The organism is Xanthomonas sp. NCPPB 2922, from assembly GCF_041520885.1.
GTDB classification, from domain to species: domain Bacteria; phylum Pseudomonadota; class Gammaproteobacteria; order Xanthomonadales; family Xanthomonadaceae; genus Xanthomonas; species Xanthomonas campestris.
In genome coordinates, this window is sequence record NZ_JBGOFY010000004.1 from 113,094 (window position 1) to 169,666 (window position 56,573).

The window sequence follows — 56,573 nt, forward strand, 5'->3', positions numbered from 1 at the left end:
GCTGCGGGGAAAGCTTCACCACCGAAGCCGAGCACCGCTGAGCGCGATCTGAGCCACGCAGCGTTGGAGTGTTTTCCTTCTCCCATCGGGAGAAGGTGCCCCAAAGGGGCGGATGAGGGTACGGGCGAAGCCTCGCGTGGCTGAACGACACGAGTGGCTTTGCCCCGTACCCTCACCCCAACCCCTCTCCCGGCGGGAGAGGGGCTTGAGCAGTCGCCGCACTCGTTAGCTTGGCTGTTGGGATGGCCCGGTTGCGGCTAAGCGCTTGAACTGCCATACTTTCTGGCTTCCTGCCCGTTTGGGCTGGAAACCCTTGCTCCACCGGCCGCCTTGTGCGGGTTCCCGGGGAGCTGTCCGGCCCACGTGGCCACATCCGAAAGGTAAAACAACATGAGTCGTCATTACGAAGTCGTGTTCCTGGTCCATCCGGACCAGAGCGAGCAGGTCCCGGCCATGATCGAGCGCTACAAGTCGCTGATCGAGGGCGGTAACGGCACCATCCACCGTCTGGAAGACTGGGGCCGTCGTCAGCTGGCCTACCCGATCCAGAACCTGGTGAAGGCGCACTACGTGCTGCTCAACATCGAAGTCGACCAGGCCGTGCTGAGCGAGCTGGTGGAAAGCTTCCGCTTCAACGATGCGGTGCTGCGTCACCTGGTGATCAAGCGCGATGGCCCGGATACCGAGCAGTCGCTGATCATGAAGAGCAAGGACGAGAAGGGCGACAAGCCCGAGCGTAGCGAGCGTCGTCGTCGTGACGACGAGGAAGGCGATGCTGCACCTGCCGCCACCGATACCGACGGCGACAACGCCGAAGCCGCTTAAGGAGCGCTGTCATGTCCAAGTTCTTCCGTCGTCGCAAGTTCTGCAAGTTCACCGCCGAGGGCGTCAAAGAGATCGATTACAAGGATCTCAACACCCTGCGTCAGTACCTCACCGAGAACGGCAAGATCGTGCCGAGCCGCGTGACCGGTACCAAGTCCAAGTACCAGCGTCAGCTGGCAACGGCCGTCAAGCGCTCGCGTTTCCTGGCGCTGATCCCGTACACGGACAATCACGACGTCTGAGTAGTACTGCGTGGGAGCCCGCCAGTGGCGCGGCTCCTTCGCAAGGCCCACACGGTTTTTCTGTGTGAGTCGCTCACAAGAGCCCGCACGGTCTGATGTGAGTCCCTCACGAAAAGCCCGCACGGTCTGATGTGAGTCCTTCACAAAGGCCCGCACATCCATGTGCGGGTTGATAAATTGATAGAAGCCGGTAGTTCGAGTGTGCGGTGTTGGTCGGGGTTCTTACGATTCCCGATTCCCCAATCCCGATTCCCGGCTTCTCCTATTCGGACAGCACCCGTTGCGGCGGCCACAGGCCGGCGCTAACGAATAACGGAGCACCACCATGGATCTGATTCTTCTGCAGAAAGTGACCAACCTGGGCAACCTGGGCGACAAGGTCAGCGTCAAGCCGGGCTACGGCCGCAACTTCCTCGTGCCGCAGGGCAAGGCCGTGCCGGCCACCGCTGCGAACGTTGAAGCGTTCGAAACCAAGCGCGCCGAATACGAAGCCAAGGCCAACACCATCCTGGCCGATGCACAGAGCCGCGCCACCAAGTTCGAAGGCGCCAGCGTCACCATCGGCGCGCATGCGTCGACGGAAGGCAAGCTGTACGGTTCGGTCGGCCCGCGCGACATCGCCGAGGCGTTCACCGCCGCCGGCCTGCCGCTGGAAAAGAGCGAAGTGATCCTGGGCGAAGGCGCATTCCGCAATGTCGGCGAGTACGACGTTGTGCTGCACCTGCACGCCGATGTGGAAACCACCGTCAAGGTCATCGTCGAATCCGACGCCTGATTGCGATACGTGTCTGCATCAAGAAGGGCGCCTCACGGCGCCCTTTTTTTATGGGCGGAAAATAGGCAGCGCAAGGCGGTGACGGGCGCTGGTTGCATCAACGGTGCGATCAGGCTTGTCTGCTGACGCGTTGAACAGGCCAGGTGCAGGCGGACCTGTCTGATTCGCGGCCAAACCGGCGTGACGCTTGACCTTGCCGCGTTGCGTGTTGCGCCAACGGTGCGATCAGGCTTGTCTGCTGACGCGTCGAACAGACCAGGCGCAGGCGCACCTTTCTGATTCGCGACCAAACCGGTGCGACGCCTGTGCTTGCCGCGTGGCGTGCTGCGTTGCAGGCTCGGCGTTCCTTGCAGGATTCGAGGCGCAATGCATGCGGTCGCATCGATACGCTGTCTCCGGAACGCGGCCGCGCGGTGGTCGGCCATCGGCACGGCTTGGCCGCTCGGTTCTCGATGCGCGCTCGCCGTTCTACCGGTTCGAAACGTTCGACGTTGAGGACGGACACGGCGGCCGCTGGCGCATGCGCATCGGCATTCCGCGGACCCGGCCGCCGCGGCGCGGATTCCCGGCGTTGTGGATGCTGGACGGTAACCGGGCGCTGGCGCAGTTCGATCACGCATGGCTGCAGGGCCTGGCCGCTGCGCGGACCCCGTGGGTACTGGTGTTCGTTGGGCCCGACAACGACCTGCTGGTGGATCTGCCCAGGCGTGCGCATGACTACACGTTCCAGACAGCGGACCATCGGTTCCTTGCCGCGCCCAAGGCGCCACCCGGGCCGGTGGGCGGCGGCGCCGACGCGCTGCTGGAGGTGTTGACGGGGCAGGCCATGCCCGCGCTGGCGCGGCGCGTGCCGCTGGACCGTGAGCGGCACGCGCTCTGGGGGCATTCGTTGGCCGGGCTGTTCGTGCTGCACGCGCTCTACTCAGGGCGTGGGCCGTTCACCGAATACGCGGCCGCGAGCCCATCGCTGTGGTGGTCACAGGGAGCGTTGCTGGGCGATCCGGAGCAACAGTTTCAGCCGTGAGGGGCCGGCGCGCGCCATGCGCCTGTGGCTGTTTCTCGGCGGTGCCGAACGGGCAGGGCACATCGATCCGCATGCCCGGCAGGATCCACACCGTGCCGCCTTGTTGGAGGCCACTGCCGGCGCGCCCGCAGATGCCGCTGCACGCCTGGCCGAGCGCCTGGCAACGGTGCCGCGGTTGGCGGTGCGCTACCAGGAATTTCCCGCAGTGCACCATGCGTCAGTGTTCCGCGCCGCACTGCGGGCCGCGCTGCAACACCTTGCGGGCCTGCCGGTGCGTGGCCGCCGGCCGCGCCGGTCCTGAACCGCGCCGGCCGCCATGGCCTGCGCGGCGGCCATGCCCGCCGTGCCTGCCCGGCTATACTCGCCATCAATCGTTCGCTTCGTGTACTGCCGCCGGCGCCTTGCCAGCCAGGGGCGAAGCCCTCGCAAACCCGTCCCGACGGCGCCTGTTGCGCCGTTGACCGAGATCCCTAGCGTCCATGCGTCTTTCCACGATCAAGCTGTCCGGTTTCAAGTCGTTCGTCGACCCGACCACGTTGCACCTGCCCACCAACATGACCGGCATCGTCGGCCCCAATGGCTGCGGCAAGTCCAACATCATCGATGCGGTGCGCTGGGTGATGGGCGAAAGCTCGGCCAGCCGCCTGCGCGGCGACTCGCTGACCGACGTGATCTTCTCCGGCTCCTCGGCGCGCAAGCCGGTGTCGCAGGCGACGGTGGAGCTGATCTTCGATAACTCCGATCACACCATCACCGGCGAGTTCGCCTCGTTCAACGAGATCTCGGTCAAGCGCCTGGTCAGCCGCGACGGCAACAGCGCCTATTACCTCAACGGCACCAAGTGCCGGCGTCGCGACATCACCGACCTGTTCCTGGGCACCGGCCTGGGGCCGCGCAGCTACTCGATCATCGAGCAAGGCATGATCAGCCAGATCATCGAGGCGCGCCCGGAAGATCTGCGTGTCTACCTGGAAGAAGCCGCCGGCATTTCCAAGTACAAGGAACGCCGCAAGGAAACCGAAACGCGCATCCGCCATACGCGCGAAAACCTCGATCGCCTGGGTGACCTGCGCGAGGAAATCACCAAGCAGCTGGCGCATCTGCAGCGCCAGGCGCGGCAGGCCGAGCAGTATCAGGCCCTGCAGGAAGAGCGACGCATCAAGGATGCGGAGTGGAAGGCGCTGGAATACCGCGGCCTGGATGGCCAGCTGCAAGGCCTGCGCGAAAAGTTGAATCAGGAAGAAACCCGCCTGCAGCAGCTGATCGCCGAGCAGCGCGATGCCGAAGCGCGCATCGAAACCGGCCGAGTGCGTCGCGAGGAAGCCGCCGAAGCGGTGGCCAAGGCGCAGGCCGATGTCTACCAGGTCGGTGGCGCACTGGCGCGTATCGAGCAGCAGATCCAGCATCAGCGCGAACTCTCGCATCGCCTGCACAAGGCGCGTGACGAAGCGCAGAGCCAGCTGCAGGAGCTCACCCAGCACATCAGCGGCGACTCCGCCAAGCTGGCGGTGTTGCGCGAGGCGGTGGCCGATGCCGAACCGCAGCTGGAGCAATTGCGCGAAGACCACGAATTCCGCCAGGACGCACTGCGGGAGGCCGAAGCCCGCCTGGCCGACTGGCAGCAGCGCTGGGAAACCCATAACCGCGACACCGGCGAAGCCTCGCGCGCCGGCGAAGTGGAGCGCACCCGCGTCGATTATCTGGACCGGCAATCGCTGGAAGCCGACCGTCGCCGCGAGGCGCTGGTAAACGAACGCGCCGGGCTGGATCTGGATGCGTTGGCCGAAGCGTTCGAACAGATCGAACTGCGGCATGAAACGCAAAAGGCCTCGCTGGACGGGCTGACCGAGCAGGTCGAAGCGCGCAAGCACGCGCTGGGTGGCTTGCAGGAACAGCAACGCGCCAGCCAGGGCGAACTGGCCGAAGTCCGCAAGCAGGCGCAGGCCGCACGTGGCCGGCTGTCGTCATTGGAAACCTTGCAGCAGGCTGCGCTGGGTCAGGAACAGGGCGCGGCGGTGGCCTGGCTCAAGGCGCGCGGGCTGGATTCGGCCGCGCGCGTGGGCGAGCGCATCAGCGTGGAAAGCGGCTGGGAGAACGCGGTGGAAGGCGCGTTGGGCCAGTTGATCGAAGGCGTGCTGGTGGAGGCGCCGGAGCAATTGGTCGATGCGCTGGGCGAGTTGGGCGACGGGCGCATCGCGCTGGTGTCGTCGGCCACCGACAACGTGCAGTTCGCGCCGACCTCGCTTGCCGCCAAGGTGCAGGGGCCGATTGCGATCCGCCGCTTGCTGGCGCGCCTGCATGCCGCCGAAGACCTGGATGCCGCGCGCAGCCTGCAGCGCAACCTGCCGGACGGCGATTCGGTAATCACCCGCAGCGGCGAACGGCTGGGCGAGGGCTGGGTGCGCGTGTCGCGCTCCGGCGCGGCCAAGCAGGGCGCGTTGCTGCGCGAGCGCGAGATCCAGGAGCTGCGCTCACAGATCGACACGCTGCAGGAGCGTGAGGGCGACCTGGAAGAACAACTGGCCAGCTTCCGCGAGCAACTGCTGGCCGCCGAACAACAGCGCGAAGACGCGCAGCGCCAGCTGTACATGGCGCACCGCAGCGTGTCCGAACTGGCCGGCCAGCTGCAGAGCCAGCAGGGCAAGGTGGACGCGGCGCGCACGCGCATCGAGCGCATCGAAAACGAGTTGTCGCAGTTGCTGGAAACGCTGGATACCAGCCGCGAACAGGCCCGCGAGGCCCGCGCGAAACTCGAAGACGCGGTCACCCTGATGGGCGATCTGCAGGGCACGCGTCAGGCGCTGGAAGACGAACGCCGCCATCTCACCGATGCACGCGACCAAGCGCGCGATGCCGCGCGTGGCGTACGCGATGCGATGCATGCCTTGGCACTCACGCTGGAATCCCAGCGCACCCAGATCACCTCGCTGAGCCAGACCCTGGAGCGCATGGATAGCCAGCGCGGTCAACTCGACACGCGCCTGGAAGATCTGGTGGCGCAGTTGAGCGAAGGCGATTCGCCGGTTGAAACGCTTGAACACGAACATCAGGCCACCTTGAGCGAGCGCGTGCGCACCGAGCGCGTGCTCGGCGAGGCGCGCACCATGCTGGACAGCATCGACGGCGAACTGCGCAGCTTTGAACAGACCCGCCAGCAGCGCGACGAGCAGGCCCTGGCGCAACGCGAGCGCATCTCCCAGCGCAAGCTCGACCAGCAGGCGCTGGTGCTCAACGCCGAACAACTCGCCGCCGCGGTGGTCAAGGCCGGCTTCGTGCTCGAAGACGTGGTCAATGGGTTGGACGAGGCCGCCAAACCGGCCGAGTGGGAAGCGGCGGTGGGGCAGATCGATGCCCGCATGCGCCGGCTGGAGCCGGTCAACCTGGCCGCGATCCAGGAATACGGCGAAGCCGCGCAGCGGTCCGAATATCTGGACGCGCAGAACGTGGACCTGACGACCGCACTGGAAACGCTCGAAGAAGCGATCCGCAAGATCGATCGCGAAACCCGTGGCCGCTTCAAGGACACTTTCGACCGCGTCAACTCGGGTGTGCAGGCCTTGTATCCGCGCTTGTTCGGCGGTGGCCACGCGTATCTGGAGCTCACCGGCGAAGATCTGCTCGACACCGGCGTGACCATCATGGCGCGCCCGCCGGGCAAGCGCGTGTCGAGCATTTCGCTGCTGTCCGGTGGCGAAAAGGCGATGACCGCGGTGGCGCTGGTATTTGCGATCTTCCAGCTCAACCCGGCGCCGTTCTGCCTGCTCGACGAGGTGGACGCGCCGCTGGATGAGGCCAACGTCGGCCGCCTGGCCAACATGGTCAAGGAGATGAGCGAGAAGGTGCAGTTCCTGTTCGTCAGCCACAACAAGGCGACCATGGAAGCGGCGCGTCAGCTCTCCGGCGTGACCATGCGCGAACCCGGCGTCAGTCGCCTGGTGAGCGTGGACCTGGAAGAGGCCGCACGTTTGGCGGGCGCGGCATGACGTGCCATGCTTGCTGGAATGATTACACCTGTCACTCTTGCGCGGAGGCACGCTGAATGTCCGACATGGCCATGATCCGGATCGGGATCCTGATCGCTGGACTGCTGCTGGTCGCGGCCATCTTCCTGTTTGGCCGCCCGAAAAAATCGCCGCAGGGGCGACGGGTGGACAAGGACGACACCCAGCCGCGCGAACGCCGTGAGCCGGTGATTTCCAGCGGCGTGGACGCGGACGGCACGCCCTTCGAGCGCAGCGACACCGGCGCCGAACAGAGCGAACTGGAACTCGATGACCAGGACGGTGCTGGCGGCAACGATGTCGGCAAGCGCCCGAATCAGGATTTCGACAAGATCGTGTCGCTGTTCGTGGCGGCCAAGGCCGGCCAGGTGCTGCGTGGCGAAGACGTGGTGGTTGCCGCGGAAAAGACCGGCCTGGTGTTTGGCCACATGAATGTCTTTCACCGTTTGGTGGAAGGGCATCCCGAGCGCGGCCCGATCTTCAGCATGGCCAGCATTCTCAAGCCGGGCAGCTTCGACATGGCCAACATCCGCGAGATGCAGACGCCGGCGATCGCCTTCTTCCTGACCTTGCCGGCACCGATGACCGCGCTCGATGCCTGGGAAAAGATGTTGCCCACCGTGCAACGCATGGCCGAACTGCTCGACGGCGTGGTGCTGGACGACAGCCGCAACGCCTTGGGTCGCCAGCGCGTTGCGCATATCCGCGACGAACTGCGTGCTTACGACCGCCAGCATCAGGCTCCGCCGCTGACCAAGTCGCCGCGCTGGTGATTCCCCTCTCCCGCAGGAGAGGGAATCAAAGTCCCTCTCCTGCGGGAGAGGGTTGGGGTGAGGGGACGGGGCGAAGCCCTGGCGCGGCTGGGCGGCACGAGGCTTTGCTCGCACCCTCATCCGCCCCTTCGGGGCACCTTCTCCCGAGGGGAGAAGGGATTGCCACTCAGTGCTTAGTGCTCAACGCTTCGCTTTAGCAAACGCCTCGCGAAAACGCAGCATTTCTGCCTCCGTGCCGACGCTTATGCGCACGCGCTTGGGCCAGATCGGCCAGCTGCGGCCGACGATGACGCCCTGCTTCTGCATCGAGTCGGCGAACACCTTGCCGTCGCGCTTGACGTCGACCATGAAGCAATTGGCCTGCGAAGGCAGACAGGTGTAGCCCTTGGATTTCAGCCAGGCGATGGTGTCGTCGCGGACGCGGGCGTTGTCGGCGCGGCGGCTGGGCACCAGCATCGGATCGCGCAGGCTGGCGATGCCCGCGGCCATCGCCGGGACGGGCAGGGGGTTGCCACCCAGGCTGGCCAGCTTGGTCAGCAGGCCCGGGGGCGCCAGCGCAGCACCGAGCCGCATGCCGGCCATGCCGTAGAGCTTGGAGAACGTGCGCAACACGATCAGGTCCTGGCGCTGGCGCACCAGATCGGCCACCGACGGCTCGGTGCTGTAGTGGATGTAGGCTTCGTCCACCACCAGCACGGCGCTGGCGGGTTTGTTGGCGAGCAGCCATTCGATCTCCGCGCGCGGGGTGATCGAGCCGGTCGGGTTGTTGGGGTTGCACAGATAGATCAGCCCGGCGCTCGGGTCGGCCTTGGCCATGGCCTTGACGTCATGCGCGCCGTCGGCACGCAGCGGCACCTTGCGGACCGGCACGCCTTGCGCGGCGGCCAGGTCTGCCAGCGCTTCGAAGGTCGGGTCGGCCATGACCAGGCCGGCGCGCGGTGACGTGAACAAGGTGCCGGCGCGATTGAGCGGGTCGCTGGAGCCGGGAAAGAACGCAAGGTGATCGTGCGGCAGCTGCAGTTCGCCGGCCATCAGGTTGCGCAGGTCTTGTTCCATTTCGAACAGATAGCGGCCCGAGCGCGCCAGCGAGCGGCTCGCCGCATCCAGTGCAGCCGGCGACAGGCCGGTGGGATGCTCGTTGAAGTTGAGGTACACCGTGCCGGCCGCAAGCGCCACGCTCGGCGCCGCGGGTGCGGCGGCGCGCTTGCGGGCCGCCTCTGCCGCAGGCGTCAGCCCCAGGGCGGACACCGCCAGGCCGGACGTGGCAAGGCTGAGGAAGGAACGGCGCGAGACGGGCAACGACACGGGTGAGCTCCGGAGGGGTTGGGCGAAGAGGGCGCAACGCTAGCGGTTTTGCGACCGTCTGCCTATCGGGAATCACGCTGCCGCGTCCGCTTCCGACGGACGGTGCTCCGCAGCGGTCTGCCTGCACCACGTCCGGCACCGGCGGCGGCCGTTAGAATGGGCGGCCCAGCATCCTTTCTGCGATCGCATGACTGCCAGCCCGGATCCCGCACAGCGCATCGATGCCCTGCGTCAGCGCATCGAAGACGCCAACTACCGCTACCACGTGCTCGACGAGCCGCAGATCGCCGATGTCGAGTACGACCGGCTGCTGCGCGAGCTGGAGACACTGGAAGCGGCGCATCCGGAGCTGGCCACTGCCGATTCGCCGACCCAGCGCGTGGGCTATCTGGCCGCTTCGCGGTTTGCCGAAGTGCGGCATGCGTTGCCAATGTTGTCGCTGGGCAATGCCTTCAGCGACGAGGAAGTGGCCGAGTTCGTGCGCCGCATCAGCGAACGGCTGGAGCGCAAGCAGCCGGTGTTTTGCGCCGAACCCAAGCTCGACGGCCTGGCGATCAGCCTGCGCTACGAACAGGGCGAATTCGTGCAGGGCGCCACCCGCGGCGATGGCGCCACCGGCGAGGATGTGAGCGCCAATCTGCGCACCGTCAAGGCCATTCCGCTGCGCTTGCGTGGCACGGGCTGGCCCGAGGTGCTGGAGGTGCGTGGCGAGGTTTACATGCCGCGTGCCGCGTTCGAGGCCTATAACGCGCAGATGCGCCTGCAGGGCGGCAAGGTGCTGGCTAATCCGCGCAATGGTGCGGCCGGTTCGTTGCGCCAGCTCGATGCACGCATCACCGCGCAACGGCCGTTGAGTTTTTTTGCCTACGGCGTGGGCGAGGTCGCGGAAGGTGCGTTGCCGCCCACCCACTCGGCGATGCTGGCCCAACTGCGCGAATGGGGATTCCCGGTCAGCCAGCTGGTAGAGGTGGTGCAGGGCAGCGAGGGCTTGCTGACCTACTACCGACGCATCGGTGAAGCACGCGACGGCCTGCCATTCGATATCGATGGCGTGGTGTACAAGCTGGACGATCTGGCTGGCCAGCGCGAGATGGGCTTTGTGTCGCGCGCACCGCGCTGGGCGCTGGCGCACAAGTTCCCGGCCCAGGAGCAATCCACCACGGTGGAGGCGATCGAAATCCAGATCGGCCGCACCGGTGCGGCAACGCCGGTGGCGCGCTTGAAACCGGTGCACGTGGCCGGTGTGGTGGTGACCAACGCGACCTTGCACAACGCCGACCAGATCGCGCGCCTGGATGTGCGCGTGGGCGACACGGTGATCGTGCGGCGCGCCGGCGATGTGATTCCGGAGGTGGCCGGTGTGGTCGCCGAGCAGCGGCCTGCCGGCACCCACGCTTGGCAGATGCCGACCCAATGCCCGGTGTGCGGCTCGGAGATCGTGCGCGAAGAAGGCCAGGCGGTGTGGCGTTGTTCCGGCGAGCTCACGTGCCCGGCGCAGCGCAAGGAAGCCTTCCGCCATTTTGTGTCGCGCCGCGCGATGGACGTGGACGGGCTGGGCGAAAAGTTCATTGAAGTGCTGGTCGACAGTGGCGTGGTGCAGGGTGTGGCCGACCTGTATCTGCTCAACGTCGACCAGCTGCTGCAGCTGCGTTTGATCAGCACCGCCGACAGCCCGCATGCGTTCTTGCGTGAAGCACGCGAGCACCTGGTTGCCGGTGCGTATGCGCAGGTCGAGCAGACCATGGTCGGCATCGGTGTGGATCTTGCCGGCGTGCAGCCGGCGCCGCAGACCTGGCAGGCCGATCTGTTGCGCGCGGGCTTGCCGGCGTTCGACTGGAATCGCAAGAAAATCGCCACCAAGTGGGCCGAAAACCTGATCGAGGCGATCGAGACCTCGCGCGACACCACGCTGGAGCGCTTCCTGTTTGCGCTGGGCATCGAGCACGTCGGCGAGAGCACCGCCAAGGCGTTGTCGGCGTGGTTTGGCGAACTGGAGGTGATCCGCCATCTGCCCTGGCCGCTGTTCAAGCGCGTGCCGGACATCGGCGGTGAAGTGGCGCGCTCGCTCGGGCATTTCTTCGATCAGGCCGGCAACCAGCAGGCGATCGATGACCTGCTGCAGCGTGGCGTGCGCATCGGCGATGCGCATCCGCCTTCGCCCAAGCTGCGCGGCGCGCTGAGTTTTGCGGTGCTGCTCGAAGACCTGGATATTCCCAAGGTCACCCCGGTGCGTGCGCAGCAACTGGCCGCTGCAACCGCCTCCTTCGATGCGTTGATCGCCTCCGAGGCCGACCCGTTGCTGCAAGCCGGTGTGCCGGCGCCGGTGATCGCCTCGCTGCAGCAGTGGCTGGCGCGCCCGGAAAATGCGGCACTGGCAACGGCCGCGCAACGCGCCATGGACGCGTTGCTGGCGCAATTGCCGCAGGCCGATGCGGTGCAGGCCGGGCCGCTGGACGGCCAGACCGTGGTCATCACCGGCACGCTGGCCGCGCTGACGCGCGATGCCGCCAAGCAGCGCCTGGAATCGCTGGGCGCCAAGGTGGCCGGTAGCGTCTCCAAGAAAACCGCGTTCCTGGTGGCGGGCGAAGAAGCCGGCTCCAAGCTGGACAAGGCGCAGAGCCTGGGCGTGGAGATCTGGGATGAAGCGCGGCTGCTGGCATTCCTGAGTGAGCACGGTCAAGCGATATGAGCACGCTGTTCGACGAACTGCCGGTGGATCTGGAGGCGCTGCGCCTGCGCGCGCGCCTGAATGCCCTGATTCGCGGCTTTTTCGCCGAGCGCGCCGTGCTGGAAGTGGAAACCCCGGTGCTCTCGGTGGCAGGCAATACCGAGCCAAACATCGAGAGTTTCAGCACCCGCTTCAGTGGCCATGTTGATGCGGGTGCGCCCACGCGCTGGCTTCGGACCTCGCCTGAGTATCCGCTCAAGCGGTTGCTCGCCGCCGGCGTCGGCGATTGCTATGAGCTGGGGCGGGTGTTTCGCAATGGCGAAGCCGGTGGCCGCCACAATCCCGAGTTCAGCATGCTCGAGTGGTACCGGGTGGGCTGGGATCATCGCGCGCTGGCGAATGAAACCGTCGCGTTGATCGAACAGGCCTTGGCGCTGGTCGGGCGCAGCGCGTCGGTCAACGTGCTCACCTATCGCGAACTGTTTCTGCACCACCTGGGAATTGACGCCTTGCTGGCGCCGCTGGACGTATTGCGCGCGCCGCTGGCCGGTGTGGCGATCGCTGCCGATGGGCTGACCCGCGACGATTGGCTGGATCTGCTGATGACCCACCACATCCAGCCAGCTTTTGCGCGCGACACGCTGACCGTGGTGCACGACTGGCCGGCCAGCCAATGCGCGCTCGCACGCATTCGCAACGACACCCCGCCGGTGGCCGAACGCTTCGAGCTGTACCTGGGCGCGTATGAAGTGGCCAACGGTTATCACGAATTGAACGACGCGCACGAACAACGCATGCGCTTCGAACGCGACAACCAGCGGCGTGCGGCGCGTGGCCTGCCACCGTTGCCGTTGGATGAGCGCCTGCTGCAGGCATTGCCGCAGCTGCCCGATTGTGCGGGCGTGGCGGTCGGCGTGGACCGCCTGTTGATGGCCATGCGTGGCACCACGCAGATTGCCGATGTGCTGGCATTTGCGTTCGCACACGCCTGAGCCGCCACCGCACTGTCATCGGCGTCGTATTGCTTTCTTCACATCGATGGTGCTCTCATCATCACGTCCACGGGGGCGCGGCGTTGGTCGTTTCGGGTGAGGATTTTCAGCATGAAGTGGCTGATCGGCTTATGCGGTTTGTGGGGCTTGCCGCTGCTGATGCTGGCCGATGTGCAGGCGGCGGAGCGTGGCTCCGGCGTGGTGCGTTGCGAATCCAAGGACATGGCGCGCGTGCATTGCGACATGGACACCGAACACGGCGTGCAACTGGTGCGCCAACTGTCCGAGACCAGCTGCATCCGCGGCAGCGAGTGGGATATCGAACGCGATGGCGTGTGGGTGGAGCAGGGCTGCCGTGCGGAATTCGCCTCGGCCCGCGTGCTGGCCGCTCCGCAGATGCGCCGTGTGGTGCGCTGCGATTCCAATGGCAGCAAGGTGGCGTGCCCGGTGATCCTGCGCGGCGCGCCGGTGCGGCTGTTGCGCCAACGCTCGGTGTGGCCGTGCAAGGAAGGCCGTAGCTGGGGCACCCGCCGCAATGAAATCTGGGTCTCGCGTGGGTGCGATGGCGAATTCGAAGTGGGCGCCGAGGATGGCTCCGGCTTCGTCGACATGCCGCGCACCCTTACCTGCGAGTCCAAGAGCCGCTCGCGCCGCATGTGCGGGGTGTCGGTGGAGCGCAGCGTGCGCCTGCGCAAGCAGATCTCCGGCTCGCCGTGCGTGGAAGGGCAGACCTGGGGCTGGAGCCGCGATGGCGTGTGGGTCAACGACGGCTGCCGGGCCGAGTTCATCGTCGACTGACGGGCCCGTCCACTGACTGCCCGGCGCACGCGCCTTACAATGGCGGCATGAACGACAGCGCCCATATCGATTACGCCCGCTACGACCACATCCGTCCGCTGCTGTGGACCGGTGATGCCCTGGAATTGCTCGACCAGCGCAAGCTGCCCTTCGTGGTGGAGCACGTGCGTTGCGACAGTAGCGATGCGGTGGCCGAGGCCATCCATTCGCTGGCCGTGCGCGGCGCGCCTGCGATCGGCATTGCCGCCGGCTGGGGCGTGGTGCTGGCAGCGCGCGAGATCGCCGCCGACAGCGGCAGCGAGGCACTGCAGAAGCTGGAACCGGCGCTGTTGCGGCTCAATGCCGCGCGCCCGACCGCGGTCAACCTGGCCTGGGCGCTGATGCGCATGCGGCGCGTGCTCGCCGCCGCAGGGCCGGACTGGCCCGATGTGCTGGCCCGCGAGGCGCAGGCCATCGCCGACGAGGACCTGGCCGCCAACCGCCATATGGGCGCGCTCGGCGCCGCCCTGATCGCACCCGGCAGCGGTGTGCTGACCCACTGCAATACCGGTTCGCTGGCCACCGCCGGCTTCGGCACCGCGCTGGGTGTGATCCGTGCCGGCATGGCGCAGCAGCGCATCAGCAAGGTGTTCGCCGGCGAGACCCGGCCCTGGCTGCAGGGCGCGCGGCTGACGGTGTGGGAACTGCAGCAGGATGGCATCGACGCCACCCTGATCGCCGATTCGGCCGCCTCGCACCTGATGAAATCCGGCCTGGTGCAGTGGGTGATCGTCGGCGCCGACCGCATCTGCGCCAATGGCGATACTGCCAACAAGATCGGCACCTACCAGCTGGCGATCGCCGCCCGCCACCACGGCGTCAAGTTCATGGTGGTGGCGCCGTCGTCCACGGTGGACATGGCCACCGCCGATGGCGACCAGATCGAGATCGAACAGCGCGATCCGGGCGAATTGTTCGGCGTGGGCGGCGTACGCACCGTGGCCGACGGCATCCATGCCTGGAATCCGGTGTTCGACGTCACCCCGGGCCATCTGATCGATGCCATCGTCACCGAACGTGGCGTCATCGCGCAGCCGAACCTGGCGCGCATGCAGGCCGCCTTCGGCAACTGAGCCAGCACACGGGCGCGGGGCCGGCAAGTGCCCCGCAAAGTCCTGCAAGTGCTTGTTTCTGGCTGGTAAACCGGCGGCATTGGTTGCCCCTTCATGCTACAATCCGGCGCTTGAATCGATCGGCGGGAGCGTGGGGTCGGCAGCCTGTCTCTGAGGCGCCCCCGACGCGGCTTTCCGGCTCGCCCGCCACCTCACTTACGGAACCCGAATGGCAGAAACCGCCAAGGAAATCATCCAGGTCAACCTGGAAGACGAGATGCGCAAGAGCTACCTCGATTACGCGATGAGCGTGATCGTGGGGCGCGCACTCCCCGATGCGCGCGACGGCCTCAAACCCGTGCATCGCCGTGTGCTGTTCGCGATGAACGAGTTGGGCGCGCACAGCAACAAGGCCTACTTCAAGTCGGCGCGTATCGTCGGCGACGTCATCGGTAAGTACCACCCGCACGGCGACCAGTCGGTGTACGACACGCTGGTGCGCATGGCGCAGCCGTTCTCGCTGCGCTACCTAATGGTGGACGGCCAGGGTAACTTCGGTTCGGTCGACGGCGACTCCGCCGCGGCGATGCGTTACACCGAGTCGCGCATGTCGCGGCTGGCGCATGAGCTGATGGCCGACATCGAGAAGGAAACCGTCGATTTCCAGCCCAATTACGATGAAAAGGAACTCGAGCCGACGGTCATGCCGACCCGGTTCCCGAGCCTGCTCGTCAACGGGTCGGCCGGTATCGCGGTGGGCATGGCCACCAATATCCCGCCGCACAATCTGACCGAAGCGATCAACGCGTGCATCGCGCTGATCGACACGCCGGAGCTGGATATCGAAGGGTTGATGGAGTACATCCCGGGCCCGGATTTCCCCACTGCCGGCATCATCAACGGCACCGCCGGCATTGCCGCCGGCTACCGCACCGGCCGTGGCCGGGTGCGCATCCGTGCCAAGGCCGACGTGGAAGTGGCCGACAACGGCCGCGAAGCGATCGTGGTCACCGAGATTCCGTACCAGGTCAACAAGGCACGGCTGATCGAAAAGATCGCCGAGCTGGTGAAGGAAAAGAAGCTCGAAGGCATCAGCGAGCTGCGCGATGAGTCCGACAAGGACGGCATGCGCATCTACATCGAAATCAAGCGCGGCGAGTCGGCCGAGGTTGTGCTCAACAACCTGTACCAGCAGACCCAGATGGAGTCGGTATTCGGCATCAACATGGTGGCGCTGGTCGATGGCCGCCCGCAGTTGATGAACCTCAAGCAGATGCTGGAGGCGTTCATCCGCCACCGGCGCGAGGTGGTCACCCGCCGCACCATCTTCGAACTGCGCAAGGCACGCGCACGTGCGCATGTGCTGGAAGGTCTGACCGTCGCGTTGGCCAACATCGACGAGATGATTGAGCTGATCAAGACCTCGGCCAATCCGCAGGAAGCGCGCGAGCGCATGCTGGCCAAGACCTGGGAACCGGGCCTGGTGGGCGCGCTGCTCGGCGCTGCCGGTGCCGAGGCGTCCAAGCCGGAAGATCTGGCGCCGGGCGTGGGCCTGTCCAACGGCTTCTACCAGCTCAGCGAAGTGCAGGCCTCGCAGATTCTGGAAATGCGTCTGCATCGCCTGACCGGGTTGGAGCAGGAAAAGCTCACCGACGAATACAAGCAGTTGCTCGAAGTCATCCAGGGCCTGATCCGCATCCTGGAAAATCCCGACGTGCTGTTGCAGGTGATTCGCGACGAGCTGATCAACATCCGCGAAGAGTATGGCGATGCGCGCCGCACCGAGATCCGTCACAGCGAAGAAGACCTGGACATCCTGGATCTGATCGCGCCGGAAGACGTAGTGGTGACGCTGTCGCACGCGGGCTATGCCAAGCGCCAACCGGTGAGCGCGTATCGCGCGCAGCGCCGCGGTGGCCGTGGCCGTTCGGCGGCGTCGACCAAGGAAGAAGATTTCATCGATCAGCTGTGGCTGGTCAACACGCACGACACGCTGTTGACCTTCACCAGCAGCGGCAAGGTGTTCTGGCTGCCGGTGCATCAGTTGCCGGAGGCCGGCTCCAATGCACGCGGTCGCCCGATCATCAACTGGATTCCGCTGGAATCGGGCGAGCGCGTGCAGGCGGTGCTGCCGGTGCGCGAATACGCCGACAACCGTTACGTGTTCTTCGCCACCCGCAACGGCACGGTCAAAAAGACCCCGCTGAGCGAGTTCGCGTTCCGTCTGGCGCGCGGCAAGATCGCCATCAATCTCGATGAAGGCGATGCGCTGGTGGGTGTGGCGCTGACCGATGGCGACCGCGATGTACTGCTGTTTGCTTCCAACGGCAAGACCGTGCGCTTTGGCGAGTCGACCGTGCGCTCGATGGGCCGCACCGCCACCGGCGTGCGCGGTATCCGTCTGGCCAAGGGCGAGGAGGTAGTCAGCCTGATCGTTTCCGAGCGTGCCGGCGGGGTGGAAGACGAGGTCGAGGACGAGAGTGCCGAGGAGGTCGTGGAGACCACCGACGGCGCCGAGCCGGCAGTGATCGATGTGGCCGACAACGGTGATGTGGCCTACATCCTCACCGCCACCGAGAACGGGTATGGCAAGCGCACGCCGCTGGCCGAATACCCGCGCAAGGGACGCGGCACGCAAGGCGTGATCGGTATCCAGACCACCGAGCGCAACGGCAAGTTGGTGCGTGCGGTGCTGCTGGGTTCCACCGATGAAGTGCTGCTGATTTCCGATGGTGGCACCTTGGTGCGCACGCGTGGTTCGGAGATTTCGCGCGTGGGCCGCAACACCCAGGGCGTGACGCTGATTCGGCTGTCCAAGGGCGAGAAACTGCAGGCCGTCGAACGCCTGGATGCCTCGCTGGAAGAGCCCGAGGATGTGGTGGACGAGGCGGTTGCAATCACCAGCGATGCGCCGCCTGCCGAGGGCTGATCGCGCGGTGCGATGTGCACAGTCATGAAAAACGCCGGCGCATTGCCGGCGTTCTTTTTGCGGTATTTGGCTGTAACGCATTGTTGACAGAACGTGTCAGCAAAGAACGCAGGTCTTTCACAAAAACGGGTCGAAGGTAGTTCGTGGTGCGGCAACGTTGCGTTGGCCGCAGATGCAAAGAGGAACTACTGATGTCGACATTGCTTCGTCCCTCCCGTCGCGGCCATTGGGCCCTGGCGATTCTGGGAGGTGTGATTGTGCTGCTGGGGCTGGTGCTGCTGGCAGGTGGTGCGTGGCTCGCCACGCTGGGCGGATCCTGGTATTACGCACCGGCAGGCCTGGCGATGCTGATCGCTGGCGTGTTGCTGTTCCGCGGCCGCAATGCCGGCGCGTGGTGGTTTGCCGTCGTCGTGGCCGCCACGCTGCTGTGGACGTGGTGGGAATCGGGCAGTGATTACTGGCGCTGGGTGCCGCGGCTCGGGTTGATCGTGGGCCTGGCGTTTGTGCTGGCGCTGCTGTTGCCCAAGCTCGAGCGCCCGGTGTCGCGCGCCGTCTCGCGCAGCGTGGCTGGCGGACTGGCAGTGGTGTTTGTGGTGGCCTTTGCGTTGGCCTTCGTGCCGTTCGGAATCACCGAGGCCGAGGGTGCATTGACGCAGGTGGCAGGCATGGCCGCAGGTGTAGTCAATCGCCCCGCCGATGGCGCGCAGCCGGCACAGCCCGCCAATGCGCCGGCCGATGACGACTGGGCCGCATATGGACGCAGCCAGGCTGGGCAGCGCTATTCGCCGCTGACGCAGATCAATCGCGACAATGTCAGCCAGCTGCAGCAGGCGTGGGTGTTCCATACCGGCGATGTGCCGACCAAGCGCTGGGGCGCCGAAACCACGCCGTTGAAAGTCGGCGACAGCCTGTATCTGTGTAGCGCGCGCAATCAGGTGATCGCGCTGGACGCCTCCACCGGCAAGCAGCGTTGGCGCTACGACCCCAAGGTCAAGGACGAGGCCATTCCGTATACCGCGGCCTGCCGCGGGGTGTCGTATTACGAAGTGCCTACGGCAGCACCGGCCGCGAATGACGCAGCCGCGGCGCAGGCGGCGACGGCGCCTGCGCTGTGCCGTACGCGCGTGATCGAAGGCACGCTGGATGGGCGCCTGATCGCATTGGATGCGCGCACCGGGACGCCATGCGCGGACTTCGGCACGAACGGCCAGGTCGACATCACCGTCGGCATGGGCGAGACGCCACCGGGCTACATCTCGATCAACTCGCCGCCGGCCATCGTGCGCGGCGTGGTGGTCACCGGGCATCAGGTCCTTGACGGGCAGAAGCGTTACGAGCCCTCGGGCGTGATCCAGGGCTTTGACGCGGTCACCGGCCAGTTGCGCTGGGCCTGGGACATGACCCATCCCGAATGGAATGGTGCACCGCCGCCTGGCCAGACCTGGACGCGCGGCACCCCCAACATGTGGACCACCGCAGCGGCCGACGAACAGCTGGGTTACGTGTATCTGCCGATGGGCAATTCCACCGCGGACTACTGGAGCAGCTCGCGCACGCCGACGGAAAACCGCTACGCCACCTCGCTGGTAGCGCTGGATGTGACCACCGGCAAGCCGGTGTGGAATTTCCAGACCACGCATATCGACGCATGGGATTACGACCTCGGCTCGCAGCCGAGCCTGATCGATTTCCCCAAGGATGGCGTCAACGTGCCGGCCGTGTTGCTGCCAAGCAAGCAGGGCGAGTTGTACGTGCTGGACCGCCGCACCGGCGAGCCGCTGGTTGGCGTGGAAGAGCGCGCCGTGCCCGGCGGTGGTGTGGAGCCGCAGATGCGCTCCAAGACCCAGCCGTTCTCGCTGTACCACACGCTGCGCAAGCCGGATCTGACCGAGCGCGACATGTGGGGCATGACCCCGATCGATCAGCTGGTGTGCCGTATCCAGTTCCGCAAGGCGAGCTACAAGGGCATCTACACGCCGCCCGAAGCCGACCGCCATTCCATCGAATATCCCGGCTATAACGGCGGCTCGGACTGGGGCAGCGTGGCGGTGGATCCGCACCGTGGCGTGATCGTGGCCAACTATAACGACATGCCCAACTACAACATCCTGGTGCCGCGCGCCAAGGCGGACAAGCTGGGCTGGGCTCCGCGCGATCAGGTGCGTGGCGATGCCGGTGGTGCCGAAGGCGCCGGCGACCCGCAGGCCGGCACGCCCTACGCGGTAAACGTCAACGCCGGCTGGCGGTTGCCGTTCACCAAGCTGCTGTGCAAGCAGCCCCCCTATGGCGGCATTCGCGCCATCGATCTGAAGAGCGGCAAGACCCTGTGGGACCGTCCCTTTGGCAGTTCGCGCGGCAACGGGCCGTTCGGGATTCGCTCCGGCCTGCCGATCGAAATCGGCACGCCGAACAACGGTGGCTCGGTGGTCACCGCGGGCGGTCTGATCTTCATTGCCGCCGCAACCGATGACCTGATCCGTGCGATCGACCTGGCCACCGGCAAGGAGCTGTGGCACGCCAAGCTGCCGGCCGGTGGCCAGGCCAACCCGATGGTCTACGCCTACGGCGGCCGCGAGTATCTGGTGATCATGGCGGCCGGTCACCACTTCATGGAAACCCCGGCAGGCGATGCCCTGGTGGCCTACGCGTTGCCGCAGCGGTAAGCGGCAACGCGGTTGGTTGGATCTGTAAATCAGAAACGCGCCGCTTGCGGCGCGTTTCTTTAGCGCGCATCCCTCGCAACCCGTCCAGACGCGCAGCTCGGACAATCAGCCCGAGCGCTCAATTCAAGGCGCGATACGAAGGACCTGCGCGGATGCGTTGTAAGAAAGCAAACGTCCCAGATTCCGCGCTGCACGCCTCAGGCACTCAACCCAGGCACTCAGTTCACAGCACTTGCAAGACTGTCTTGCTCTTCCTTCACGGCATCCTGCACGTCCTGCGCCAGTGTGGCCTTGACGATGATCGAGCGGATGGCGTCGGTGGCCTCTGACAGCGGTATGTCGCTGCTCAGGCGTTGGAAGGTATCGCGGCTGTTATAGCCGGAACCATCCTTGAGGTAGTGCTCGTACATCGACAGCAGATCCTGGCACGCCGTGATCAGCGCAGCCGCGTTGCCACGCAGCAGCGCATGGCCGATCTGGTCGAAGCTGTGCAGGCAATCGGCCAGCCAATGCAGGTCGTAGCGTGCAGTGCTGGGTTCGGGCGCGTTGTGGCCGCGGCTGTAAGCGCTGTAACGGCGCAGGCTGCGTGCCACGCGCGCGACATGCGCAAACAACGTGCCGATTTCCGCAGCGATATCCAGGCGCTGCACCATCACCATCGGAATCACCTGGTCGGGCGTGTCTGAAGACTGCTGCACCGAGGCATTCTGTTCCTGCTGATCGAGCGATTGCTTCAACACCGTGTAGCTGCGTTGCAGGGACTCCAGCTCCAGCGTGGTCGCCGCCGCACGTGCTTTCAGCTGCGACAGCGCCGCCTGATAGCGCGCAAGACTGTCCTGGGTGCTGGCGTGCTGCCCGTACTCGGCAGTGAGCTGGCGCCCACGCACGAACGCCAACCCCGTGGCGATGAGCGCCCAGAGTGCGAAGGCAGGCACCAGGTAGATCAGGATGCCCATGGAGGCTCCTCGGAACGATGCATATCTTGTCGGCCAGGAATCGGCAGACTTGAGCGCTTTCGCTTGAAGATGCTCGATGTGCAGTGCCGCGGCCTTTGCGGCAACCGCCAACTAGGGGCTTGCGCGTGGCTTCGCCCCACTGACAGCGCGTGGCGCTGTCAGTGGGGCCAGGCTCAGCTCAGGATGCCCGGCAAATCCAGGCCTTGGTCCTTCGCGCACTCCACGGCGATGGCGTATCCCGCATCGGCATGCCGCATCACGCCGGTGGCCGGGTCGTTCCAGAGCACGCGTTCGATCCGCTTGTCTGCTGCTTCGCTGCCGTCGCAGACGATGACCATGCCGGCGTGCTGCGAAAAGCCCATGCCGACGCCGCCGCCGTGATGCAGCGAAACCCAGGTGGCGCCGCTGGCGGTGTTGAGCAGGGCGTTGAGCAGGGGCCAGTCGGAGACCGCATCGGAGCCATCGGCCATCGCTTCGCTTTCGCGATTGGGCGAGGCGACGCTGCCGGAGTCCAGATGATCGCGGCCGATCACCACCGGTGCCTTCAGCTCGCCGCTGCGCACCATCGCGTTGAAGGCCAGGCCGAGCCGATGGCGGTCGCCCAGGCCGACCCAGCAGATCCGCGCGGGCAGGCCCTGGAAGGCGATCTTTTCAGCGGCCATGTCCAGCCAGCGGTGCAGGTGCGCATCGTCGGGGATGAGTTCCTTGACCTTTGCATCGGTCTTGGCGATGTCTTCCGGGTCGCCGGATAACGCCACCCAGCGGAACGGCCCGATGCCGCGACAAAACAACGGCCGGATATATGCGGGCACGAAGCCGGGGAAGTCGAAGGCGTTGTCGATGCCTTCTTCCAGCGCCATCTGCCGCAGGTTGTTGCCGTAATCCACGGTGGGCACGCCGAGCGCATGGAAGGTGAGCATGGCGCGGATGTGGTTGGCCATCGAGTCGCGCGCGGCGGCTTCCACGTCCTTCGGCGCGCTGACGCGCTGTTCGTCCCACTGCTCGACCGTCCAGCCCTGCGGCAGGTAGCCGTTGACCGGGTCGTGCGCGGAGGTCTGGTCGGTCAGCAGGTCCGGCTTGATGCCGCGCAGCAGCAGTTCGTCCAGCACGTCGGCGACATTGCCGAGCAGGCCGACCGACAGTGGCCTCTTCGCGGTGCACGATTCCTCGATCAGACGCAGCGCCTCGTCCAGCGAGTCGGTCCAGGTGTCCAGGTAGCCGGTGCGCAGGCGCATGTCGATGCTGGAGCGGCGGCATTCCACCGCCAGGCAGGAGGCGCCGGCCATCACCGCGGCCAGCGGCTGCGCGCCACCCATGCCACCGAGCCCGCCGGTAAACAGCCACTTGCCGGCCAGGCTGCCGCCGTAATGCTGGCGGCCCATCTCCACGAAGGTTTCGTAGGTGCCTTGCACGATGCCTTGCGCGCCGATGTAGATCCAGCTGCCCGCAGTCATCTGGCCGTACATGGCCAGGCCTTTTTTATCCAGTTCGTTGAAGTGGTCCCAGGTGGCCCAGCGCGGTACCAGGTTGGAGTTGGCGATCAGCACGCGAGGCGCATCGGCGTGGGTGCGGAACACACCGACCGGCTTGCCCGACTGCACCAACAGGGTCTGGTCATCGTCCAGGCGGGTGAGTGCGGCGACGATTGCATCGAAGGATTCCCAATCGCGCGCGGCGCGGCCGATGCCGCCGTACACCACCAGTTCCTCCGGACGCTCGGCCACGTCCGGGTCCAGATTGTTCATCAGCATGCGCAGCGGCGCTTCGGTGAGCCAGCTCTTGGCGGTGAGCGTGGTGCCGGTGGCGGCGCGGATGACGCGGGTGGAGTCGTGACGGGTCATGCCAAGGTCCTTCAATCAACGGTGAGCTGCGGGCGTGGCGCCCGCGGCGAAATCCAGGCAGGCGCGCAACACATGCCGCAAGACGGCGCGCAGTGCGGCCGCGTGTACCGGATGCCACGGCGTTGGCCAGGTGTCCGGTGTGATCTGTTCCGGTTCCTGCATGTAGCCGCGGCAGGCCAGTTCCATCTGCAGCGCGTGCACGCCCTGATCCGGCTGCGCGTAGTGGCGGGTGATCCAGCCACCCTTGAAACGGCCGTTGCGCACGGTGCTGGAGCCGCTGCTGCGGCACAGCTGTTCCACCGCATCGGCCAGTGCCGGATCGCAACTGGCATCGTCGTTGCTGCCGATGTTGAACTGCGGCAATTCGCCGGCGAACAGGTGCGGGATGTGCGAGCGGATCGAATGCGCGTCATAGACCACGATGCGCGGATGCAGTGCGCGCAGACGTGCAATTTCATCGGCCAGCGCAGCGTGATACGGGTCGAACCATTGCATGCGGCGCAACGCGATCTGTGCCGGATCCGGCGCCTGCCCATCGCGGTACAGCGGCTGATTGTCGAAGGTGGTCAACGGGCACAGGCCCGTGGTGTGCTGGCCGGGATACAGCGAGGCACCACTCGGGTCGCGATTGACGTCGATGACCGAACGCGAAATCGCCGTGCGCACGGTGGTGGCGCCCAGGCTCTGCGCAAAGTCGTAGAGCTGATCCACCCACCAATCGGTATCGCGGCAGGCCAGCCATGGCGAGACGAAGTGGTTGGCCACGCTCTCCGGCAGGTCGGTGCCAGTGTGCGGGAAGCTGATCAGCAGCGGTGCGTTGCCGCGCTGCACGTGCAGCCAGTCGGGCAGGGCGCTCATGCGCGCGCTCCGCGATGCGAGGCGATGGGCCGGCTCATGCGCTCAGCTCCACGCCAGGCAGCGCAATGCCCACCGCAGTGGCGAGGGCGCCCGAGCGCACCAGCGCGCTGGCGGCCAGCATGTCCGGATGGAAGTAACGGTCGTCCTGCAGCGTGGGCACCTGTGCACGCAGCAGTGCACGCGCGGCTTCCAGTGCGGCGCTGGAGCGCAGCGGTGCGTGGAAATCGCAGCCCTGCACGGCGGCCAGCAGTTCGATGCCGATGACGTGCGCGGCGTTGTCGGCCATCGCCAGCAGGCGGCGTGCGCCATGCGCGGCCATCGACACGTGATCTTCCTGGTTGGCGGATGTGGGAATCGAATCGACGCTGGCCGGATAGGCGCGTTGCTTGTTCTCCGAGACCAGCGCGGCGGCGGTCACCTGCGGAATCATGAAGCCCGAATTCAAGCCAGGGCGTGGGGTGAGAAACGCCGGCAGGCCCGAGAGCGCCGGGTCGACCAGCATCGCGGTGCGGCGCTCGCTGATCGAGCCGATTTCGCACACCGCCAGCGCCAGCATGTCGGCCGCAAACGCCACCGGTTCGGCGTGGAAGTTGCCGCCCGACAACGCCTCGCCGGTATCGCTGAAGACCAGCGGGTTATCGGACACGCCATTGGCTTCAATTTCCAGCGTGCGTGCGGCCTGGCGCATCACATCCAGTGCAGCGCCCATCACTTGTGGCTGGCAGCGCAGGCAGTACGGATCCTGCACGCGCACATCGCCCAGCCGATGCGATTCGCGGATGGCCGATTCCGCCATCAGCGCACGCAAGGCGGCCGCGGTTGCGATCTGCCCGGGTTGCCCGCGCAAGGCATGGATGCGCGCATCGAAGGGCGTGTCCGAGCCCTTGGCCGCTTCCACCGACAGCGCGCCGGTGACCAGCGCGGCCTGCAGCACGGTTTCGATCTCGAACAAGCCGGCCAGCGCGCAGGCAGTGGAGAACTGGGTGCCGTTGAGCAGCGCCAGGCCCTCTTTGGCGCCAAGCACGCGTGGCTGCAGCTGCGCCCGGGCCAGCGCGTCCGCCGCCGGCAGGCGCTGATCGCCGACAAATGCCTCGCCCACGCCGATCATCACCGCGGCCAGGTGCGACAGCGGCGCCAGGTCGCCCGACGCACCCACCGAGCCCTGGCACGGCACCACCGGGGTGATGCCCTTGCGCAGCATCGCCTCCAGCAGCGCCAGGGTATCGGGCTGAATTCCCGAGGCGCCCTGCGCCAGGCTGGTGAGCTTGAGCGCCATCATCAGCCGCACCACCGGCACCGGGGTGGGTTCGCCGACACCGGCCGCGTGCGAGAGCACGATATTGCGTTGCAGGGTCTGCAGATCGTCGCGTTCGATCCGCACGCTGGCCAGCTTGCCGAAGCCGGTGTTGACCCCGTACACCGGCTCGCCCCGCGCCACGATGGCCTTCACCGTCTGCGCGCTACGCAACACCGCCTGCGCGCAGGCAGGGTCCAGGGTGACTTCGGCACCGCGATACAGCGCACGCCACTGCGCCAGGGTGACCTGGCCGGGCTGCAACACAACAGACGCACTCATGACGACTCCGGGTCAGCAAGGATGCCCGCGCCAAACGCGGGTGTGGAGAGGGTTGAAGCCCATGCGGTAGACCAGATCGGCCGGCGCGTCGATGTCCCAGATCGCCAGATCGCACTGCATGCCGGCGCGCAGCCGGCCCAGCCGGTCGCCCCGTCCGAGCGCACGTGCCGCTTCGCGGGTGAAGCCGGCGATGCATTCGTCTACCGTCATGCGGAACAAGGTGGCGGCCATGTTCATCGCCAGCAGCGGGCTGGTCAGCGGCGAGGTGCCGGGGTTGCAGTCAGTGGCCAGGGCCAGCGGTACACCGGCCGCGCGCAATGCGGGAATCGGCGGCAATTGGGTGTCGCGGGTGAAGTAGAACGCGCCCGGCAACAGCACTGCGACGGTGCCGGCATGGGCCATTGCGTCGACTCCAGCCTGGTCCAGATATTCGATGTGGTCCGCCGACAAGGCACCGTAGCGCGCGGCCAACGCGGCGCCGTGTTGGTTGCTCAATTGCTCGGCGTGGATCTTGATCTGCAGCCCGTGCGCCTGCGCGGCGACGAATACCTGTTCGGCCTGCGCCGGCGAAAACGCCAGATGCTCGCAGAACACATCCACCGCTTCGGCCAGGCCCTGCGCCGCCACCGCCGGGATCATCTCCTGGCACACCGCATCGATATAGGTTTGTGCCTGCATGCCAGGCGGCACCGCATGCGCGCCCAGGAAGGTAGGCACCACCTCCACCTGGCGCAGCGTGGCGAGCTGGCGCGCGACGCGCAGCTGCTTGATTTCGTCTTCCAGCGTGAGGCCGTAGCCGGATTTGATCTCCAGCGTGGTCACGCCTTCGGCGAGTAGCGCGTCCAGGCGCGGCAGGCTGGCGGCGAGCAAGGCGGCATCATCGGCGGCACGCGTCGCGCGCACGGTCGCCACAATGCCACCGCCGGCGGCGGCGATCTGCGCATAGCTGGCGCCGCGCAGGCGTTGTTCGAATTCATTGGCGCGGTTGCCCGCGTACACCAGGTGGGTATGGCAGTCGATCAGGCCGGGGCTGATCCAGCGCCGTTGGCAATCGTGGGTGTGGGTGGCCTGCAGCGGCGGCGCATCGGCTGCCGGCCCGGCGTACACGATGGTGCCGTCCTGGCAGGCGACCACGCCATCGTCCACGCTGCCCAGGCCGCCGTCGCCAGCGTCCAGCGTCATCAACCGCGCGTTGTGCCAAAGGACATCGCAATGCATAGCGCAGGCCTGTGTGGTCTGATATGTATATACAATAGAGTCGGCAACCAAGGGTGTCCAGTGGCAGACCAATCAGTGCAAGCGGTGTGGGCGGCCCGGGCGTTGTTGCCCGATGGCTGGGCCAGCGACGTGCGGATCACCGTGGCGTACGGGCGCATCGCCGCTGTGCAGACGGAGGCCACGCCCGCCACCACCGATACCCGTGCCGAGGTACTGCTGCCCGGGCTGGGCAACCTGCATAGCCATGCCTTCCAGCGCGGCATGGCCGGGCTGACCGAAGTGGGCGGGCGCAGCGGCGACAGTTTCTGGAGCTGGCGCGAGCTGATGTATCGCTTCGTCGACCGGCTGGACCCGGACAGCCTGCAGGCCATTGCCGAGCAGGCGTACGTGGAAATGCTGGAAGCCGGCTTCACTCGCGTGGGCGAATTCCACTATCTGCACCACAGCGTCAGCGGCGCGCCGTACGCGCAGCCCGCCGAAATGGCCGAGCGCATTGTTGCGGCGGCCGCGGGTACCGGCATCGGCCTGACCCTGTTGCCGGTGTTCTACGCGCACTCGGATTTCGGTGGGGCGCCACCGAACCCTGCGCAGCGACGGCTGATCCACGATATCGACGGCTTTGCCCGGCTGTTGTCGGACTGCGCGCGCAGCCTGGCCGCACTGCCGGACGCGGTGCTCGGGCTGGCGCCGCACAGCCTGCGCGCAGTAACGCCCACGCAGCTCGCCGCGCTGGTGCCGCTAGTGGATGGCCCCATCCACATCCATATCGCCGAACAACAGCGCGAGGTGGAGGCCTGCCTGGCCTGGTCGGGGCAGCGCCCGGTGCAGTGGCTGTACGCCAATGCGCCAGTGGATGCGCGCTGGTGCCTGGTGCACGCCACGCATGTGGAGGCGGGGGAGCTCGACGCAATCGTCAAGAGTGGCGCGGTGGTCGGCCTGTGCCCGATCACCGAGGCCAATCTCGGCGACGGCCTGTTCCCGATGCAGGCATTCGCCAGCCGCAGCGGGCGCTTCGGTGTGGGCTCGGATTCGAATGTCTTGATCGATGCGGCCGAAGAACTGCGCCTGCTCGAATACGGCCAGCGCCTGCAGCTGCGCGCGCGCAATGTGCTGGCGCCCGCCGACACCTCCAGTGGCCGCTGGTTGTACAGCAGCGCACTGGCCGGCGCGGCGCAGGCGCTGGGGAGCGGGCAGCCCGGGATCTGCGTTGGTGCATCGGCCGACTTGCTGGAGCTGGACCACACTCATCCGGCGCTGCTGGCACGCACGGACGATGCGTTGCTCGACAGCTGGCTGTTCGCCGCACGCGCCGGCGCAGTGCGGCATGTCTGGCGTGCCGGGCAGTGGGTGGTGCGCGATGGCCGCCATGTGGCGCGCGAACGTGTCGCCGCACGCTTTGCCGCCGTCATGCAAACGCTGTTGCAAGGGTGATCGGCGCGATGTGCGAAGCGGGCACAATGCAGGTCTCACCGGAGACCCTGTCGTGACCACCGCCACCCCCGCCACACCCGGAACCTTGCATCAGCGGATCCGGCAGGACCTGGAGCAACGCATCCACAGTGGCGACTGGCCGCCCGGGCACCGCGTGCCGCCCGAGCATGAATTGATGGCGCAGTACGGTTGCTCGCGCATGACCGTCAACAAGGTGCTCGGCCTGCTGGCCGACGCCGGCATGATCGAGCGCCGCCGCCGCACTGGTTCGTTCGTCGCGCGGCCGCATCCGCATCTGGAGCAGGTGGCGCTGTCGATCCCGGATATCGAAGTGGAGATGACCACGCGCGGCCATGTCTATCAGTTTCAGTTGCTGTCGCGGCGCGTGCGCGCGGTGCGGCAGCGCGTGCCGCAGGAGCGTGCGCTGGGCAGCCGCGGCAAATTGCTGGCACTGGAAAGCGTGCATCTGGCCGATGGCAGTCCGTTCGCTCTGGAGCAACGGGTCATCGACATCACCACCGTGCCCGAGGCGCTGGCGCAGCCATTCGACACCCTCGCGCCCGGCAGCTGGCTATTGCGCAACGTGCCCTGGACCCGTGCCGAGCACCGCATCAGCGCGAGCAGTGCCGATCCTGCCCAGGCCAGGTGCCTGCAGGTTGCCGATGGCGCGGCCTGCCTGGTCATCGACCGGCACACCTGGCGCGGCGACCAGCCGGTCACCTATGTGCGGCAGCTGTTCCTGGGCGGGTCTTACGATCTGATTGCACGCTTCGCGCCGGGCATGCGCTGAGGCGATTCCGCACTGCGCACCTCGAGCTTGCGCGCGCATGCGGCCGGTGGCGGCATGGTGCGTACTAGGTAAATCGACGGGTTGGATGAAGCGACGGGCAAGGCGAGCGGCGGGCGAGGTGGTCGCGGCTGGCGGGTTTCGCGCAGAACGCACCGCCCGCACGCACGCATCAGGCGGCGCGACTCAGATCGTCGTGCACTGCCGCCAGCGCACCGGCTCGGCGACGCCGGCGCGCGGATTGAGTTGCACGCGCACCGTGCGCAGGTAGGGGTAACGCTCCAGTTCGCGGCAAATCAGCGGCCAGGCGGTCGCATCGTCCACGGTGCGGTCCACCGCCAGCGTCAACTGCGTCAGCCAGATTCCGCGCACCAGTCCCGGCGTCTGCGCCAATGCCTTGGAGACTTGGCGCTGGTAGCCCTGCAACGTGGCGAGGTCCGGCTCATCGCCGGCGGCGACCGGCATGGCCGGTGGAGTCGACGTCGCTGCCTGTGCGGCCGATGCCGGAGCCGGCGCAACAGCCGGTGGAGCGGCCGATGCTGCACCTGGCGCGGGACTCAGCGGTGCTGACGTGCGCGGTAGTGGTTGGGCGGGCGGCACCTCAGCCGGCTGCAAAGCCACTGCCATCACCACCCCCAGCATTGCCGCCGCTGCGCCGGCAATCACAGTGTGGCGGATCGCCCGGCGCCTGGCCGCACCGACCACGCCGGTTTCGATATCGCCGGGCAGGTAGGGCTTGAGCAGCGGCCACAGCCGCGCGCCATCCAGCACCTCGATGGACTGCTTGTCGGCCGCGGCCATGCCTTCACGTTCCATGCGGCCTTCGGTGACCATCACCCCGCCATTGGCACCAGCCAGGCGGGCCATCGCACCCAGCTCGTTCACCGCAGCCACGCCGATGCGATACCCACGGCCATGTTTGCAGGCCACCAGACGGGTGCCGTGCTCGGTCTGCATCATGAAATCGGCGGTGGGCAGGCCGTCCTGCGGCAGCTGGGTGGGTTGCCAGCCGCGCTGGTCCTGCAGCACCCGCAGCACCACGGCGGAAAAGTCGCGCCAATGCATCGCGGCCAGCGCGCGTACGCCTTCGGTCAGTTCGTTGGCGCGTCGGCGCACCAACCAGAGATAGCCACTCACCGCCAACCAGGGCAGGAGTGCAGCCACAAGCGCCAACATCCAATGGGACATGAGTATCTAGCGAAGCAATGGCGCGTCTAACGAAGCAGTGCGCTTAGAAGAATCCTTCGCGGCAGATTCGTCAATGGATCGCGGTCGGTGAATGCACGAGCCGTGACCCAGGCAGCGAAAGACCCGCCAGTCCGAAGCCGTGAGGGGAGGGGAGCAAACGGACTTCGTGTTGCAGGACTGGCGGGTCTTCCCGATTGTCTAAAAAACCATGCTGCTTTGCAACAATCCAGTTATGCAGGGTTTATTCGCCGTCAAAGGCCGCATTGTGCGTAGCTGCGGGACCACTGCCCGGCGTTGCGGTGCCAGGCGCAGTGTCGCTGCTGGCCGCCTGTGCGGCCTGGTTGGCGGTGCGGTTGGCCCGCTTGGTCGCAGCCGTGTTCGCGCGTACCTGTGCTTTGAGCGACTCCACCTCGCGACGCAGGTTTTCCAGCTCGTCCTGCTCGGGGATGTTGAGGGTGCGCAGCACGCCCTTGACGCGTTCGTCGAACGCCTTGCCCAGCCGGTCCCAGCCACGCACCGCGGTATCGCGCGCCTGCTCGAACTGGGTTTCCACTTCCTCGCGTAATTCGTCTGCGCTGGCGGCGGCCTTGCGCTGGCCGCTGCGTTCGTACGCGGCGCCTTCGCGTACCAGCGAGTCGAATAGTTTGCTGCCTTCGCTCTGCACACGGCCCAAGGCGCCGAGCCCGGCCAGCCAGACGGTCTGCGCCGATTCGCCGAGCCGGCGCGACACCTGTTCGGCCTGCGCCTGGAACCCATGAGCCGCGTTGCCGCGGTTGCCGTTCTGATCGTATCCGGTCGTCATGCGATGCTCCTGTCGGTTGCGGACTGACGTTGCATCACCCTAGTGCCGGCTATGCATCGGCCAGGTGAAGCATCCATCAAGCATCCGCCCGCAGGCTGTGGCGCAGGTGACTTGCGGCTGAAGCCTGGGGCTGGATCAGGCCAGCTTTTCAGCCAGCAGGCGGCGGATCTCGGACTCGACCATCGGCTGCATGGCCGACAACAAAAAGCCCAGCTCAGCGGTGACATGCACCTGCTGCGGCAGCAGATTGATCGCCCCGTCCACGCCCGCCCGCGCGATGCGCAAGGTGTCGCCTTCCCAGTGCGAAGCGATGCCGTAACGATCGGTCAGCTTGCGTGCCGCCTCCTCGATCGCCGCACGGGCCTGCGCCGGCGTTCTGGAATGGTCGTGGCGGATATCGATACTGGACATGGGTTCCTGAAGTCATGCGATGGAGCGCGCATTGTGCGCATGTGCGGGGCGCGCTCCAAGTGCGGCGGCATGCGCTATGGGGCTGCGGGCAAACCTGCTAGGCTGCGGCGGGTGCGCGATCTGCAAGTTCATTTCACCCACCGGCAGCAGCCGGATCATCCTCTCCAGCCCGGCGTCCACCGGATCGTACGCCATGCCTCCGGCAGCGTGCGGATCGTCGACGATGCCCAGGGGGCGTTGCTGTTGGCGCAGTTCTGCCTGGATCAGCGCGGTCTCTGGCTGCAGGTGGCCAACGGCATTCGCGGCATCCACGTCAATGGGCGGCCGGTGCGGCGCATGGCGTTGTTGCGTGCCGGCGATGCGTTGTATGCCGATGGCGTGGAGATGCTGTTGCGCAGTGCGCCGTCCACTGCACCGGCCAACGACATCCATGACGACGATGCCGGCCTGAGCGAAGTCTGTCTGCTGCTACGCGGGCTGGGCGGTCGCCACCATGGGCGCAGTTTCACGCTGGACCGTTCGCGGCTGGTCGGCAGCGACCCGGCGGCGGACATCGTCATCGACGACCCGGCCTTCGCCGCTCAGCACGCCCGCCTTGAACGGCATGGCGACCGGGTGTTGATCCGCGATCTCGGCTCGGAAGAGGGCAGCTGGATCAACGGCGTGCAGGTGCGCGACGGCTGGCTGCAAGCCGGTGATCAGGTCGTGTTCGACGCGCGCCACCGTTTCGTGGTGGAAGTGCCCAAGATTCAGCACGATGCCACCTGGCACCTGCCCGAGAGCGACCCGCAACCGTTGCCGCGCGTGAGCGAAGCCCCGACCCGGGCGCCAGTAAAGGTAGCCCGCTGGCCGTGGCTACTACTCAGCGCGGTGTTGCTGGCGGCGGCGCTGAGCGCCTTGCTGTGGTTCGGCGCGCGCTGAGCCGTTTCCACACGCGCCACCCCAGCAGCAACGCCAGGATGCCGGCATACAGCGCCGGCTCGCGGATATCGGATTTGACCAGCCACCAGAAGTGCAGCACGGCCAGCAACCCGATCGGATAGATCAGCATGTGCAGCCGGCCCCAGTTGCGCTTGAGCCGCCGCATCCAGCCCTGAGTCGAGGTGATCGCCAAGGGCACCAGCAGCAGCCAGGCGGTGAAGCCGACCGTGATGTACGGGCGTTTGACGATCTCTTCAAAAATCTGCGTCCAGAACCCGCGCAGGTCCAGCCACAGGTACGCGGTGAGGTGCACGCTGGCATAGAAAAACGCATACAGGCCGAGCATGCGGCGGAAACGGATCAGCACCGCCTGGCCGGTCAGCTGCCGCAGCGGCGTAATGGCCAGGGTGATCAGCAGCAGGCGCAGCGCCCACAGCCCGGTGCGATGCTCGATCTCGGCCACCGGGTCGGCGCCCAGCGCGTCGCTGCCTTGCTGCCATACCTGCCAGAACTGCCAGCCCAGCAGCGCAATGGGCGCGAGCACGGCGGCATGCACGGCGGTCTTGGCAGCGATCACGGAAACGGATGTCTTGGCCATGCGATCTCGAAGATGAAGCGATGCATCGCAGCCGCGATGCGTTGATTGGCGTAGGAGCGCACTCGGGCGCAAGTGGCAGTTCCGGGAAATCCATCGCGCCCGGGTGCGCCCCTACAGACAACGGGTGGATGTCACGCTGGGCGTTGCGTCCCTAGAACCACTTCTTCAGATCCATCCCCGCGTACAGCGAGGCGACCTGGTCGGCGTAGCCGTTGAAGGGCTTGGTCGCAATTCGCTCCGCAAACAACTTGCTGGCGGTGCCGGCAATGCGGCGCTCGGTCTTCTGGCTCCAGCGCGGATGATCCACGGCCGGATTGACGTTGGAGAAGAACCCGTACTCGGACGGCTGCAGGTCGTGCCAGGCGGTTTCGGGCATCTTCTCGACGAAGCGGATCTCCACGACCGACTTGATGCTCTTGAAGCCGTACTTCCACGGCACCACCAGCCGTAGCGGCGCACCGTTCTGCTGCGGCAGCGGCTTGCCGTAGAGCCCGGTGGCGAGCAGCGTCAGCGGATGCATGGCCTCGTCTATGCGCAGGCCTTCGCGGTAGGGCCAGTTGATCGAACGGTAGCGCACGCCGGGCATCTGTTGCGGGTCGGCCAGCGTGGTAAAGTCGACGTACTTGGCCTTGGAGGTGGGGGCAAAGCGCTTGAGCACTTCGCCCAGCGGCACGCCCGTCCACGGGATCACCATCGACCAGCCTTCAACGCAACGCAGCCGGTAGATGCGTTCTTCGGCGCTGATGCCCTTGAGCAACTCGTCCAGCGACAGGCTGCCGGGTTTTTCGCACTCGCCACTGACCTTCACCGACCACGGCGACAGCTTGAGTGTCTTGGCCGCCTTGGACGGGTCGGTCTTGTCGGTGCCGAACTCGTAGAAATTGTTGTAGCTGGTGACATCTTCCAGCCGGGTGAGTTCCTCGGCGGTGCGGAGGCCGCTGCGCGCTTGCGCGGGCGTCACCACGGTCTTCGGCGGAGGCGGCGGATCGGCCTCGGCGCACCCGGCCACGCTCAGTGCAGGCGTCAGCGCAAACAACTGCAGCAAGCGCCGCCGGTCGCGATAAACGGCCTCATCGGTGATCTCGCTGGACGGCGTCTTCAAGGCATCGCGAAGTGACATGGCAGGCTCCAGGCAGTGGCTGCAAGGTGAGACTAACGGACCAGGACGAAAGTTCTGCTCCAGGCCTCCAGACTACGCGGCGCAGGGTCAAAAGGATGCAGGTGCAACCGTTTGTTGGCGCTGCCAACGCGGATGCGCTGCGGCATACTAAGAGGCTAGCTCGACAAGGTGTGCCATGACACGCGCGTTCAATTTCAGTGCCGGCCCTGCGACATTGCCGGAATCGGTCCTGCGGCAAGCGCAGGAGGAGATGGTCGAGTGGAACGGCGTGGGTGCCTCGATCGTGGAAATCAGCCACCGCAGCGCCGACTTCATGGCGGTGGCCGCCGCTGCCGAGGCGGACTTGCGCACACTGTTGTCGATTCCCGACGACTACGCGGTGCTGTTCACCTCCGGTGGCGCGACCACCATCCAGGCGCTGTTGCCGCTTAATTTCGCCGCGCCCGGCCAGGCGGTCGATTACGTGGTCAGTGGCCACTGGGGCAAGACCGCGATCAAGCAGGCCACGCCGTATGTGGACGTGCGCGTGGCCGCCGATGGCCAGCCCGGCGGTTATGTCGACATTCCGCCGGTCGCGAACTGGACGCTGTCACCGCACGCCGCGTACGTGCACATCACTGCCAACGAAACCATTCACGGGGTCGAGTTCCGCGACACGCCGGACGTGGGCACCTTGCCGCTGTTTGCCGACTTCAGTTCGTCGATCGCCTCCGAGCCGCTGGACATCAGGCGCTATGGCCTGATCTATGCCGGCGCGCAGAAGAATCTGGGCCCGGTGGGTATTTCGGTGGTGATCGTGCGCCGCGAATTGCTCGAGCGTGCCGGCCAACCGCGTGCAGACATCTTCAATTACGCCTCGCACGTGGCGCGCGATTCGATGCTCAACACGCCGCCCACCTGGAACTGGTATCTGCTCGGGCTCACCGTCAAATGGATGCTCGATCAGGGTGGGGTGGCCGCATTCGCGCAGCGCAATGCCGAAAAGGCCGCGTTGGTGTACGGCGCAATCGATAGCTCCGGTGGCTTCTATCGCAACCAGGTGATGCCGACGGTGCGTTCGCGCATGAACATCCCGTTTTTCCTGGGCAATGAGCAGCTCGATGCGTTGTTCGTCAGCGAATCCAAGGCGGCCGGCTTGCTCGCGCTGAAGGGGCACAAGGCCGTGGGCGGTATCCGCGCTTCGCTCTACAACGCCATGCCGGTGGCCGGTGCGCAGGCACTGGTGGCCTTCATGCACGATTTCCAGCAGCGCCACGGCTGAGTCCCCCACAACCGCGGCATTGCCGCGCTGGCGCAGTGCGCCGTTTTATTGAAGGAAAGCCCCCCGATGGCTCCCAAGCCCAAGAACACCAACGCCGCTGGCGGCACCGCCAAGTCGGCTACCAAGGCCAGCAGTAAGAAAGCCACCAAGTTGGCTGGCAAGGACAGCGCCAAGCCACTGGCAACCGCTGCCCCAGTGCTGGCCGATGTGCGTGCCAAGATCGACGAGATCGACCGTGGCATCCAGGCGTTGATTGCCGAGCGCGCCAACTTCGCGCATCAGGTCGGCAAGGCCAAGGGCAAGCTGGCAGCGGCGGTGGATTACTACCGCCCCGAGCGCGAAGCGCAGGTGCTGCGCATGGTGGTGGACCGCAACGAAGGACCACTCAGCGATGAAGTGCTGGTGCATGTGTTCCGCGAAATCATGTCTGCGTGCCTTGCGCAGCAGGAGCCGCTGAAGATCGGGTATCTCGGCCCGGAAGGCACCTTCAGCCAGCAGGCGGTGCTCAAGCATTTCGGCCGCTCGGCGGTGGGCCTGCCGATGGCGACCATCGAAGAAGTGTTCCAGGAAGTGGAAGCCGGCAATGCCGATTTCGGCGTGGTGCCGGTAGAAAATTCCGGCCAGGGCACGATCCAGGTCACGCTGGACATGTTTCTCACCTCCAACCTCAAGATCTGCGGCGAAGTCGAGTTGCGTGTGCACCAGTACCTGCTCTCGCGCAACGGGCGCCTGGAAGACATCGAACGCATCTACGCGCATTCGCAGTCGTTTGCGCAGACCGCCGGCTGGCTGCGTTCGCACTTGCCCAAGGTGGAAAAGATTGCGGTCTCCAGCAATGCCGAAGGCGCGCGCCGTGCGCGTAATGCCGAGGACGCGGCGGCCATCGGTGGCGAAAGCGCCGCGCACGTGTATGGCTTGAAAAAAGTCATCATGAAATCGATCGAGGACGACGACGACAACACCACGCGCTTTCTGGTGATCGGCCGGCAGATCTTTCCATCGTCCGGGCATGACCGGACCTCGGTGCTGGTGTTCATCCACGACAAGCCGGGCGCGTTGTTCGATGTACTCAGCCCGTTCGCGCGGCATGGCATCAGCATGAACCGCATCGAGTCGCGGCCGTCGCACCAGGCCAAGTGGGAATACGGCTTCTTTATCGACCTGGCCGGCCATGTGGAGGACGAGTCGATGAAACAGGCACTGGCCGAACTGGAAGCGCATTCGGCACAGATCAAGGTGCTGGGCTCGTATCCGGTCGCCATTCCCTAAGCAGCGCATCGGCTGCGGCGCCGCGTCGGCCCTGACGCGGCGCCTGTCTCTACACCGCCTTCCTTCCCACGCGCATTGCTGACCGCAGCGATGTCGTCGCAATCGGATCATTCGCATGAGCAACAGCACGCAACACTGGATCGCACAGCGCGGCACCGCGCTGCAGGGCAGCCTGACCATTCCCGGCGACAAGTCGGTTTCGCACCGTGCGGTGATGTTCGCCGCGCTGGCGGATGGCACGTCGAAGATCGACGGCTTTCTGGAAGGCGAAGACACGCGCTCCACCGCGGCGATCTTTGCCCAGCTGGGCGTGCGCATTGAAACGCCGTCGGCGTCGCAGCGCATCGTGCATGGCGTCGGTGTGGACGGCCTGCAGCCGCCGCAGGGGCCGCTGGATTGTGGCAACGCCGGCACCGGCATGCGCTTGCTGGCCGGCGTGCTCGCGGCGCAGCGGTTCGATAGCGTACTGGTGGGCGATGCGTCGTTGTCCAAGCGGCCCATGCGCCGCGTCACCGGCCCGCTGGCGCAGATGGGTGCACGTATCGAAACCGAATCGGATGGCACGCCGCCGCTGCGGGTGCACGGCGGCCAGCCGCTGCAAGGCATTACGTTTGCCTCGCCGGTGGCCAGTGCACAGGTCAAATCGGCCGTGCTGCTGGCCGGGTTGTACGCAACGGGTGAGACCTCGGTGAGTGAGCCGCATCCCACGCGCGACTACACCGAACGCATGCTCTCCGCATTCGGCGTGGAGATCGCGTTTTCTCCTGGTCAGGCGCGTCTGCGTGGCGGGCAGCGGTTGCGCGCGACCGACATCGCGGTGCCGGCAGATTTTTCATCGGCGGCGTTCTTCATCGTGGCCGCCAGCATCATTCCCGGCTCGGACGTGACTTTGCGTGCAGTGGGGCTGAATCTGCGGCGCACCGGCTTGCTGGCCGCACTACGGCTGATGGGTGCCGATATCGTGGAAGACAATCACGCCGAACATGGCGGCGAGCCGGTAGCGGACCTGCGCGTGCGCTACGCACCGCTGCAGGGCGCGCAGATTCCCGAAGCGCTGGTGCCGGATATGATCGATGAGTTCCCGGCGCTATTCGTCGCCGCAGCTGCGGCGCGCGGCGACACGGTCGTCAGTGGTGCGGCGGAATTGCGCGTCAAGGAATCCGACCGCCTTGCCGCGATGGCCACCGGCCTGCGCGCGCTCGGCATTGTGGTGGACGAGACCCCGGACGGGGCCACCATTCACGGCGGCACGCTGGGCAGCGGCGTCATCGAGAGCCACGGCGATCACCGCATTGCAATGGCGTTTGCCATCGCAGGCCAGCTGTCCACCGGGACGGTACAGGTCAACGACGTGGCGAACGTGGCCACCTCGTTCCCAGGCTTCGACAGCCTGGCGCAGGGCGCCGGGTTCGGGCTCAGCGCGCGTCCGTAAACTCCACTGGCACCTGCACGCTGCTGACGACCGCATGGCCGTCACGCAGCGCAGGCTCGAAACGCCACTGACGCAGCGTTTCCACCACGGCTTCGTCCAGACGCGGATCCGGGCTGCCCTGGCGCTCCACGATGGTCACCGCGCTGACGCGGCCCTGTACATCCAACTGCAGCCGCGCGATGCGGCTGCCGGCGCTGCCATCCTGCAGAGCCTGCGAGGGGTAACTGGGCATCGCGTTGCCGGGTAGCGGTTGCGGCTCCTGGCTGCTGATCGGCGGGCGCACCGGTAGATGCGGGATCATCATTGCCTCACGTGGCACATCGGACGCGGGCAGGACCTGGCGCGCCATCGGCGCTGGAGCATCAGTTGCCAGCGATTCGTCGCTATGCCGCGCCCACCACCAACTGGGAATGACCACCAGCACGGCAAGCACGGTCGCCCACAACCAGGGCGAGGCACCGTCGCTGTCGTGATCACGTACGCGGCGGCCTGCGTCGCGCTGCAGCGGCGTGGCGTGGTGGGATGAAGACTGTGAGGTGAAGGACATGGCCAACCTCCGGGCGCATCTTCGGGATGACACCCACAGTCTGGTCGGCCTTGCCTGAGGCGCAGCTAAGGCTGCGCTTTCACATCCCGGTCGGCGACCGGGCGAGGTTCAGCTTACTGAGCGGGCTTGAACTCGAACGGGATATCGATACTGCCAGCCACCGGCTGGCCGCCGCGCTGGGCCGGGTGGAAGCGCCAGCGACGCACCGCCTCCATCGCTGCGCGGTCCAGATCGCGCGAGCCACTGCGCTGCACCAGCGCCACGCCGCCAGGGTTGCCGGCGGCATCCACCTCAACCCGCACCACCACATCGCCCGCATCGCCGCGGCGCAGTGCCGCTGCGGGATAGCGTGGTGGTGGCATCTGGCCCTGCATCGGCACCGGCCGATCGCCGCCTGCAACGGGCGCGGCGCTGGTCGGGGCGCCAGGTGCACCGGGCACTGCGTCTTCGGGCAGCGGGGCCGGTGCGGGCGGCGCAGGCGGGGTGGTTTCCACCAAAGTGGGCGCGTCTTCGGGCGGCTTGGCCTGCGGCATCTCGATGGAGCCATCCTGCGCCGGTAACGGCGCCGGCAGCGGCTGGATGGTGTCGGCGGGTGCGCCAGCGGTTGGTTGTGCGGGCGAGGCCTTGTAGAAGTCGTCCTTGCGCCCGGTGGCCCAGACCAGCAGGAACAGCAGCAGGCCCGCGACGAACGCGATACCGGCAATTTTCAGGGTGTGGCGGGGCAGACGCAGAACGATGTGGCGATCGGACGCAGGGCGGGGCGCGGGCATAGGGCTCACCTGAAGGATCAGGCCGATTCTGGCATAGCATCGGTGAATCGATCGCAGCGACTGTCGGAACAGGCGATAATCCCCGGCTCCCACCAAAAACGATCCTCCGATGCTAGATCCGGCCCTGCTTCGCCAACATCCCGCCGACCTTGCCGAGCGCCTGCGCAGCACGCGCGGCTTCGACTTGAACACTGCGGAGCTGGAGTCGCTGGAGAGCGAGCGCAAGCGGATTCAGGTGCGCACGCAGGAGCTGCAGAGCCTGCGCAATTCCAAGTCGAAGGCGATCGGCCAGGCCAAGGCCAAGGGCGAAGACGTGACGGCGCTGATGGCCGAAGTGGCCGGCTTTGGCGATGAGCTCAAAGCATCCGAAGACGCCCTGGATGTCATCCGCGCGCAGCTGGAAGGCATTGCACTGGGCATTCCCAACTTGCCGGCCACCGATGTGCCGGCGGGCAAGGACGAGAGCGAGAACGTCGAGCAGGCGCGCTGGGGCACGCCGCGGCAGTTCGATTTTGCGGTCAAGGATCATGTCGAACTCGGCGCGCCGCACGGCTGGCTGGACGGCGAAACCGCGGCCAAGTTGTCCGGCGCGCGTTTCACGGTGCTGCGTGGCCCAATCGCTCGCCTGCACCGTGCGCTGGCGCAATTCATGCTCGACCTGCACGTGGGCGAGCATGGCTACGAAGAAACCAACGTGCCGCTACTGGTCAACGCCGATTCGATGCGCGGCACCGGCCAGTTGCCCAAGTTCGAAGACGATCTGTTCCAGACCGAAGTGGGCGATTCGAAGCGTTATCTGATTCCCACCTCCGAAGTGCCGCTGACCAATATCGTGCGCGATGCCATCGTCGACGCCGAGCGCCTGCCGCTGCGCATGACCGCCCATTCGATGTGCTTTCGCGCCGAAGCGGGCAGCGGTGGCCGCGACACCCGCGGCATGATCCGCCAGCACCAGTTCGAGAAAGTGGAACTGGTCACCGCGTGCAGCCCGGAAGACAGCGAGGCCGAACACCAGCGCATGACGCGCTGCGCCGAAGTGGTGCTGGAAAAACTGGGCCTGCCGTATCGCAAGGTGCTGCTGTGCACCGGCGACATGGGGTTTTCGGCGATCAAGACCTACGACCTGGAAGTGTGGCTGCCCTCGCAGGCGACTTATCGCGAGATTTCTTCGTGCTCCAACTGCGGTGATTTCCAGGCGCGGCGCATGCAGGCGCGTTGGCGCAATCCGGCCAGTGGCAAGCCGGAACTGCTGCATACGCTCAACGGCTCCGGCACCGCCGTGGGCCGCGCAATGATCGCGGTGATGGAGAACTACCAGAACGCCGATGGCTCGATCGATGTGCCGGACGCACTGCGCCCGTACATGGGCGGGCTGGAGCGGATTGGCTGAGCGTCATTGGACTGCTGCGCAGCCGTGTGGCTGCGGAGTCGTGAGGGCATTAGATAGCTGGTAGTCACGCGGCTGCCGCAGCGTTCGGCCGGCCCAAGCGAGCGCCAGCGTTGCATGGGCAACGACGTTCGACGCAGTGACCCAAAAGTGTTCGTAACCCAACGGGGCCGGTGACGGCCCCGTTGGCGTTTGAGGCAGGTGGCGCAAGGCGTGACGCCGGACACGTTCGTTGCTCGATTGGGATAAAGGTGGTTAAATGTCGCGCATCGTTCTATCCATGGATACCTGCGCCATGCACGACCTGAATGACCTGTACTACTTCGCGATGGTGGTGGACCACGGCGGCTTTGCGGCTGCCGAGCGCGCGCTGGGGATTCCCAAATCGCGTCTGAGCCGCCGCATCAGCCAACTCGAAACCGACCTGGGCGTGCGCCTGTTGCAGCGCTCCACGCGCCGTTTCGCGGTGACCGACGTCGGCACCAGCGTGCACCGGCATGCGCAAACCATGCTGGCCGAAGCGCAAGCCGCGCGCGAGGTAGTGGACCGCCTCAGCGCCGAGCCACGCGGCCTGGTGCGCGTGAGCGTGCCGGTGTCGCTGGCACAGATCCAGTTACCGAAACTGCTGCCGCAATTCCTCGGTAAATACCCGAAGGTGCGGCTGCAGCTCAACATCAGCAATCGCCGCGTCGATGTCATCAACGAGGGCTACGACGTCGCATTGCGCGTGCGTTCGCGTCTGGATGACGACGGCAGCCTGGTGATGCGCAGCTTTGGCCAGGTGCAGGAGTTGCTGGTTGCAAGCCCCAAGTACCTGGACCGCGCCGGACGTCCGAAGGACCCGGGCGAGCTGGCCAACCACACCACCATGAGCACCAGCGAGGACGAAGCGCATCAGCGCTGGGAACTGCACGGCCCCAACGGCGAGATGCGCCGCGTGGACCTGCAGCCGCGGCTGGCCGGCTTCGACTTCCCGTTGCTGCAATCGATGGCGCGCGACGGCTTCGGCATCACCATGCTGCCGGAGACGGTGTGCGCCGAAGCGGTGCGCAATGGCGAACTGGAAGTGGTGCTGCCGCATTGGTCGCTGCCGCAAGGCATCTGCCATGCCGTGTTCGCCTCGCGCCGCGGCCTGCTGCCAGCTGTGCGCGTGTTCATTGACTTCCTGGCCGAACACCTGCCGCAGGAAATCGAGCGCTCGCGCCTGGATTGCGGCGGCAACTGCGCCGAACTGGCGGAAAAGCTCAAGCGCGCCACCGCCGCAGCGGCCCCCCGCCTGGTGGTGGCCGAAGCCGGCTGAGTCAACGCCGACGCGTGGGCAAACCGGCCCGGGCATGCGAGAATGCGCGCCCGGGAGTGATCCCGGCGGTGGCAGCCCCAAGCAGTTTGGCGGTCACCACCTCAGCGCCACCTGCAGTGCATGGTGGCGCTCGTGCAAGCGACCAAGGCCATTGGCGCACGCACCAGCAGCATCGGAGAGATGGCCGAGCGGTTTAAGGCACCGGTCTTGAAAACCGGCGAAGGGTCAAACCTTCCGTGGGTTCGAATCCCACTCTCTCCGCCAGTCACGTCTAAGTTATTGATTTTAATCACTAATTTTTTAGGCGAATTGATTGGAGCCAGGAAGCATGCAGAGGAAAAACTCGCATGCGCATCCCTCATCATTTGAGCCGGTCGTCCACCGGCCGCTGGTCGTTCGTCCAGCGCGTCCCTGTTGCTCTTCAAGCCGTGCTCGATTGCCGGCTCATCAAGCGGACTCTCAAGACCAAAGACCTTGCTCAGGCACACGTGCGTGCAGTCGTGCTTGGGGCGGGCTATGCTCGGCTCTTCGCACAGTTGACGGATCAACGCGTGGACAAGCTGAGCAAGACGGACGCTGACCTCCTTATTGCGCGTCTGACGAGCGCAGAAAATCTTCAGGACCTGACGCTCAACCGCATCCGCCAGCCGGATGGGACGGTGACGGAGCAGTGGCAGATCGACAGCCCGAAGGACTTGAAGCTGTATCGGCAGCTGATGGAGCTGGAAGCGATGGCCGGCGCTGCCCTGCAAGCTCGGGCCCACCCGGTTGCCGTGCCAACCATGTTTGGCTCAACGCATGCTGGCCCAAGTAGGCAGTCATCTGCGCCGGCCATCGAAACGATGACGCTGGGCAAGGCACGTGACGCGTTCCTGGCGACCCTCAAGGGCTCGACGCTGCCTAAGACATTTACGATCAAGAAAACGGCCATCGAGGCGCTCGTGGCGTTTCTCGGGCCGACGATGAAAGTCCATGCAATCACGCGCTCGGACCTGGCTCGCTGGTATCAGGACATGCGCGAGAAGGGCGCTTCGACCCCGACCCTCACGAACAAGCAGAGCTACATCGGCGGCAAGGGCGGGTTCTTCGAATGGGCCATGGCGTCGGGCCATTACCCGAAAGGCGACAACCCTGCGTCCGGCCATGTGAGCTACTCCCAGCGCGAGAAGCGGGCTCGGAAGAAGCTGGGCTTTAAGGCGTATGACCGCGCCCAGATAAAGGCGCTGTTTGCACCTGATGCGCTGGCCAAGCTGTCAGAGTCGGCTCGCTGGGCATCGCTCCTTGGTCTTTACACTGGGGCGAGGGCGTCAGAGGTCGGCCAGTTGCTTATCAAGGACGTGTTTGAGGAGGACGGTATTCCGTGCCTCCGCATCTCAGACGAGGGCGAGCACCAAAAAGTCAAAACCGATGTCAGCCTTAGGACGGTGCCGCTCCATCCTGAGCTGCTCAATATCGGCTTCTTGGATTGGGTCGATGGCAAGCGCAGGGTCGGCGAAACGAGGCTGTTCCCGGCTGCCAAGGCTACAGCGGTCAATGGGCAAGGGAACTGGATCACCAAGGCTTTCAGTCGGCATCTGGCCGAGGTTGGGAGGGCCTGGGAGCCAGCAAAAAGAGGGTTCCACTCGCTCAGGAAGACCTTTATTCAGGAGTTGCAGGGGGCTGGGGTCGTGTCGGAGTTGCGCGCGCAGATCGTTGGCCATGAGCTCGATGACGAGCATCACTCAACCTATAGTCGAGAATTCAATGTTCGGGAAAAGCTCAGCGGCCTAGGAAAGCATTCGCCCGGACTAGCAAAGGTAAGCTTCGACAATCTCTAGCGTCTTCGGTCACCCCGACGGGACACACTTGACAGATGTATCAATAGGTATACAATGGCGACTGTGCTCAGAAGCAGGAAGCGTAAAAGCGCGAAAGACCTTAGCTGGATGGGCTCTTCAAGGGAAGACTTGATTCGTTTGTTCCCGGAAGAAATCCGAAAAGAAGCTGGTAAAGAGTTGCGGTCTGTACAGTTTGGTGAGGAACCTAAGGATGCCGATGGTCTCTCGAGCGCTGTCGGGCATGGCGCTTTCGAAATACGGTTCAGAGACAAGGATGGATGGTATCGAGTCATCTTGGTTACAAAGTTCGAGAAATCGATATATGTACTGCATGCTTTCAAGAAAAAAACGAATCAGACATCAGATAGTGATATCCAGATAGCCAAGTCCCGATACGCAGCAGCGAAGAAAGACGCAGGAGTTAAATAAGATGGCCAATAATGTTAATGATCATGGTGTCGCCCATGTAACGAAAGCTTCCGGCAATATCTTCACTGATTTGGGCTTCTCCGAGGCTAGTGCAACTGCCTTGCTAGCCGAGGCGGATGCCGAGATCGCTCAGCGTCAAGCTTTGCGAGAGACGCTAGCCGGTGCGTTGATATCTTGGATCGATGATGAGAAGTTGCGCCAGGAAGATGCTGCAGCTATTTTGAAGATATCCCGACCGAGGGTGTCTGACATCTATCGAAAGAAGGTCGAAAAATTCAGCGTTGACACCTTAATAGCACTCGCTGGTCGGGCGGGGATGAAGGTGCAGCTCAAAGTGGCTTAAGACTATTGGATTTTGCTGCGCGTTTTTTACGAAAAAGGGCTCCTTGTAAGGAGCCCTTTTGCTATTAAGATGTTGGGTGCCGTCGGGATCAGGAAGAAACCGGATAGCCAGCCAGCTTCGCATATACGACAAACAGGAACATCGGCAGCCCGCTCAGCAGGCCAAACACCCAGAAAGCGCCGATCAGGGTGAGGATTGTCATGGCCCACCACTGCCACCAAGCGAAACCGTTGTCCCGCGCCTGAGCCGCACGGGCCTCTGCCGGGTAGAGGCGAGCCGCCTTCCGGTTTCCGCGTTGGGCCATCACTGGCCCAACGAGAAATCCAAAAGGTCCCAGGAGAAGCAATGCTCCCGAATACCACCAAAAGAACCGGTCCCGTGGCGTCATGAGCTTGCGCCGGGCGGGCACCGGCTGGTCAAGTAGGGGAGGCGCGCTCATTTGGCGTAGGCCCTCCACGTGCCGTCCGCTTTGGCATAGCGCAAGTTCTTGTTGACGGGCACGGGGACCTGCCGACCTGCAATCTGCAGGAGCACCTGGCCGTGGGTATCGCACCTGTAGCCGTCGGCGCCTTCCGCTTCCACGCAGCCCGAAAGCTCGAAGTTTTGAATGTCCGTGACCTGGCCGGCGCCGCTCTGCTGGAGCAGGGTGACCAGCGCCTGCTTGGCGTTGTCGTTCGACGGCTTGCCGCTGCAGGAAGTCAGGCCCAAGGCCATGGTCAACGCGACCAGGCCAATCCATGCGTTTTTCATGTCGTTCCTTTTTTGAGGGATGGTGACGCGGAAGGCGGGCCAAGCCGGGACCTACTACTTGTCGCGGTTCCCGTCGGGCCTGAAGGCAGCAATCCAGAGCCTGGTGTCTTTGAAGGGCGTCAGCATCCCCGACGGTCCGGGATGCAGATCTGCGGTCTGGATGAATCCCGAGACCCACGCCACGCGCAGGGCGACATCGACGGCGCGGTCAGCCACGCCGGGCCGGCTCACGTTGACGACAAAGGGCTGGGCCGGAGGGTTGGGGCCCGTGGAGCGCTGGGCGCCCGTGTTGGGCTTGCTGGAAGGCACGCGGACACCGTTGAGGACATCCCGTCCTTTCCAGAGCGCAGAGGTATTGAGCTCGGCCGTCTCGCCCAGCTCGTCGGTCTCGGTCAGCGGAGCGTTGGCGCAGGCCTGGAAGGTCTCGACGCTCGGTGCGTTGGGGCCAGTCCAGATGCGGGCCTCCACCGTCCAGCATGGCAACGAGGCTCCCCATTCGTTGAACGTGAGCGCCACCCGGGGCCAGTCCAACTTCGCGAGCTGGGCCTGCTGGTGGTTGTCGCCCTTGAAGAGCCCGGGCAGCTTTCCGGCGCCGCTGATAGGCGTGTAGATCGAGCCAGTTCCCTGGCTGCCGGCTTTGCTGCCCGAGTTCGGCTTGATACCGACCATCTGCTTCCCCGAGTCGGCCAGGCTCTTTCCGAGCTGGCGGAAGAAGCCGGGCTTCTGGGGCTGGGCGTCCTGAGCTTGGGTGGTGAGCGGCGCGGCAAGCGCCAACGCCAAGAGCGCAGCGAACGCTCCTTGTCCTGTGTGATTCATCGCAAACCCCTGCAATAGCGCCCGTTTGGCGTATTTGCAAATATGGCAAATGCAGCGCAGGATTGGAAGCGGCAGACTTGGGGGTCAATTCATCTTTCGTTGGTCTTCATGCCTGCTCCGCTGCCTCCCGCATCTACCTTTGGCCGTCGCCTTCGAGAGGCCAGGCTTGCGAGAGGCATGAACCAAGCCGCCTTGGGGGCTGTTCTCGGGCTGGAGGAACAGAACTCGGCAGCTCCCAGGATTTCGCGCTACGAGCGAGGGGACCGCATGCCTGACAACGAAAGCATGGCAAAGCTGGCGGAGGCGCTGGGGCTCCCGGTGGCGTATTTCCATGCCGTCAGCGATCCAATGGCGGAGGCCATCTTGGTAATGTCGAAGCTGCCTGAAGCAGCGCAGGAGGAATTGGTGCGCCGGATGCGCGACTTTGCACGAGACAGCTTGCGAGAACATGGCGGGCGATAGCTAGGCTAAAGGCCTGTCCCCATAAAGATTCTCCTAAGCTCAACCGTGAGGGGGAGGTAACAAATTGATTAAAATTTGCTCTATTTTCTGAAAGCCAATTTCTTGCCTTCCGATTAGATAATCGAAAATTTCCTCCTGCGTAGCGATTCCCTTATCTATTAGATATCTTTCGAAGTCTCTGTCGCTGGTAAAGTTGTCGCGCGGAGTAGTAAATGGGAATTCGGGGTCTTCACTCCTGGCCGCCCAGAGCGCTTTTTCAACGCTTTTTAGAGGGATCGTGTGAATGCTCGCATGTTGGGCGTATCTCTCCTTGTATTGGTCGCCATCGAGGAACGCGACTACCTTTTCAGGAGTGGATAGGAATTTATCTAGCTCATTGCTTTCGATGAATGCTGCAACCTGAGACGCGCCTCCAATGTGAATAACTTTGTAATTTAGCAAAGTGCTTGGGCAGTATTTTTTAATCAAGTGGTGAACTAGGGCGGTGAGCTTTTTATCTTCCGTCGCGATATATCTATCATAACCGACGAATCCAAAAAGCATCAGCATTGCATGGCTGTAAGACGTGGGTTTGATTGAGACACTGTCAGACTCTGCCTCCATGTAGAAGAGTTCGTCAGCCTCTAGTTGGCGCATCAGCGCAAGAGAGTGAGTGGTGAAGAGGATCTTGCGGTCATATTCCGCGCAGAACTCGCGTAGCCAACTGGGCAGGTTTGCTTGCGCAGCTGCATCCAGGGACAAATCAATCTCGTCGATGACTAAGAGCTTTGAGGGTCCCTTGATGGTGCGAAAGAGATTGATAAGGAAGTGCTCCCCGGAGCTCAGATAATCTTCTCTGATGTATGTCCCGTCTTCCCTGACAAGCGCGTAGTAGCTCTTCCCCTTGAGCCGAACCTCGACCATTGCTGAGTAACGGTCAGTCTCATAAACCGCGTTCAAAAAGGAGATGAGTTCTTCTGGGCGATCATAGGTCCCAAAGGCAATGGCGGTCCGGATGTCCTGGTCTGCCTCGCTGGCGCTTCTGAAATAGTTGAACCGGGCCCCGTATGGCATCGGAAGTTCAGCATCGACAAGTTCGCGCATTTCTTTGGAGATTTTCTCGCGACAGTCGAGAGAGCGAACAGCGCTGTTGTAGGAGAACGTCACTTGTTCGCCGTCTAGGTCGTAGACGATCCTGCTTTCCTCTGAGAACGCGTAAGGTGTTGCTGTTCGCACAAACGTATCTGAGTTGGAAAGGTTTCGGAGCGCCCTAATCAAGGTCGTCTTTCCTGCTCCGTTTCGGCCGACCAGGCACATCAGTCCACTCTTGGAAAGATCGACGTCAAGCTGGAGGTGAGCGACGTGTTGGATAGCGTCCAGCGTCACTTGAAGGCGGCTCATTTGGCAGACCTGTGCAGGAGGCTGTCAATGACGGTGGTGCCGAACTTGCTTCTAAGCTTGTCAAGATAGGTCGGGTCTGCAGTATGAGCATAGCTAACGAGGCCACTAAGACGTTCTAAGCCCTCTTCCATCCCTTGATTCGGAGTCTCCTCAAATATCTTCAGTAATTTCGCCCGATCTCGCAGGTAGAAGTGAATCCAGGACTCAATCCTGTTCCTAACATCGCGATCGATAGCAACATCGCCACTGGGGAGGATGACCAGCCCCAAATGCTTGACCTTACGCCCGATAGTGGTCAGTTTGCTCTTTGCAGGGTTGAGCTTAAATTCGTCGCCGATCTCAGCGGAAAGGCATTCTTCGATGACGGTGCCTGCATCCGAAAGTTTGGATCGGTCCAGTGTAGACAGCATGATGTCATCGGCATAGCGCGTATAGATCCATCCCCTGTCATGACTAATCCGTGCCAATCGCTGATCGAAGGAGAGGAGACAGGCGTTGCTCAAAATAGGTGAGGTGGAGAAGCCGATAGGCAACTTGCCTTCGACCGTTAGGAGCTTGAGGATGTGCTCTAGGTGATCCTGCAGGTCGGTAACTGGCGTCTGGCTTTCCACCAAGACTTTGCGAATCAGCGGTGTCGTGATGCTGTCGAAAAACCGTTCCAGATCTGCTTGGAAGAATGCCCGGCTCTTTGCGTGGGGTTCGACCGCCTGTATGAGGGATGCGCCTCTGCGGTAGGCAAAGGAGACCGAAGCGTCGACAGGTAGATGATCTAGAACAACCCGACTCAGGAAGACGTGGAAGTCCTTCAGGGTGCTGGACGGCTTGTAGATGGTGCGGCTCTTCCAGCGGACAAGGCTGTGGTTCTCTTCAGCAGAGATCGCCAAAAAATCTTCGAAACGGTATTTGCCGTGAAACATGGCATCGAACAGCTTGTGCAGCGGCTGTGGGGTCACGGATCGCGGCCTGACGTTTGAATTGGACAAATGAAAGCGTATCCGATTACCTGCCAGGACTGCACAAACGAAATGCCCGGTCGGGCGTTAGCCTGCGACCGGGCATGCGTAAATAAATGAAACGCCCTAGGGACCAGACATTAGACCGGAGCTACTCCTAGTCGCTGGTATGAAAAAACTCTAGCATAGTCTCCGCGGCGTATGCAAGTCTGCCTCAGGGGTGGAACTTGCTCGGATCAGCCAAGCACTGAGCGAACTGCCCCCGCTGGTAGCGCGGCAGCTCCACGTTGGGTTGATACAGCTCTAACGCGCTGATTTGCTTGCTTCGCGTCACCTGCGGTTTCTTGTGCAGGTAGTGCTGGCGCAAGACCTGGACCCGGTCGCGGGGATCGGTGCTGTGGCCGGTGACCAGGGCAATCTCCTTCTCTGGAACATCGTTGACATCAAGCTCGGTGGCAAGGGTATGGCGGAAGGCGTGGAATCCGACGCCCTTGGGGAAGCCGAGGCTCTTCAGGTAGCGCCCGAAGTCCACGACGAACTGCTGGCTGTAACGCGCATTCGTTTCCCCTGTCGTGCGATTCACGCCCGCGGAGAGCAGCGGGAACAGGCGAGGGTGGCCGATCGCTTTCATGTCTTCGACAAACTCCAAGAATCCTGCCTCCAAGAGCGGCTTGGCGATAGGGATGATGCGCATGCACCCCGTGCCTTTCATGCTTTGCCGGCTGCGCCGCCGTCGCCTTGGGTCTGCGGCCAGGTCTTGGTCCAACGTCTTTTGGAAAGCGATGCACCACACCCCGCGTTCCTCGATGATGTCGGTCAACTTCAGCTGGCAGACTTCGTTGACCCTGGCTCCGGTATATAGGCCGATCATCGGTGCCCACCAATACTGCGGTTTCTTGGCCCAAGGAATGAATGTCGCGGGGTCAAAAATGGCTTGCAGGTCTGCGTCCTCGAACAGGCGGATCGCCTTGTCGGGATCGATGGTGTCGTCCTTCTTGGGCTTTCGGAATGCCTTCATCGGTGACAAGTCGATGGCTTGTCCGTTGACCAAGTGGTTGAAGAAGGCGACCAAAAACCGGCGGTGTCGCTCCTCGGTGGCAGGCGCCAGCGGCGGCACGTCTTGCTCTTTCCCCAGCGCGATCGCTTCATCAAAGGAGAGGTCCTTCAGTAGCGGATCCGACACGAGGTTCCTTGGGGCCCAGCGCAGCAGCGTCCAGAGCGCTTGGATGTGATAGTAGTCGACTCGAGCCGCAGAGATGTTGCCGCAAGTAAGAAGCAGCAGCTTCAACGTGCGCTCGGTGGACTGCACAGTCTTCGGGTCGAGCTGCCGGCGGCGCATGTCTTCGAGGTGGTCCTCGATTTCCTTGGCCAGTGGGCGTGACGGTGTGCCCATGGGTAACTGCGCAGGGTAGCGCGTGCTGTTCTTCAGGCCGCTCTTCCGTCCGGTTTCGTCGAGTGCGGCGAGGATGCATTCTTGAAGGTTGATAGCCGCTTCTCGGCCTCGGATGATGGCGCGGTCAATGCGGAACCGGCCGATGTGGATGCCTTCCAGATGCAAGAGCCCGAAGGGCGAGGCGATGTAATCGTTGAGTGCTACGGAGGGTAGAGCGGTCATGGGTCACTTCCATCTAGAGATGGAAGTAGGGATATGACAGGACGAAAATTCGTCAACGGGGGCGATACAAAAATCTGCGTTGCCAGCGCAGTCCTAAGGTGTTGGGGTGTCCCCTCTGGGGTGCTTCCCTGATTCGCCAATTCGTTACCTGGCAGAAATCCTTATATGCCAAGGCCTGCGAGGAAATTTGGGTCGATTTATCGCAGTCATTTGTGTACTGTTTGCAGTAAATAAGCTAACTAAATGAGCTTGTCGCTCGATTTTTTAAATGAATTTAAGTTAAATGTTAGCCTATTATTGTTAGTCAGAATTTATATTCAAAACAGCGATATGCCTGGATCGGAACTTTCTGACATCCGATAGGGCGCGACACCGATGGTGCGACGAATGCCAGGAGTGCAGTCTGACCTTGCCGGACGTGGGACCCGATGGTCGCTCACCCTGCGGACGCTTGAGCAGCGTCGTGCCGGCACCCGAAACTGATTCCGCGCTGCCTTGGTGGATGCGTCTCAAGCAGTGCGACAAGGCTGCTGATACTCAAGCCCATGGACAGAGCCGAGCTTCGCCGTCACCTTGAGCGTTTGGATGCCGCGGTGCCCGCCCTGCGGGCTTCCAGTCCTGATCGCCGCCACTTCTGGCAAGCCTTTGCCAACATGGCTGCTGCTATCGAGCAAGAGGCTACGACTGGTGAGGACGTGCAGTTCGTCGGCCGTCGAGCTGACGAAATCTTGTCCTGGCACGGGCTCGAGAGCACAGACCAAAACGTCTGAGTCCATCGGTGCTGCCTTGGTCCATCCTTTTGGATAGCAGTGCACTTGTCGTGCGCAGGCATGCAGGCCTCACGCAAGCAAGCAAAGCTCCGCAGTGGCCTCATCACTGGCTGCCAAGCCCAGCCATCGCCTGCTGACAACATCAGTCGCCCCCCTCAATCCGCACGCCGTTTGGCCCGTAAGCCTCGTTGGCATGCATGGTGTTTTCTTCACCAGCGCTGGGCCTCTTGAAGGGAATCTTGGCTTCGCTGTTCCGACCGCAAGGACAGGCCTCCTTCTCGGCGCTTGCGCTTTGTTGCGGCCCTTCGCTGTGCGCCGCTTGCGCGGTGCTCGCTCTCGGGTGCGGTAGGGCCGGACGCTTCGCCTGCCGGTTCCCACGAGGCGCACAACGCGCTGGTGGAGACAAACCGATGAAGCGCACCCAAGACCTGAAGGCTCAATACCAACTCCAGATGGACGAGGAGGGGATTCTCCTCGCGGCAGCGAATATCCTGGAGCAGCGCCTTCAACGCCAAGGCCGCATCCACAGCCCGGAGCAAGCCGGCAGCTACCTGGTCGCCCGCTGCGCCCACCTGCCGCGTGAGATCTTCGGATGCATCTTCCTCGACACCAAGCACCACATCTTGGCCACCGAGCACCTCTTCAGCGGCACCATCGACGGGTGCGATGTCCACCCGCGAGTCGTAGCAAAGCGTGCCCTGGACCTCAACGCCGTCGCCGTCATCCTCTTCCACAACCACCCGAGCGGGAATCCGGAGCCCAGCGAAGCCGACCTCAAAGTTACGAAGCGCCTGGAGCAGGCCTTGGGTCTGCTGGACATCCGAGTCCTCGACCACCTGGTTATCGGCGGCCAGCAGCACACCAGCTTGGCGGCAAGGGGGTGGGCATAGCCCCCTCACTGATGAAATCTGCTGAGGCTGGCTGCCAAGGCAGATGCATTTCCGAGGAGCGTGAAATGAAGGTGTTCCACGTGCGAGGTATTGTTTGGGAGGCAGAAGCCAGGCGCCCTGTGTTGCCGGGTGGAGCAACTGTCGAATGCGATAGCGAACAGGGTATCGTCGATGTCTTGAGCGATGCATACGGCTGGTTAGTGAGGGACTTCGTTGTCGTAGAGGGCACCGCCGGCGGCCATATCAGGAACGCAAGTCGGGGTTGACGGATATACGATTTGGTCGGCGTCCCTTTCCCTTTTCCCGCTAAGTGTGTGCCATGTCTGAACCGGCACTCACCCACCGACGTGTGCTTAGGGGACCTCTGGCGCCCAGAGCCCAATAGCAACCAAAGCCCGATATCTGTAGCAAAACCGCACAAGATCGTGAAAGTTGATTTCTTGTGAAGTTGTCAATAAGTTAAGGGCATGAGTGCAGGGATAGAACATGGAAGAGGTCGAAGGTCAAACGGGAACACACGCAGCTGAAGCATCCGCGCTTGGGTTTTACTACCAGTCCCTGTTCGCCTTAAAAACGCTCATAGAGCTGGATTCGGACAATGCCGCTGTCGCGGTAGAACGCCTGGACGACGTAGAAATTGTTGCCGATCAGCAAACTCTGCTTCTTCAGCTGAAGCACTCGTTGAGCGCCACACCTCCCTCGGTGACCCTGGCATCACGGGCGCTTTGGAAGACGCTCAAAGTTTGGATCGATACGTTGCCGCAACTATCTATGGCGGAAACAACTCTGCATCTGGTCGCCGTTGGACAAGTTCCCGCAGCGAGTCCTCTCCAAGCGCTTTTACAAGATGGCTCTGATCGAAAAGTGCTGATCGAAGCGCTGGTCACAGAGGCCAATCGCATCTCGGATAGACGTGCCGAAGCCAAGGCTGCCAAGAAGGATCTACCTTATGGCGATCGCGCGGACGGGTGTGAGGCATTCTTGGCTCTTTCCGCGCCGAGCCGTGAAACGCTAGTGCGCCGGATCAAAGTTCACCCCAACTCGCCCAACATTGCAGCTGTTGAGGAAGATATCGCTAAGAACCTTAAGTTACTGCCATCCGAGCAGCGTGCATTTGTGGCGTCGAGGCTGGTGGCATGGTGGGACAGAGAGGTCGTTTATTCCTTGTGCGGTAAGCGCGACAGGGCGATTGCCAAGCTGGAAGTCCAGACCCAGATTTCGTCGATAGTGGGAGAGATTGAGTCCGGACTTCTCCATGCCGACTTTTCAGGAGCTAAGCCCCCGTCTTCGCACGAGCCCGATTCCATACTTGTTCGGCAGATCCGGCTAGTTGGTGGTAGCAAAATCGATGAGGGTAAGGCAACCGTGGAAGAATGGCGCGCTCGATCTCAGCGTTCCAAGTGGATTGAGGACAACCCTGCCATGGCGACCACAATCAATCGGCATGATGATCACCTCCACGAGGAATGGTCGAATCGACATAGACAAATGATTGAGAATTGTCAATCCTCGGACGAGTCCGAGAAGTGCAAAAAAGGGCTGGCGTTGCTCCATTGGACGCATGACGATGCGCCGAGATCCGTAGAATCAATCGCAGCCAACTGGAGTGCAGTCTTCTACGTGCGTGGGAGCTACCAAGTGCTAGCGGTGGATAGGAAAGTTGGCTGGCATCCGGACTATCTCAAACGTCTGGAGGAGGACGCGTGAGAAGCACTTACGACGTATTCGCTGAAACCAATCCCGCGTTTTGCGCCTACGCCCTGACACGCTTCACTGAGGCTTTTGAGAAGGTCAATGCCAATGGGCCAGAACTGCCGCTCATTTACATCGCACTTCCCATCGCACTCTCAGGCGACTTGGCGCGAACGTTTGAGGGAACAAACAAGAACACAGGGCTGCTGGAGTGGTTGATGAGGTGCCCTGAAGTACAGATTGAGCTGGTTGATCGCGTAAATGGCTCCATGAGCATCGTTACGGAGGCAGTCCGCTTCACTTGCTTCATGAAGGCACTTAATTTAGACGAAGAGGGGCGGCTAAAGTCGGGACCGGAAAAGCTAAAGAAAGCCGCAGTTAACGGCCTCAGCGAACGGCCGGTTGCGGTGATCAAGAATTCAGAACGGCTTGGCTATTGGTTCGGCATGGCAGGATCAGCACGAACGTCATTTGACATGATGGGGCTTACCGTATGAAGCGCTGGAACATTCTCGATATCTTCTTCCTTGGTGTCGACGGTCAGCGCCGCATAGTCAGCCTAGTGCCGGACCAAGTGAACATCATCACTGGAGCCTCAGGCACCGGAAAATCCGCTCTTATCAAGGCCATTGACTACTGTTTGGGTTCCAGCAAATGCGAGCTGCCCGCGCATGTGCGCCGAAGGACCCTCGCAGTGGGCGTGCGTTGGACCCACGGCGATGATCAAATGATTGTCGGACGCATCGTTCCACCCGTTGGGCAACAGACAAGTGGAAAAATGTTTGTCTCCAAGGGCCAAGACTTACGAATTCCTGTGGGAATAGATCGCTTTGAGGGGGGCACCACTGTATCTGCCGCAAAGGCCTTCTTGGAACGGGCATTTGGCATCGGCGACACGGAGGGCGCAGCTATTGATCCCGCTCAGAAGGGGCGCGCAAGCGTCCGCCAAGTGACCCCCTATCTTTTCTTGACCAAAGAAGTCATTGACAGTGAAACCGTTCTTCTCCATGGTCTCGAGAAGGTGGAAAAGGCCAAGGACATCATTGCAACGCTGCCATACTTTCTTCGCGCAACCGATGAAGAGAGCATTCTCGCGGAGCGGCGTCTGCGTCAGTTGCAACGCGGGCTGGAAATAGCTGAAGCAAAGGCGCAAGCAAAATTTTCATCCGAAAGTCTGACAATGAACCGTGCGCTCGGTCTTCTAACGGAGGCCAGGCAAGTCGGACTTTCGCGTGCCACAGCGACACTGTCTGAAGAGTTCGAGGTGCTAGGTGCACTACGCGCTGTTCTGGATGGGCGGATGGTGGAGGGGGAGGAGCCCTCCGGCGATGAGCTTTCTGATCTGCATGCATCCCGCCGCCAAGTTCTCGCCCAGCTCGAAGTTGTCAAAAAGAAGTCGAGAGCGACAAAGTCTGCCATTAGAGAATCATCCGGCTATCAAGGTGCGGTGAAGCAGCAGCATGAGAAGCTCATGCTTGTTGATCACTTAAAGCTTGGCGATGTGTCTCATACCTGCCCGGTGTGTGAAAGCCCGTCCGATCGCGGTCGAGAAGTCGCTGCTGCACTGCGAGCCGCTTTGTCCAAGGTGCGGACAGAAAGCATGGTCGTTGAGCGGGTCAGACCCCAGTTGCTCGAGGTCGATAGCGAGCTAGAGAGGGACGCACAGCGCTTGAACGTTGAGCTCAGGCGTATAGACAGTCGTATCGAAGGTTGGCTCAGCCAGAGTGAAAGAGCGCGGCAACTCAGCAGCTTTGCACAAGTGCAAAGCCACCTGAAAGGTCGTATCTCTTACTTTATCGAGAACATTGTCGATGAATCCCCAAAGGTGGGGGTGGACTTGGAAGGGATCCGCGCAGAGATCGAAGAGCTAGAGGCTCGCGTAAATAGAGAGGCCAAGAATATCCGACTGCAGCGGGCCGAGCGCAAGGTATCGGAATTTGCATCAGTGGCCTTTCAACAACTTCCCACGGTTGCTCCTTGTGTTGGGGCTGAACTGGAGTTCTTGTCGCGAGGTCCTGATGTAGTGATGGTAGAGGAGGAGAGCAACGCTGTCCTTCGCATGCCTGATCTGGGGTCTGATCAGAACTACTTGGCTATCCACATCGCGTTGTGCTTCGCCCTTCACCGCTACTTTGAATTGGTAAATTCGCCTGTGCCAGGGTTGTTGGTCTTGGACCAAGTCAGTCGTCCCTATTTCCCTGCGAAGGGAGATGACTACGACGTCAGTGAGATGGGGGGCGGAGCGGAAGATGAGGATACTCAAGCGATGAGGCAGCACATCGACTTCCTCTTTCGAGAGACGCAGAGACGCAGCGGCCTCCAAGTCCTCTTGATCGAGCACGCCTACTTCGCTGATGACGTGAGATATAGAGAGGCAACGCGTGAGCGATGGACAAGGCAGTCTGGGGAGGCGTTGATACCCCTCGATTGGCCGGTGCGGGAAGATACCTAATTATCCGCAATCGGCCATCTGGGCGATCACCTTACGAAGCGGCTCCTGGAGGCTAAGAATCGCTTCCTGGTCATCGAGGAGCTCTTAACCGGCAGCCTAGACATTTATCAGCGAGTGGCCACCAAGCGCTCCCCGGCGCTCAACGCTGTCGCCGTCATCCTTTTCCGCAACCATCCTTCGGGCAATCCGGAGCCGAGCGAAGCAGACCGTCAGGTCACCGAGTGCCTACAGCAGGCCTTGGGCCTTCTGGACATTGAAGTAATGGGCCACTTGGTTAGGGGTGGCCGGCAGCATACGAGCCTGGCGGCCAGGTGGTGGGCATAGCCCCCTTCCTTTACCGGTTGACGCCGGTTCCATTGTGCTCCGTAGAACGGGAGCCACTGCTTACCGCATAGCAAGCCACAGCAATAGCAAGAATATGCATGCGCCCGCGACGGTAGCGAAC

General features: G+C 63.8%; 52 protein-coding genes, 1 tRNA gene and 1 pseudogene (2 of these 54 cut by a window edge). 34 read left to right on the forward strand and 20 right to left on the reverse strand.

Translation table 11 applies throughout. The features are described from left to right. The 8 genes from ACD584_RS07175 to zipA all read left to right on the forward strand — a co-directional run. Positions 1–41 carry the final stretch of an iron-sulfur cluster assembly accessory protein gene (locus ACD584_RS07175; protein ID WP_014507399.1) on the forward strand. 298 nt of this gene lie to the left of the window's left edge, so the window shows 41 of its 339 coding nt (coding positions 299–339); its start codon lies beyond the left edge, outside the window; the stop codon is at positions 39–41. A 349-nt stretch (positions 42–390) separates the two neighbouring features. After that, complete coding sequence (rpsF, locus tag ACD584_RS07180; RefSeq protein WP_011036747.1) at positions 391–825, forward strand: 30S ribosomal protein S6; 435 nt, start codon at positions 391–393, stop codon at positions 823–825. An 11-nt stretch (positions 826–836) separates the two neighbouring features. Then, positions 837–1,067 (forward strand): 30S ribosomal protein S18, encoded by a 231-nt coding sequence (rpsR, locus tag ACD584_RS07185; RefSeq protein WP_005991243.1) that lies wholly within the window; start codon positions 837–839, stop codon positions 1,065–1,067. 325 nt (positions 1,068–1,392) lie between these two features. Then, the gene (rplI, locus tag ACD584_RS07190) at positions 1,393–1,842 is read left to right on the forward strand and encodes a 50S ribosomal protein L9 (protein ID WP_005991240.1); all 450 of its coding nucleotides are present in this window, start codon (positions 1,393–1,395) and stop codon (positions 1,840–1,842) included. 370 nt (positions 1,843–2,212) lie between these two features. Beyond that, complete coding sequence (locus ACD584_RS07195; protein WP_228437991.1) at positions 2,213–2,866, forward strand: alpha/beta hydrolase; 654 nt, start codon at positions 2,213–2,215, stop codon at positions 2,864–2,866. Between the two features lie 16 nt (positions 2,867–2,882). Further along, a complete protein-coding gene (locus ACD584_RS07200) occupies positions 2,883–3,167 on the forward strand; it encodes a hypothetical protein (protein WP_228437992.1) in 285 nt (94 codons plus the stop codon). Positions 3,168–3,345: 178 nt separating this feature from the next. Continuing rightward, on the forward strand, positions 3,346–6,849 hold the full coding sequence (gene smc, locus ACD584_RS07205; protein WP_076035976.1) for a chromosome segregation protein SMC: 3,504 nt from the start codon (positions 3,346–3,348) through the stop codon (positions 6,847–6,849). Positions 6,850–6,905: 56 nt separating this feature from the next. Continuing rightward, the gene (gene zipA / locus ACD584_RS07210; protein ID WP_070692902.1) at positions 6,906–7,640 is read left to right on the forward strand and encodes a cell division protein ZipA; all 735 of its coding nucleotides are present in this window, start codon (positions 6,906–6,908) and stop codon (positions 7,638–7,640) included. Positions 7,641–7,820: 180 nt separating this feature from the next. Here the strand turns inward: zipA and ACD584_RS07215 are convergent, their stop codons facing one another. Continuing rightward, positions 7,821–8,945 (reverse strand): pyridoxal phosphate-dependent aminotransferase, encoded by a 1,125-nt coding sequence (locus ACD584_RS07215; RefSeq protein ID WP_070692904.1) that lies wholly within the window; start codon positions 8,943–8,945, stop codon positions 7,821–7,823. A 187-nt stretch (positions 8,946–9,132) separates the two neighbouring features. Between ACD584_RS07215 and ligA the strand changes: the two genes are divergently transcribed. The 6 genes from ligA to ACD584_RS07245 all read left to right on the forward strand — a co-directional run bounded on the left by ligA (position 9,133) and on the right by ACD584_RS07245 (position 20,086). Then, positions 9,133–11,634 carry an NAD-dependent DNA ligase LigA gene (ligA, locus tag ACD584_RS07220; protein ID WP_076035975.1) on the forward strand — a complete coding sequence of 834 codons (2,502 nt, stop codon included), beginning with the start codon at positions 9,133–9,135 and terminating at the stop codon, positions 11,632–11,634. After that, positions 11,631–12,605, forward strand: coding sequence for an EF-P lysine aminoacylase EpmA (epmA, locus tag ACD584_RS07225; RefSeq protein ID WP_070692906.1), 975 nt, complete (start codon positions 11,631–11,633; stop codon positions 12,603–12,605). Before ligA ends, epmA begins: the two co-directional genes overlap by 4 nt. A 111-nt stretch (positions 12,606–12,716) precedes the next feature. Then, positions 12,717–13,403: a DUF3011 domain-containing protein gene (locus ACD584_RS07230; protein WP_014507405.1), complete on the forward strand. Its 687-nt coding sequence runs from the start codon at positions 12,717–12,719 to the stop codon at positions 13,401–13,403. Between the two features lie 47 nt (positions 13,404–13,450). Beyond that, complete coding sequence (gene mtnA, locus ACD584_RS07235; protein ID WP_076035974.1) at positions 13,451–14,515, forward strand: S-methyl-5-thioribose-1-phosphate isomerase; 1,065 nt, start codon at positions 13,451–13,453, stop codon at positions 14,513–14,515. 208 nt (positions 14,516–14,723) lie between these two features. Then, positions 14,724–17,423 (forward strand): DNA gyrase subunit A, encoded by a 2,700-nt coding sequence (gene gyrA / locus ACD584_RS07240; RefSeq protein ID WP_011036756.1) that lies wholly within the window; start codon positions 14,724–14,726, stop codon positions 17,421–17,423. A 191-nt stretch (positions 17,424–17,614) separates the two neighbouring features. Beyond that, positions 17,615–20,086 carry a glucose/quinate/shikimate family membrane-bound PQQ-dependent dehydrogenase gene (locus tag ACD584_RS07245; RefSeq protein WP_076035973.1) on the forward strand — a complete coding sequence of 824 codons (2,472 nt, stop codon included), beginning with the start codon at positions 17,615–17,617 and terminating at the stop codon, positions 20,084–20,086. Between the two features lie 218 nt (positions 20,087–20,304). Here ACD584_RS07245 and ACD584_RS07250 read toward each other — a convergent pair whose 3' ends face one another. The 5 genes from ACD584_RS07250 to hutI form a co-directional block, all read right to left on the reverse strand. After that, positions 20,305–21,042 (reverse strand): hypothetical protein, encoded by a 738-nt coding sequence (locus ACD584_RS07250; protein ID WP_116889594.1) that lies wholly within the window; start codon positions 21,040–21,042, stop codon positions 20,305–20,307. A gap of 173 nt (positions 21,043–21,215) precedes the next feature. Continuing rightward, positions 21,216–22,883, reverse strand: coding sequence for a urocanate hydratase (gene hutU / locus ACD584_RS07255; RefSeq protein ID WP_076037726.1), 1,668 nt, complete (start codon positions 22,881–22,883; stop codon positions 21,216–21,218). Positions 22,884–22,898: 15 nt separating this feature from the next. Beyond that, positions 22,899–23,741 carry an N-formylglutamate deformylase gene (gene hutG / locus ACD584_RS07260; protein WP_076035972.1) on the reverse strand — a complete coding sequence of 281 codons (843 nt, stop codon included), beginning with the start codon at positions 23,739–23,741 and terminating at the stop codon, positions 22,899–22,901. Between the two features lie 34 nt (positions 23,742–23,775). Then, positions 23,776–25,317 carry a histidine ammonia-lyase gene (gene hutH, locus ACD584_RS07265; RefSeq protein WP_076035971.1) on the reverse strand — a complete coding sequence of 514 codons (1,542 nt, stop codon included), beginning with the start codon at positions 25,315–25,317 and terminating at the stop codon, positions 23,776–23,778. Positions 25,318–25,329: 12 nt separating this feature from the next. Continuing rightward, entirely contained in the window at positions 25,330–26,535 is a 1,206-nt protein-coding gene (hutI, locus tag ACD584_RS07270) for an imidazolonepropionase (RefSeq protein ID WP_070692915.1), read from the reverse strand. 75 nt (positions 26,536–26,610) lie between these two features. Between hutI and ACD584_RS07275 the strand changes: the two genes are divergently transcribed. After that, entirely contained in the window at positions 26,611–27,966 is a 1,356-nt protein-coding gene (locus tag ACD584_RS07275) for a formimidoylglutamate deiminase (RefSeq protein WP_076035970.1), read from the forward strand. Positions 27,967–28,018: 52 nt separating this feature from the next. Further along, positions 28,019–28,756: a histidine utilization repressor gene (gene hutC / locus ACD584_RS07280; protein ID WP_228437993.1), complete on the forward strand. Its 738-nt coding sequence runs from the start codon at positions 28,019–28,021 to the stop codon at positions 28,754–28,756. Positions 28,757–28,939: 183 nt separating this feature from the next. Here the strand turns inward: hutC and ACD584_RS07285 are convergent, their stop codons facing one another. The 3 genes from ACD584_RS07285 to ACD584_RS07295 form a co-directional block, all read right to left on the reverse strand. After that, on the reverse strand, positions 28,940–29,941 hold the full coding sequence (locus tag ACD584_RS07285; RefSeq protein ID WP_076035969.1) for a restriction endonuclease: 1,002 nt from the start codon (positions 29,939–29,941) through the stop codon (positions 28,940–28,942). Between the two features lie 241 nt (positions 29,942–30,182). Continuing rightward, a complete protein-coding gene (locus ACD584_RS07290) occupies positions 30,183–30,743 on the reverse strand; it encodes a phasin family protein (RefSeq protein ID WP_011036766.1) in 561 nt (186 codons plus the stop codon). Positions 30,744–30,878: 135 nt separating this feature from the next. Next, positions 30,879–31,154: a polyhydroxyalkanoic acid system family protein gene (locus tag ACD584_RS07295; RefSeq protein WP_014507417.1), complete on the reverse strand. Its 276-nt coding sequence runs from the start codon at positions 31,152–31,154 to the stop codon at positions 30,879–30,881. 111 nt (positions 31,155–31,265) lie between these two features. Between ACD584_RS07295 and ACD584_RS07300 the strand changes: the two genes are divergently transcribed. Then, a complete protein-coding gene (locus ACD584_RS07300) occupies positions 31,266–32,075 on the forward strand; it encodes an FHA domain-containing protein (RefSeq protein ID WP_070692924.1) in 810 nt (269 codons plus the stop codon). On the opposite strand, the gene msrQ is transcribed toward ACD584_RS07300, so the two are convergent. Together msrQ and msrP are read right to left on the reverse strand one after the other, a co-directional pair. Further along, positions 32,017–32,673, reverse strand: a complete 657-nt coding sequence (gene msrQ, locus ACD584_RS07305) for a protein-methionine-sulfoxide reductase heme-binding subunit MsrQ (protein WP_042598841.1) — start codon at positions 32,671–32,673, stop codon at positions 32,017–32,019. The genes ACD584_RS07300 and msrQ overlap by 59 nt on opposite strands. 151 nt (positions 32,674–32,824) lie before the next feature. Then, on the reverse strand, positions 32,825–33,793 hold the full coding sequence (gene msrP / locus ACD584_RS07310) for a protein-methionine-sulfoxide reductase catalytic subunit MsrP (protein WP_076035968.1): 969 nt from the start codon (positions 33,791–33,793) through the stop codon (positions 32,825–32,827). Positions 33,794–33,968: 175 nt separating this feature from the next. On the opposite strand from msrP, the gene serC reads away from it, so the two are divergent. The 3 genes from serC to aroA all read left to right on the forward strand — a co-directional run bounded on the left by serC (position 33,969) and on the right by aroA (position 37,755). Continuing rightward, on the forward strand, positions 33,969–35,054 hold the full coding sequence (gene serC, locus ACD584_RS07315; protein ID WP_076035967.1) for a phosphoserine transaminase: 1,086 nt from the start codon (positions 33,969–33,971) through the stop codon (positions 35,052–35,054). A 66-nt stretch (positions 35,055–35,120) separates the two neighbouring features. After that, entirely contained in the window at positions 35,121–36,323 is a 1,203-nt protein-coding gene (gene pheA, locus ACD584_RS07320; protein ID WP_016944749.1) for a prephenate dehydratase, read from the forward strand. A gap of 115 nt (positions 36,324–36,438) precedes the next feature. Continuing rightward, a complete protein-coding gene (gene aroA, locus ACD584_RS07325) occupies positions 36,439–37,755 on the forward strand; it encodes a 3-phosphoshikimate 1-carboxyvinyltransferase (RefSeq protein ID WP_070692934.1) in 1,317 nt (438 codons plus the stop codon). Here aroA and ACD584_RS07330 read toward each other — a convergent pair. Together ACD584_RS07330 and ACD584_RS07335 are read right to left on the reverse strand one after the other, a co-directional pair. Continuing rightward, positions 37,739–38,302: an energy transducer TonB gene (locus ACD584_RS07330; protein WP_175611506.1), complete on the reverse strand. Its 564-nt coding sequence runs from the start codon at positions 38,300–38,302 to the stop codon at positions 37,739–37,741. The two genes, aroA and ACD584_RS07330, sit on opposite strands and share 17 nt — an antisense overlap. Before the next feature lie 113 nt (positions 38,303–38,415). After that, positions 38,416–39,072, reverse strand: a complete 657-nt coding sequence (locus ACD584_RS07335) for an energy transducer TonB (protein ID WP_070692936.1) — start codon at positions 39,070–39,072, stop codon at positions 38,416–38,418. 109 nt (positions 39,073–39,181) lie between these two features. Here ACD584_RS07335 and serS point away from each other — a divergent pair, with 109 nt between their 5' ends. The 6 genes from serS to ACD584_RS07365 all read left to right on the forward strand — a co-directional run bounded on the left by serS (position 39,182) and on the right by ACD584_RS07365 (position 44,348). Then, positions 39,182–40,462, forward strand: coding sequence for a serine--tRNA ligase (gene serS / locus ACD584_RS07340; protein ID WP_076035964.1), 1,281 nt, complete (start codon positions 39,182–39,184; stop codon positions 40,460–40,462). A gap of 277 nt (positions 40,463–40,739) precedes the next feature. After that, positions 40,740–41,759 (forward strand): LysR family transcriptional regulator, encoded by a 1,020-nt coding sequence (locus ACD584_RS07345; RefSeq protein WP_011036777.1) that lies wholly within the window; start codon positions 40,740–40,742, stop codon positions 41,757–41,759. A 174-nt stretch (positions 41,760–41,933) separates the two neighbouring features. Continuing rightward, positions 41,934–42,023: transfer RNA gene (locus ACD584_RS07350), tRNA-Ser, on the forward strand. Positions 42,024–42,106: 83 nt separating this feature from the next. After that, positions 42,107–43,576 (forward strand): site-specific integrase, encoded by a 1,470-nt coding sequence (locus ACD584_RS07355; protein ID WP_175611505.1) that lies wholly within the window; start codon positions 42,107–42,109, stop codon positions 43,574–43,576. Positions 43,577–43,630: 54 nt separating this feature from the next. Next, positions 43,631–44,005, forward strand: coding sequence for a type II toxin-antitoxin system RelE/ParE family toxin (locus ACD584_RS07360; protein ID WP_076035963.1), 375 nt, complete (start codon positions 43,631–43,633; stop codon positions 44,003–44,005). Between the two features lies 1 nt (position 44,006). Then, positions 44,007–44,348, forward strand: a complete 342-nt coding sequence (locus ACD584_RS07365) for a helix-turn-helix domain-containing protein (protein ID WP_076035962.1) — start codon at positions 44,007–44,009, stop codon at positions 44,346–44,348. A gap of 88 nt (positions 44,349–44,436) precedes the next feature. On the opposite strand, the gene ACD584_RS07370 is transcribed toward ACD584_RS07365, so the two are convergent. Genes ACD584_RS07370 through ACD584_RS07380 form a run of 3 tightly spaced genes read right to left on the reverse strand, consistent with a single transcriptional unit; the run spans position 44,437 to position 45,914 of the window. Further along, positions 44,437–44,787: a hypothetical protein gene (locus ACD584_RS07370; RefSeq protein WP_076035961.1), complete on the reverse strand. Its 351-nt coding sequence runs from the start codon at positions 44,785–44,787 to the stop codon at positions 44,437–44,439. Further along, the gene (locus tag ACD584_RS07375) at positions 44,784–45,098 is read right to left on the reverse strand and encodes a hypothetical protein (RefSeq protein WP_076035960.1); all 315 of its coding nucleotides are present in this window, start codon (positions 45,096–45,098) and stop codon (positions 44,784–44,786) included. The genes ACD584_RS07370 and ACD584_RS07375 overlap by 4 nt, the downstream gene beginning before the upstream one ends. A 54-nt stretch (positions 45,099–45,152) precedes the next feature. Further along, positions 45,153–45,914 (reverse strand): hypothetical protein, encoded by a 762-nt coding sequence (locus ACD584_RS07380; protein WP_076035959.1) that lies wholly within the window; start codon positions 45,912–45,914, stop codon positions 45,153–45,155. 108 nt (positions 45,915–46,022) lie between these two features. Here ACD584_RS07380 and ACD584_RS07385 point away from each other — a divergent pair, with 108 nt between their 5' ends. Beyond that, positions 46,023–46,376 carry a helix-turn-helix transcriptional regulator gene (locus ACD584_RS07385; RefSeq protein WP_076037723.1) on the forward strand — a complete coding sequence of 118 codons (354 nt, stop codon included), beginning with the start codon at positions 46,023–46,025 and terminating at the stop codon, positions 46,374–46,376. A 39-nt stretch (positions 46,377–46,415) separates the two neighbouring features. Here the strand turns inward: ACD584_RS07385 and ACD584_RS07390 are convergent, their stop codons facing one another. The 3 genes from ACD584_RS07390 to ACD584_RS07400 all read right to left on the reverse strand — a co-directional run bounded on the left by ACD584_RS07390 (position 46,416) and on the right by ACD584_RS07400 (position 50,324). Next, a complete protein-coding gene (locus tag ACD584_RS07390; RefSeq protein ID WP_076035958.1) occupies positions 46,416–47,756 on the reverse strand; it encodes an ATP-dependent endonuclease in 1,341 nt (446 codons plus the stop codon). Continuing rightward, the gene (locus tag ACD584_RS07395) at positions 47,753–48,709 is read right to left on the reverse strand and encodes a reverse transcriptase domain-containing protein (protein ID WP_076035957.1); all 957 of its coding nucleotides are present in this window, start codon (positions 48,707–48,709) and stop codon (positions 47,753–47,755) included. Before ACD584_RS07395 ends, ACD584_RS07390 begins: the two co-directional genes overlap by 4 nt. A 214-nt stretch (positions 48,710–48,923) precedes the next feature. Continuing rightward, entirely contained in the window at positions 48,924–50,324 is a 1,401-nt protein-coding gene (locus ACD584_RS07400) for a site-specific integrase (protein ID WP_076035956.1), read from the reverse strand. Between the two features lie 545 nt (positions 50,325–50,869). Between ACD584_RS07400 and ACD584_RS07405 the strand changes: the two genes are divergently transcribed. From ACD584_RS07405 to ACD584_RS07435, 7 genes and pseudogenes are all read left to right on the forward strand, one after another. Beyond that, positions 50,870–51,094: a hypothetical protein gene (locus tag ACD584_RS07405; protein WP_039512364.1), complete on the forward strand. Its 225-nt coding sequence runs from the start codon at positions 50,870–50,872 to the stop codon at positions 51,092–51,094. A 410-nt stretch (positions 51,095–51,504) separates the two neighbouring features. Continuing rightward, entirely contained in the window at positions 51,505–51,984 is a 480-nt protein-coding gene (locus ACD584_RS07410) for a RadC family protein (RefSeq protein ID WP_076035955.1), read from the forward strand. Positions 51,985–52,049: 65 nt separating this feature from the next. Next, positions 52,050–52,250: a hypothetical protein gene (locus ACD584_RS07415; protein WP_076035954.1), complete on the forward strand. Its 201-nt coding sequence runs from the start codon at positions 52,050–52,052 to the stop codon at positions 52,248–52,250. 220 nt (positions 52,251–52,470) lie between these two features. Continuing rightward, positions 52,471–53,691: an ABC-three component system protein gene (locus ACD584_RS07420; protein ID WP_076035953.1), complete on the forward strand. Its 1,221-nt coding sequence runs from the start codon at positions 52,471–52,473 to the stop codon at positions 53,689–53,691. Beyond that, positions 53,688–54,173 (forward strand): three component ABC system middle component, encoded by a 486-nt coding sequence (locus ACD584_RS07425; RefSeq protein ID WP_076035952.1) that lies wholly within the window; start codon positions 53,688–53,690, stop codon positions 54,171–54,173. The genes ACD584_RS07420 and ACD584_RS07425 overlap by 4 nt, the downstream gene beginning before the upstream one ends. Continuing rightward, a complete protein-coding gene (locus tag ACD584_RS07430; RefSeq protein WP_076035951.1) occupies positions 54,170–56,128 on the forward strand; it encodes a DUF3732 domain-containing protein in 1,959 nt (652 codons plus the stop codon). Before ACD584_RS07425 ends, ACD584_RS07430 begins: the two co-directional genes overlap by 4 nt. A gap of 45 nt (positions 56,129–56,173) precedes the next feature. Further along, a pseudogene (locus ACD584_RS07435) lies at positions 56,174–56,452 on the forward strand (JAB domain-containing protein); the annotation flags it as partial. A gap of 60 nt (positions 56,453–56,512) precedes the next feature. Here the strand turns inward: ACD584_RS07435 and ACD584_RS07440 are convergent. Then, positions 56,513–56,573: the final stretch of an exodeoxyribonuclease VII large subunit gene (locus tag ACD584_RS07440; protein WP_076035949.1), read on the reverse strand. It continues 959 nt past the right edge of the window; the window shows 61 of its 1,020 coding nt (coding positions 960–1,020); the start codon falls outside the window, past its right edge; its stop codon occupies positions 56,513–56,515.

Excerpts from the sequence above, each read along its gene's own strand:
- ACD584_RS07345 (WP_011036777.1), top strand. The coding sequence starts at position 40,740 with ATGGATACCTGCGCCATGCACGACCTGAATGACCTGTACTACTTCGCG.
- ACD584_RS07200 (WP_228437992.1), top strand. The coding sequence starts at position 2,883 with ATGCGCCTGTGGCTGTTTCTCGGCGGTGCCGAACGGGCAGGGCACATC.
- ACD584_RS07365 (WP_076035962.1), top strand. The coding sequence starts at position 44,007 with ATGGCCAATAATGTTAATGATCATGGTGTCGCCCATGTAACGAAAGCT.
- ACD584_RS07230 (WP_014507405.1), top strand. The coding sequence starts at position 12,717 with ATGAAGTGGCTGATCGGCTTATGCGGTTTGTGGGGCTTGCCGCTGCTG.
- ACD584_RS07400 (WP_076035956.1), bottom strand. The coding sequence starts at position 50,324 with ATGACCGCTCTACCCTCCGTAGCACTCAACGATTACATCGCCTCGCCC.
- aroA (WP_070692934.1), top strand. The coding sequence starts at position 36,439 with ATGAGCAACAGCACGCAACACTGGATCGCACAGCGCGGCACCGCGCTG.
- hutG (WP_076035972.1), bottom strand. The coding sequence starts at position 23,741 with ATGAGCGCCCTGCCCGACTGGCTGCACGTGCAGCGCGGCAACGCACCG.
- ACD584_RS07410 (WP_076035955.1), top strand. The coding sequence starts at position 51,505 with ATGAAGCGCACCCAAGACCTGAAGGCTCAATACCAACTCCAGATGGAC.
- serC (WP_076035967.1), top strand. The coding sequence starts at position 33,969 with ATGACACGCGCGTTCAATTTCAGTGCCGGCCCTGCGACATTGCCGGAA.
- hutI (WP_070692915.1), bottom strand. The coding sequence starts at position 26,535 with ATGCATTGCGATGTCCTTTGGCACAACGCGCGGTTGATGACGCTGGAC.
- rpsR (WP_005991243.1), top strand. The coding sequence starts at position 837 with ATGTCCAAGTTCTTCCGTCGTCGCAAGTTCTGCAAGTTCACCGCCGAG.
- gyrA (WP_011036756.1), top strand. The coding sequence starts at position 14,724 with ATGGCAGAAACCGCCAAGGAAATCATCCAGGTCAACCTGGAAGACGAG.
- ACD584_RS07295 (WP_014507417.1), bottom strand. The coding sequence starts at position 31,154 with ATGTCCAGTATCGATATCCGCCACGACCATTCCAGAACGCCGGCGCAG.
- ACD584_RS07375 (WP_076035960.1), bottom strand. The coding sequence starts at position 45,098 with ATGAAAAACGCATGGATTGGCCTGGTCGCGTTGACCATGGCCTTGGGC.
- ACD584_RS07285 (WP_076035969.1), bottom strand. The coding sequence starts at position 29,941 with ATGTCCCATTGGATGTTGGCGCTTGTGGCTGCACTCCTGCCCTGGTTG.
- msrP (WP_076035968.1), bottom strand. The coding sequence starts at position 33,793 with ATGTCACTTCGCGATGCCTTGAAGACGCCGTCCAGCGAGATCACCGAT.
- ACD584_RS07390 (WP_076035958.1), bottom strand. The coding sequence starts at position 47,756 with ATGAGCCGCCTTCAAGTGACGCTGGACGCTATCCAACACGTCGCTCAC.
- ACD584_RS07420 (WP_076035953.1), top strand. The coding sequence starts at position 52,471 with ATGGAAGAGGTCGAAGGTCAAACGGGAACACACGCAGCTGAAGCATCC.
- msrQ (WP_042598841.1), bottom strand. The coding sequence starts at position 32,673 with ATGGCCAAGACATCCGTTTCCGTGATCGCTGCCAAGACCGCCGTGCAT.
- smc (WP_076035976.1), top strand. The coding sequence starts at position 3,346 with ATGCGTCTTTCCACGATCAAGCTGTCCGGTTTCAAGTCGTTCGTCGAC.
- ACD584_RS07355 (WP_175611505.1), top strand. The coding sequence starts at position 42,107 with ATGCGCATCCCTCATCATTTGAGCCGGTCGTCCACCGGCCGCTGGTCG.
- ACD584_RS07430 (WP_076035951.1), top strand. The coding sequence starts at position 54,170 with ATGAAGCGCTGGAACATTCTCGATATCTTCTTCCTTGGTGTCGACGGT.
- ACD584_RS07195 (WP_228437991.1), top strand. The coding sequence starts at position 2,213 with ATGCGGTCGCATCGATACGCTGTCTCCGGAACGCGGCCGCGCGGTGGT.
- ACD584_RS07415 (WP_076035954.1), top strand. The coding sequence starts at position 52,050 with ATGAAGGTGTTCCACGTGCGAGGTATTGTTTGGGAGGCAGAAGCCAGG.
- ACD584_RS07250 (WP_116889594.1), bottom strand. The coding sequence starts at position 21,042 with ATGGGCATCCTGATCTACCTGGTGCCTGCCTTCGCACTCTGGGCGCTC.
- zipA (WP_070692902.1), top strand. The coding sequence starts at position 6,906 with ATGTCCGACATGGCCATGATCCGGATCGGGATCCTGATCGCTGGACTG.
- rplI (WP_005991240.1), top strand. The coding sequence starts at position 1,393 with ATGGATCTGATTCTTCTGCAGAAAGTGACCAACCTGGGCAACCTGGGC.
- hutU (WP_076037726.1), bottom strand. The coding sequence starts at position 22,883 with ATGACCCGTCACGACTCCACCCGCGTCATCCGCGCCGCCACCGGCACC.
- hutH (WP_076035971.1), bottom strand. The coding sequence starts at position 25,317 with ATGAGTGCGTCTGTTGTGTTGCAGCCCGGCCAGGTCACCCTGGCGCAG.
- ACD584_RS07290 (WP_011036766.1), bottom strand. The coding sequence starts at position 30,743 with ATGACGACCGGATACGATCAGAACGGCAACCGCGGCAACGCGGCTCAT.
- pheA (WP_016944749.1), top strand. The coding sequence starts at position 35,121 with ATGGCTCCCAAGCCCAAGAACACCAACGCCGCTGGCGGCACCGCCAAG.
- epmA (WP_070692906.1), top strand. The coding sequence starts at position 11,631 with ATGAGCACGCTGTTCGACGAACTGCCGGTGGATCTGGAGGCGCTGCGC.
- ligA (WP_076035975.1), top strand. The coding sequence starts at position 9,133 with ATGACTGCCAGCCCGGATCCCGCACAGCGCATCGATGCCCTGCGTCAG.
- ACD584_RS07405 (WP_039512364.1), top strand. The coding sequence starts at position 50,870 with ATGGACAGAGCCGAGCTTCGCCGTCACCTTGAGCGTTTGGATGCCGCG.
- ACD584_RS07335 (WP_070692936.1), bottom strand. The coding sequence starts at position 39,072 with ATGCCCGCGCCCCGCCCTGCGTCCGATCGCCACATCGTTCTGCGTCTG.
- ACD584_RS07245 (WP_076035973.1), top strand. The coding sequence starts at position 17,615 with ATGTCGACATTGCTTCGTCCCTCCCGTCGCGGCCATTGGGCCCTGGCG.
- mtnA (WP_076035974.1), top strand. The coding sequence starts at position 13,451 with ATGAACGACAGCGCCCATATCGATTACGCCCGCTACGACCACATCCGT.
- ACD584_RS07330 (WP_175611506.1), bottom strand. The coding sequence starts at position 38,302 with ATGTCCTTCACCTCACAGTCTTCATCCCACCACGCCACGCCGCTGCAG.
- ACD584_RS07370 (WP_076035961.1), bottom strand. The coding sequence starts at position 44,787 with ATGAGCGCGCCTCCCCTACTTGACCAGCCGGTGCCCGCCCGGCGCAAG.
- rpsF (WP_011036747.1), top strand. The coding sequence starts at position 391 with ATGAGTCGTCATTACGAAGTCGTGTTCCTGGTCCATCCGGACCAGAGC.
- ACD584_RS07380 (WP_076035959.1), bottom strand. The coding sequence starts at position 45,914 with ATGAATCACACAGGACAAGGAGCGTTCGCTGCGCTCTTGGCGTTGGCG.
- serS (WP_076035964.1), top strand. The coding sequence starts at position 39,182 with ATGCTAGATCCGGCCCTGCTTCGCCAACATCCCGCCGACCTTGCCGAG.
- ACD584_RS07360 (WP_076035963.1), top strand. The coding sequence starts at position 43,631 with ATGGCGACTGTGCTCAGAAGCAGGAAGCGTAAAAGCGCGAAAGACCTT.
- ACD584_RS07385 (WP_076037723.1), top strand. The coding sequence starts at position 46,023 with ATGCCTGCTCCGCTGCCTCCCGCATCTACCTTTGGCCGTCGCCTTCGA.